48 protein-coding genes, 5 tRNA genes, 2 pseudogenes and 1 riboswitch (2 of these 56 only partly in view) are annotated in these 57,671 nt (G+C 36.5%); of the genes and pseudogenes, 22 read left to right on the top strand and 33 right to left on the bottom strand.

Annotated elements, in window-relative coordinates; all coding sequences use genetic code 11:
- The 7 genes from cdsA to rpsB all read right to left on the bottom strand — a co-directional run.
- Positions 1–738 carry the 5' portion of a phosphatidate cytidylyltransferase gene (gene cdsA / locus ArsFIN_RS02965; RefSeq protein WP_034249301.1) on the bottom strand. The gene continues 123 nt to the left of window position 1, outside the view, so only the first 738 of its 861 coding nucleotides appear in the window; the start codon lies at positions 736–738; its stop codon lies beyond the left edge, outside the window.
- Between the two features lie 9 nt (positions 739–747).
- On the bottom strand, positions 748–1,503 hold the full coding sequence (uppS, locus tag ArsFIN_RS02960) for a polyprenyl diphosphate synthase (protein WP_026822081.1): 756 nt from the start codon (positions 1,501–1,503) through the stop codon (positions 748–750).
- 220 nt (positions 1,504–1,723) lie between these two features.
- On the bottom strand, positions 1,724–2,926 hold the full coding sequence (gene ispC / locus ArsFIN_RS02955; RefSeq protein WP_026822082.1) for a 1-deoxy-D-xylulose-5-phosphate reductoisomerase: 1,203 nt from the start codon (positions 2,924–2,926) through the stop codon (positions 1,724–1,726).
- A gap of 149 nt (positions 2,927–3,075) precedes the next feature.
- On the bottom strand, positions 3,076–3,633 hold the full coding sequence (gene frr, locus ArsFIN_RS02950) for a ribosome recycling factor (protein WP_026822083.1): 558 nt from the start codon (positions 3,631–3,633) through the stop codon (positions 3,076–3,078).
- Between the two features lie 118 nt (positions 3,634–3,751).
- Entirely contained in the window at positions 3,752–4,480 is a 729-nt protein-coding gene (gene pyrH / locus ArsFIN_RS02945) for a UMP kinase (RefSeq protein ID WP_026822084.1), read from the bottom strand.
- 297 nt (positions 4,481–4,777) lie between these two features.
- Complete coding sequence (gene tsf / locus ArsFIN_RS02940) at positions 4,778–5,629, bottom strand: translation elongation factor Ts (RefSeq protein WP_026822085.1); 852 nt, start codon at positions 5,627–5,629, stop codon at positions 4,778–4,780.
- Positions 5,630–5,784: 155 nt separating this feature from the next.
- On the bottom strand, positions 5,785–6,510 hold the full coding sequence (rpsB, locus tag ArsFIN_RS02935; RefSeq protein WP_026822086.1) for a 30S ribosomal protein S2: 726 nt from the start codon (positions 6,508–6,510) through the stop codon (positions 5,785–5,787).
- A gap of 544 nt (positions 6,511–7,054) precedes the next feature.
- Between rpsB and map the strand changes: the two genes are divergently transcribed.
- The 4 genes from map (at position 7,055) to ArsFIN_RS02915 (ending at position 11,971) form a co-directional block, all read left to right on the top strand.
- Positions 7,055–7,852: a type I methionyl aminopeptidase gene (map, locus tag ArsFIN_RS02930; RefSeq protein ID WP_026822087.1), complete on the top strand. Its 798-nt coding sequence runs from the start codon at positions 7,055–7,057 to the stop codon at positions 7,850–7,852.
- A gap of 137 nt (positions 7,853–7,989) precedes the next feature.
- The gene (gene glnD / locus ArsFIN_RS02925; protein ID WP_135678153.1) at positions 7,990–10,650 is read left to right on the top strand and encodes a bifunctional uridylyltransferase/uridylyl-removing protein GlnD; all 2,661 of its coding nucleotides are present in this window, start codon (positions 7,990–7,992) and stop codon (positions 10,648–10,650) included.
- 26 nt (positions 10,651–10,676) lie between these two features.
- On the top strand, positions 10,677–11,501 hold the full coding sequence (dapD, locus tag ArsFIN_RS02920; protein WP_026822089.1) for a 2,3,4,5-tetrahydropyridine-2,6-dicarboxylate N-succinyltransferase: 825 nt from the start codon (positions 10,677–10,679) through the stop codon (positions 11,499–11,501).
- Positions 11,502–11,599: 98 nt separating this feature from the next.
- The gene (locus ArsFIN_RS02915) at positions 11,600–11,971 is read left to right on the top strand and encodes a DUF3461 family protein (RefSeq protein ID WP_026822090.1); all 372 of its coding nucleotides are present in this window, start codon (positions 11,600–11,602) and stop codon (positions 11,969–11,971) included.
- 98 nt (positions 11,972–12,069) lie between these two features.
- On the opposite strand, the gene truC is transcribed toward ArsFIN_RS02915, so the two are convergent.
- From truC to syd, 3 genes are all read right to left on the bottom strand, one after another.
- Positions 12,070–12,825, bottom strand: coding sequence for a tRNA pseudouridine(65) synthase TruC (truC, locus tag ArsFIN_RS02910; protein WP_026822091.1), 756 nt, complete (start codon positions 12,823–12,825; stop codon positions 12,070–12,072).
- Complete coding sequence (locus ArsFIN_RS02905; RefSeq protein ID WP_026822092.1) at positions 12,818–13,159, bottom strand: YqcC family protein; 342 nt, start codon at positions 13,157–13,159, stop codon at positions 12,818–12,820. The genes truC and ArsFIN_RS02905 overlap by 8 nt, the downstream gene beginning before the upstream one ends.
- Positions 13,160–13,959: 800 nt before the next feature.
- Complete coding sequence (syd, locus tag ArsFIN_RS02900) at positions 13,960–14,514, bottom strand: SecY-interacting protein (protein WP_026822093.1); 555 nt, start codon at positions 14,512–14,514, stop codon at positions 13,960–13,962.
- 186 nt (positions 14,515–14,700) lie between these two features.
- On the opposite strand from syd, the gene queF reads away from it, so the two are divergent.
- From queF to xni, 3 genes are read left to right on the top strand one after another with little or no spacing between them, the layout of a single operon-like run.
- A complete protein-coding gene (gene queF, locus ArsFIN_RS02895; RefSeq protein WP_026822094.1) occupies positions 14,701–15,546 on the top strand; it encodes an NADPH-dependent 7-cyano-7-deazaguanine reductase QueF in 846 nt (281 codons plus the stop codon).
- Between the two features lie 10 nt (positions 15,547–15,556).
- Positions 15,557–16,927, top strand: coding sequence for a nucleotide 5'-monophosphate nucleosidase PpnN (gene ppnN, locus ArsFIN_RS02890; RefSeq protein WP_026822095.1), 1,371 nt, complete (start codon positions 15,557–15,559; stop codon positions 16,925–16,927).
- Positions 16,928–16,953: 26 nt separating this feature from the next.
- Positions 16,954–17,712 (top strand): flap endonuclease Xni, encoded by a 759-nt coding sequence (gene xni / locus ArsFIN_RS02885; protein ID WP_026822096.1) that lies wholly within the window; start codon positions 16,954–16,956, stop codon positions 17,710–17,712.
- 41 nt (positions 17,713–17,753) lie between these two features.
- On the opposite strand, the gene rlmM is transcribed toward xni, so the two are convergent.
- The 3 genes from rlmM to ArsFIN_RS02870 form a co-directional block, all read right to left on the bottom strand.
- On the bottom strand, positions 17,754–18,851 hold the full coding sequence (gene rlmM / locus ArsFIN_RS02880) for a 23S rRNA (cytidine(2498)-2'-O)-methyltransferase RlmM (protein ID WP_026822097.1): 1,098 nt from the start codon (positions 18,849–18,851) through the stop codon (positions 17,754–17,756).
- Positions 18,844–19,224 carry a DUF423 domain-containing protein gene (locus ArsFIN_RS02875; protein WP_210409113.1) on the bottom strand — a complete coding sequence of 127 codons (381 nt, stop codon included), beginning with the start codon at positions 19,222–19,224 and terminating at the stop codon, positions 18,844–18,846. Before ArsFIN_RS02875 ends, rlmM begins: the two co-directional genes overlap by 8 nt.
- A 63-nt stretch (positions 19,225–19,287) precedes the next feature.
- Positions 19,288–20,211 carry a transcriptional regulator GcvA gene (locus ArsFIN_RS02870; protein ID WP_026822099.1) on the bottom strand — a complete coding sequence of 308 codons (924 nt, stop codon included), beginning with the start codon at positions 20,209–20,211 and terminating at the stop codon, positions 19,288–19,290.
- A 505-nt stretch (positions 20,212–20,716) separates the two neighbouring features.
- Here ArsFIN_RS02870 and ArsFIN_RS02865 point away from each other — a divergent pair.
- On the top strand, positions 20,717–20,896 hold the full coding sequence (locus ArsFIN_RS02865; protein ID WP_026822100.1) for an aminotransferase class V-fold PLP-dependent enzyme: 180 nt from the start codon (positions 20,717–20,719) through the stop codon (positions 20,894–20,896).
- 408 nt (positions 20,897–21,304) lie between these two features.
- Positions 21,305–21,454, top strand: a complete 150-nt coding sequence (locus ArsFIN_RS28705; RefSeq protein ID WP_162143405.1) for an aminotransferase class V-fold PLP-dependent enzyme — start codon at positions 21,305–21,307, stop codon at positions 21,452–21,454.
- Positions 21,455–21,635: 181 nt separating this feature from the next.
- Here the strand turns inward: ArsFIN_RS28705 and tcdA are convergent, their stop codons facing one another.
- Positions 21,636–22,448 (bottom strand): tRNA cyclic N6-threonylcarbamoyladenosine(37) synthase TcdA, encoded by an 813-nt coding sequence (gene tcdA, locus ArsFIN_RS02855; RefSeq protein ID WP_026822101.1) that lies wholly within the window; start codon positions 22,446–22,448, stop codon positions 21,636–21,638.
- 527 nt (positions 22,449–22,975) lie between these two features.
- On the opposite strand from tcdA, the gene ArsFIN_RS02850 reads away from it, so the two are divergent.
- The 5 genes from ArsFIN_RS02850 (at position 22,976) to ArsFIN_RS02830 (ending at position 23,465) form a co-directional block, all read left to right on the top strand.
- Positions 22,976–23,052: transfer RNA gene (locus ArsFIN_RS02850), tRNA-Met, on the top strand.
- A gap of 26 nt (positions 23,053–23,078) precedes the next feature.
- Positions 23,079–23,155: transfer RNA gene (locus ArsFIN_RS02845), tRNA-Met, on the top strand.
- A 26-nt stretch (positions 23,156–23,181) separates the two neighbouring features.
- Positions 23,182–23,258, top strand: a tRNA-Met gene (locus tag ArsFIN_RS02840).
- 26 nt (positions 23,259–23,284) lie between these two features.
- Positions 23,285–23,361: transfer RNA gene (locus ArsFIN_RS02835), tRNA-Met, on the top strand.
- Positions 23,362–23,388: 27 nt separating this feature from the next.
- A tRNA-Met gene (locus ArsFIN_RS02830) sits at positions 23,389–23,465 on the top strand.
- Positions 23,466–23,525: 60 nt separating this feature from the next.
- Here the strand turns inward: ArsFIN_RS02830 and amiC are convergent.
- Positions 23,526–24,773 (bottom strand): N-acetylmuramoyl-L-alanine amidase AmiC, encoded by a 1,248-nt coding sequence (gene amiC, locus ArsFIN_RS02825; protein ID WP_026822102.1) that lies wholly within the window; start codon positions 24,771–24,773, stop codon positions 23,526–23,528.
- A 244-nt stretch (positions 24,774–25,017) separates the two neighbouring features.
- Here amiC and argA point away from each other — a divergent pair, with 244 nt between their 5' ends.
- Positions 25,018–26,346, top strand: a complete 1,329-nt coding sequence (argA, locus tag ArsFIN_RS02820; RefSeq protein ID WP_026822103.1) for an amino-acid N-acetyltransferase — start codon at positions 25,018–25,020, stop codon at positions 26,344–26,346.
- 158 nt (positions 26,347–26,504) lie between these two features.
- Here the strand turns inward: argA and ArsFIN_RS02815 are convergent, their stop codons facing one another.
- From ArsFIN_RS02815 to rppH, 17 genes and pseudogenes are all read right to left on the bottom strand, one after another.
- Positions 26,505–26,834, bottom strand: coding sequence for a hypothetical protein (locus ArsFIN_RS02815; protein WP_051296939.1), 330 nt, complete (start codon positions 26,832–26,834; stop codon positions 26,505–26,507).
- A gap of 52 nt (positions 26,835–26,886) precedes the next feature.
- Positions 26,887–27,120, bottom strand: coding sequence for a hypothetical protein (locus ArsFIN_RS02810; protein ID WP_026822104.1), 234 nt, complete (start codon positions 27,118–27,120; stop codon positions 26,887–26,889).
- 264 nt (positions 27,121–27,384) lie between these two features.
- A pseudogene (locus ArsFIN_RS02805) lies at positions 27,385–27,777 on the bottom strand (ATP-binding domain-containing protein); the annotation flags it as partial.
- Positions 27,778–28,247: 470 nt separating this feature from the next.
- Complete coding sequence (locus tag ArsFIN_RS02800; RefSeq protein ID WP_135677450.1) at positions 28,248–28,532, bottom strand: hypothetical protein; 285 nt, start codon at positions 28,530–28,532, stop codon at positions 28,248–28,250.
- A 264-nt stretch (positions 28,533–28,796) separates the two neighbouring features.
- A complete protein-coding gene (gene recD / locus ArsFIN_RS02795) occupies positions 28,797–30,635 on the bottom strand; it encodes an exodeoxyribonuclease V subunit alpha (RefSeq protein WP_026822105.1) in 1,839 nt (612 codons plus the stop codon).
- Positions 30,635–34,249: an exodeoxyribonuclease V subunit beta gene (gene recB / locus ArsFIN_RS02790; RefSeq protein ID WP_026822106.1), complete on the bottom strand. Its 3,615-nt coding sequence runs from the start codon at positions 34,247–34,249 to the stop codon at positions 30,635–30,637. Before recB ends, recD begins: the two co-directional genes overlap by 1 nt.
- Positions 34,246–37,140, bottom strand: coding sequence for a pitrilysin (gene ptrA / locus ArsFIN_RS02785; protein WP_051296940.1), 2,895 nt, complete (start codon positions 37,138–37,140; stop codon positions 34,246–34,248). The genes recB and ptrA overlap by 4 nt, the downstream gene beginning before the upstream one ends.
- A gap of 4 nt (positions 37,141–37,144) precedes the next feature.
- Positions 37,145–40,534 (bottom strand): exodeoxyribonuclease V subunit gamma, encoded by a 3,390-nt coding sequence (gene recC / locus ArsFIN_RS02780; protein WP_026822108.1) that lies wholly within the window; start codon positions 40,532–40,534, stop codon positions 37,145–37,147.
- Positions 40,512–40,904 (bottom strand): type IV pilus modification PilV family protein, encoded by a 393-nt coding sequence (locus tag ArsFIN_RS02775; RefSeq protein ID WP_026822109.1) that lies wholly within the window; start codon positions 40,902–40,904, stop codon positions 40,512–40,514. Before ArsFIN_RS02775 ends, recC begins: the two co-directional genes overlap by 23 nt.
- Positions 40,901–41,272: pseudogene (locus ArsFIN_RS02765) on the bottom strand (YgdB family protein). The gene ArsFIN_RS02775 and the pseudogene ArsFIN_RS02765 overlap by 4 nt, the downstream one beginning before the upstream one ends.
- Positions 41,273–41,364: 92 nt before the next feature.
- Positions 41,365–41,580 (bottom strand): hypothetical protein, encoded by a 216-nt coding sequence (locus ArsFIN_RS02760; RefSeq protein WP_135677448.1) that lies wholly within the window; start codon positions 41,578–41,580, stop codon positions 41,365–41,367.
- A gap of 14 nt (positions 41,581–41,594) precedes the next feature.
- Positions 41,595–42,754, bottom strand: a protein-coding gene (locus tag ArsFIN_RS02755; protein WP_135677411.1) for an IS3 family transposase whose coding sequence is annotated in 2 segments (ribosomal slippage) — positions 41,595–42,475 and positions 42,475–42,754 — 1,161 coding nt in all. Because the reading frame shifts where the segments join, the coding sequence is not laid out codon by codon here.
- Between the two features lie 43 nt (positions 42,755–42,797).
- Entirely contained in the window at positions 42,798–43,226 is a 429-nt protein-coding gene (locus ArsFIN_RS02750; protein WP_051296902.1) for a prepilin-type N-terminal cleavage/methylation domain-containing protein, read from the bottom strand.
- On the bottom strand, positions 43,220–43,699 hold the full coding sequence (locus tag ArsFIN_RS02745) for a prepilin-type N-terminal cleavage/methylation domain-containing protein (RefSeq protein ID WP_026821583.1): 480 nt from the start codon (positions 43,697–43,699) through the stop codon (positions 43,220–43,222). Before ArsFIN_RS02745 ends, ArsFIN_RS02750 begins: the two co-directional genes overlap by 7 nt.
- A gap of 270 nt (positions 43,700–43,969) precedes the next feature.
- Complete coding sequence (locus ArsFIN_RS02740; protein ID WP_026821582.1) at positions 43,970–44,821, bottom strand: thymidylate synthase; 852 nt, start codon at positions 44,819–44,821, stop codon at positions 43,970–43,972.
- A gap of 67 nt (positions 44,822–44,888) precedes the next feature.
- The gene (gene lgt / locus ArsFIN_RS02735; protein ID WP_026821581.1) at positions 44,889–45,788 is read right to left on the bottom strand and encodes a prolipoprotein diacylglyceryl transferase; all 900 of its coding nucleotides are present in this window, start codon (positions 45,786–45,788) and stop codon (positions 44,889–44,891) included.
- A gap of 218 nt (positions 45,789–46,006) precedes the next feature.
- Positions 46,007–46,537: an RNA pyrophosphohydrolase gene (rppH, locus tag ArsFIN_RS02730; protein ID WP_026821580.1), complete on the bottom strand. Its 531-nt coding sequence runs from the start codon at positions 46,535–46,537 to the stop codon at positions 46,007–46,009.
- Between the two features lie 112 nt (positions 46,538–46,649).
- Positions 46,650–46,761: riboswitch (TPP riboswitch) on the top strand.
- Positions 46,762–46,860: 99 nt separating this feature from the next.
- On the opposite strand from rppH, the gene thiB reads away from it, so the two are divergent.
- The 6 genes from thiB (at position 46,861) to rluA (ending at position 55,704) form a co-directional block, all read left to right on the top strand.
- Positions 46,861–47,850 carry a thiamine ABC transporter substrate binding subunit gene (gene thiB / locus ArsFIN_RS02725; protein ID WP_026821579.1) on the top strand — a complete coding sequence of 330 codons (990 nt, stop codon included), beginning with the start codon at positions 46,861–46,863 and terminating at the stop codon, positions 47,848–47,850.
- On the top strand, positions 47,823–49,427 hold the full coding sequence (thiP, locus tag ArsFIN_RS02720) for a thiamine/thiamine pyrophosphate ABC transporter permease ThiP (RefSeq protein WP_026821578.1): 1,605 nt from the start codon (positions 47,823–47,825) through the stop codon (positions 49,425–49,427). Before thiB ends, thiP begins: the two co-directional genes overlap by 28 nt.
- Positions 49,420–50,121, top strand: a complete 702-nt coding sequence (gene thiQ, locus ArsFIN_RS02715; RefSeq protein ID WP_026821577.1) for a thiamine ABC transporter ATP-binding protein ThiQ — start codon at positions 49,420–49,422, stop codon at positions 50,119–50,121. Before thiP ends, thiQ begins: the two co-directional genes overlap by 8 nt.
- A 1,115-nt stretch (positions 50,122–51,236) precedes the next feature.
- Positions 51,237–51,557: a hypothetical protein gene (locus ArsFIN_RS28700; RefSeq protein WP_135678151.1), complete on the top strand. Its 321-nt coding sequence runs from the start codon at positions 51,237–51,239 to the stop codon at positions 51,555–51,557.
- A 541-nt stretch (positions 51,558–52,098) separates the two neighbouring features.
- On the top strand, positions 52,099–55,005 hold the full coding sequence (gene rapA, locus ArsFIN_RS02705) for an RNA polymerase-associated protein RapA (RefSeq protein ID WP_026821575.1): 2,907 nt from the start codon (positions 52,099–52,101) through the stop codon (positions 55,003–55,005).
- Positions 55,006–55,056: 51 nt separating this feature from the next.
- The gene (rluA, locus tag ArsFIN_RS02700; RefSeq protein WP_026821574.1) at positions 55,057–55,704 is read left to right on the top strand and encodes a bifunctional tRNA pseudouridine(32) synthase/23S rRNA pseudouridine(746) synthase RluA; all 648 of its coding nucleotides are present in this window, start codon (positions 55,057–55,059) and stop codon (positions 55,702–55,704) included.
- Positions 55,705–55,744: 40 nt separating this feature from the next.
- Here rluA and djlA read toward each other — a convergent pair whose 3' ends face one another.
- On the bottom strand, positions 55,745–56,563 hold the full coding sequence (djlA, locus tag ArsFIN_RS02695; protein WP_026821573.1) for a co-chaperone DjlA: 819 nt from the start codon (positions 56,561–56,563) through the stop codon (positions 55,745–55,747).
- Between the two features lie 182 nt (positions 56,564–56,745).
- Here djlA and lptD point away from each other — a divergent pair, with 182 nt between their 5' ends.
- Positions 56,746–57,671, top strand: partial view of an LPS assembly protein LptD gene (lptD, locus tag ArsFIN_RS02690; RefSeq protein WP_026821572.1) — the beginning only. The gene runs 1,414 nt beyond the window's last position; only the first 926 of its 2,340 coding nucleotides appear in the window; it begins with the start codon at positions 56,746–56,748; its stop codon lies beyond the right edge, outside the window.

Raw genomic sequence — 57,671 nt, 5'->3', positions numbered from 1 at the left:
CTGACGTTTAAACATACTTTCCGTTAAATCACCAAAAACCGAGATAATCACAACAATAACAGAACAAAATAGTAAATTCTTGGGTATTAGCAAAACAGGAACAGATAAACTAAATAACCCGGCAATAATACCCGCTGTCAACATCCCCCCGAGCATACCTTCCAAGGTTTTACCAGGAGAAACCTTCGCTGCCAGTTTGTGTTTGCCAAATAAATGACCGAAAAAATAAGCGCCAGTATCTGCACTCCAAACTAATAGCATGACATAAAGTATCCACCAAGCGCCGATAAAATTGTTAATATGATAATCGACACTTTTTAACACCAACATGCCACAGTAAAAAGGTAAAATGGTTAAAATACCAAACAAAATTTTTAATATTACTGACTGGGACCAGAATCGAGCAGAAGTAGGAAAAGTGACAACCAAGATTATCGCAACTAACCACCAAACTAATCCAGCCGATAAAATATAAATAATCAAAGGCTCTGTTGTTAATTGACTGAGATCTTGAAATGATAATTGTAAACCCAATAAACAAATACCAAATAAAACAGCACATATAATTCGTTTAATCTGCGCTGTCCAGCCAATGAATTGGCTCCATTCCCAAGCAGCTAACGAGCAAATAACAATGATAACATAACCAAACAAATTAGGCGGTAAGAAAAAAAGTGCAGCGATAACTAATGGAATAAGTATGCTAGCTGTAATGATACGAGAATTTAAGTTTAGCAAAACAGTCCCCTATTCTTCATTGATATCATCAGGCTCAGTGTTACCAAAACGTCGTTCACGCTTATTAAAAGCCACAATTGCACTTTTGAAAGCTTCCTCATCAAAATCCGGCCAGAGCACATCGGTAAAATAAAATTCAGCATAAGCAATCTGCCATAAAAGAAAATTACTGATACGATATTCTCTCCCAGTTCTAATTACTAAATCAACGGTTGGTTGCTCATGTAGACTAATAAATTCATTTACCGTATCTTCGTTAATATTTTCTGCTAATAATGAACCCGCTTTAATTTTTTCAGCGATTAGTCTTACTGCATTGGTAATATCCCACCGACCACCATAGTTAGCGGCAATATTGAGCTGTAGTCCAGTATTATTTGCAGTTAATTCAACCGCGTGTTTAATACGGTTTTGTAATTTAGGTTTAAATCGACCGATATCGCCAATAATAGTTAATTTAACATTATGAATATTTAAGTTTTTAACTTCATCATCTAGAAACCAAGTAAAAAGTTCCATTAGAGCACTAACCTCAGTTTCTGGTCGACTCCAATTTTCACTACTAAAGGCATAAAGTGTTAAAGACTGAATCTCATTTTCGATAGCAAATTTAACCGCTTTTTGCACCGCTTCTGTTCCTGCTCGATGCCCTTTAATTCTTAACTTTCCATGTAGTTTCGCCCAACGTCCATTACCATCCATAATAATAGCAACATGCCTCGGAATTCGTTGCTGTGAGCTATCATTATCATACATAAGTTTCATGCCAGAAGAGTTCCTTTACCATAAGCTAACATAACTATTGCACTTAATTATTTTGGATAATAAAAATATAATTACTTAAGATGAGGCAAAAAATTTTCATATTTACTAAAAAGTTAATAGTTAGCTCTTTATTCATTTTTAATACCCTTAACTCATTATAATTTTATAAAAATTTAACCTGAGATAAATATAGAAACATTTAAGCATCTAAAATTATTTATTAATAGGATATTGCTAATGTTTCAATATAATTAATTGCCATTTGACGTGCTTCATTATCAATCGCTAAAACTGCATCAATGCTATCAGGCTCGGCTAAACTTAACCTCTCTACTATATCCAAATTAACTTGAGCAATATCTGTAAATCGAAGCTTTCCTGCCAAAAACGCAGCTACGGAAACTTCATTCGCAGCATTTAAAATTGTGGTTGCTGCTTGCCCATGATGACAAGCATCAATCGCTAATTTCAAACAAGGATAACGTTGGTAATCTGGAGCAATAAAGGTTAATGAAGATAATTGGTTAAAATCAAGTGCAGCCGCACCTGAAGGAATGCGATCTGGATAAGCCATACTATAAGAAATCGGTGTTCTCATATCAGGCGTACCTAATTGAGCGATCACACTTCCATCCTGATAGCGTACCATCGAATGAATAACAGATTGAGGATGAATGATAACTTCAATTTGCTCGGCTGAGGCATTAAAAAAATACCGAGCTTCAATATATTCAAGCCCTTTATTCATCATGGTTGCCGAATCAACCGAAATTTTACGACCCATAGACCAATTAGGATGATTACAAGCCTCATTAGGTGTCATGTTCTTAAGAGAAGCAAGGGCAATTTCACGGAAAGGGCCGCCCGATCCAGTTAATACTATGCGCGTTATTCCGTGTTGTTCAAGATTTGCAAAACCTAAATTATGCTGAATTTCAGTCGGTAAACTTTGAAATATCGCATTATGTTCACTATCAATCGGCAGTACCTGAGCCCCATATTTCTTGATTGCGTCGAAAAACAGTTGGCCACTCGTAATCAATGATTCTTTATTGGCTAATAAAATACGTTTACCTTGACGGATCGCAGTTAATGTTGGTATTAAACCGGCAATGCCAGTAATCGCTGACATAACTTGATCCACATTATCAAGTGCCGCTAGTTCACAAACTCCCTTTTGGCCTGATAAAACCTCAGTTTTACATCCGTATGTAATGAGTTTGTTTCTTAGCGTATTGGCTGATTTTTCGTCTGACATCGCAGCATATAGTGGTTGGAATTCTAAGCATTGCTGAACCATAGTTGCCACATTTTTATGTGCAACTAATGCGATAATTTCAAATTTTGCTGGATTTTCTTTGACTACTGATAGTGTCGTTTTACCAATTGAACCCGTCGAGCCTAAAATTGTCAGACGTATCATTGTGATATGTATGCTCTACTATTTAATTAAAAAGGATTATACCTAACTCAGCGATATAGCATAACATAAAAATGGAGCAATAAATTTAGCGATATAATAAAGCCATACTTACTTTTTATATAAAGCGTATGGCTTTATTATAAAAATGTTTAAAATTCCATCAATTCTTTTTCTTTTTGTTCCAGCGCTTCATCAACTTTTTTAATAAAATTATCGGTCAACTTCTGGATTTCATCTTGTGCACGACGTTCATCATCTTCACTAATTTCTTTATCTTTTAGTAAGGCCTTGATTTTATCATTTGCATCTCGTCGTGCATTACGAACAGATACACGCCCTTGTTCAGCATCATTACGGACAACTTTAATCAAATCTTTACGTCGTTCTTCCGTCAACGGTGGTAAAGGCACCCGTATTATAGTTCCTGCTGAAGAAGGATTAAGCCCCAGATCTGATGCCATAATGGCTTTTTCCACTGCCGGTGTTAACGTACGATCAAACACAGTAATGGCGAGTGTACGTGAATCCTCAGCAGTAATATTCGCTAACTGGCGTAATGGCGTTGCGGCACCATAATATTCAACCACTATACCATCCAATAAACTTGGCGATGCACGGCCAGTACGAACTTTACTAATTTGACTTTTCAATGCTTCAACGCTTTTTTCCATACGTTCTTGAGCATCTTTTTTGATTTCATTAATCACATTTAAACCCTTAGCAACTGGTTATAAATATTTAGGCTATAACCGATAACCCAATTCAATTATTTTAACGATGCTGATAATATCATACCGCTAAAAGTTATCCGTGTCTCTCAAGAGATTAATCACGTGAGATTAACGTGCCTTCATTTTCACCCATCACAATCCGACGTAACGCACCGGGTTTATTCATGTTGAAAACGCGAATAGGTAAATTATGATCACGAGCCAGAGTAAATGCCGCCAAATCCATCACTTTTAATTCACGTTCTAATACGTCCTGATAAGTTAACTTATCGTAAAAAACCGCATCTGAACTTTTTGATGGGTCGGCAGAATAGACACCATCAACTTTGGTGGCTTTTAAAACAACATCTGCCTCAATTTCTATACCTCGTAAACAAGCCGCTGAGTCTGTTGTAAAAAAAGGATTTCCAGTGCCTGCCGAGAAAATAACAACTCTGCCATTACGAAGCAAACTAATCGCTTCAGCCCAACTATAATTGTCGCATACACCATTTAATGGTATTGCAGACATAAGCCTGGCGTTAACATATGCACGATGTAAAGCATCACGCATGGCTAATCCATTCATTACTGTCGCTAGCATTCCCATATGATCGCCAACGACACGATTCATACCAGCCTCGGCTAGTCCTGCACCACGGAATAGGTTGCCACCACCAATAACGACACCAACTTGTATCGCTAACTCTACCAGCTCTTTAATTTCTTGCGCCATACGATCTAAAATGCTCGCATCAATACCAAAACCTTCTGAACCTTGTAGAGCTTCGCCACTAAGCTTAAGCAAGATACGTTGATATACGGGTTTTGCATTAGTTGCCATGGTGTTTCGTCCTGAGCAGATAAATTATTGAAGGTTTAAAATTCTTAGTTCAAAGTCTGAATGTAAAATAGTTGATTAGTTACTTTTCTTCATATCTTTAGTAAAAAAATATAATTTAGTTTAAATACTAACCCTAATCCGTTGAATTAAGCATATGCCGACTCAAATAATTTAGTGGCATATTTACACATAAATTATCATTGATAATAATGTATTATCAGACAGATAAAAAATAAATTATCAATATTAGATAAAACAGAACCGCCCATTGGCGGCTCTATTTATCAATTGGTATCATTATTTACTCATTGCCGCTACTTCAGCAGCGAAATCAGTTTCCACTTTTTCGATACCTTCACCAACTTCAAAACGGATAAAGCTAGTCACTTTTGCATTTTTCTCTTTTAATAACGCACCAACTGTTTTGCTTGGATCCATAACAAATTGTTGACCAGTTAAAGAGATCTCACCAGTAAATTTATTCATGCGGCCAGTAACCATTTTTTCCGCAATTTCACGCGGCTTACCCGATTGCATTGCGATATCTAATTGAATTTGATGTTCATGAGCAACAACATCGGCTGGCACATCTGCTGGTGTAACATATTCAGGTTTACTCGCCGCGATATGCATAGCAATATGTTTGACAAGCTCATTATCCGCACCTTCAGCAGAAACAAGAACCCCAATGCGAACACCATGTAAATAACAGCCGATTTTTTCACCTTCTAGGATCTCAACTCGGCGGATATTAATATTTTCACCAATCTTGGCAACGATAGCTGTACGTTGCTCTTCAAATTTTGCCTTCAATTCATCAATATTTGACAATTTATTTGCAACAACGGATTTCAATACTTCATTACCGAATGCGATAAAACTCGCATCCTTAGCCACAAAATCTGTTTCACAATTCAACTCAAGCAACGCACCAAATTTGCCATCGGCAGAAACTTCCGCCATGATCACACCTTCAGCAGCCACACGACCGGCTTTCTTAGCCGCTTTTGCTTGACCTGATTTACGCATATTATCGATAGCTAATTCAATATCCCCATTAGCTTCAACCAATGCTTTTTTGCACTCCATCATACCTGCGCCAGTACGTTCGCGCAGTTCTTTTACCAAAGCAGCGGTAATTCCAGACATGTGATTTATTCCTCAATCTATCTGATGGGAAATCATCCCATGCAGACAATTCTCATTCTGATAAGTAAAAAGGAGCCAATTAGGCCCCTATAACCAATATATTGTAATACCTGGTTCATAAGAGCTCTTCTGTGCTTAACGAAGAGCTGGCCTTATTATTCAGTCTCTATCATGTTTTCTTCTGGTTTAATCGCCTGATCTTGAGAACGACCTTCATGAACAGCTTTAGCAACAGCATCCAGATACAGCTTAACTGCCCGGATCGCGTCATCATTACCAGGGATGATATAATCAACACCATCTGGATCAGAATTAGTATCAACAATCGCAAATACAGGGATACCTAAGTTGTTTGCTTCTTTAATTGCAATATGCTCATGTTCCGCATCAATAACAAATAAAGCGTCAGGCAAACCGCCCATCTCTTTAATACCACCCAAACTATTTTCTAATTTGCTAAGCTCGCGGGTACGCATCAACGCTTCTTTTTTGGTCAATTTATCAAAAGTACCATCCTGAGATTGTGCTTCTAAATCTTTTAGGCGCTTAATAGACTGACGTACCGTTTTCCAGTTAGTCAGCATACCACCTAACCAACGGTGATTAACGAAATACTGATCACAACCATTAGCCGCTTCTTTTATAGCTTCGCTTGCTGCGCGCTTAGTGCCAACAAACAGAATTTTGCCTTTTCGGGATGCAATTTTAGTCAATTCAGCTAATGCTTCATTGAACATTGGAACAGTTTTTTCCAAATTAATGATATGCACTTTGTTGCGCACACCAAAGATGTAAGTTTTCATCTTTGGATTCCAGTAACGAGTTTGGTGACCAAAGTGTACGCCTGCCTGAAGCATATCGCGCATGGAAACAGTTGCCATTTGAACCTCTATAATTTAGTAAATTGGGGTTATGCCTCCACAGATCCCATTCCCCGACTCATTAGCTGTAGGCTTTCCTACATAAGAGCACCCCGGAAAATGTGCCGATCTGTGTGTGTTATAACACAGTTAAGTTTATGTTAGAGCTATTCTGCGTTTTCTACAGTGAAAATACGCAGAATGCCGGCGCGCTTTATACCATAAAATAAGATAAAACACCACCCATAGTTATATTTTTCTGTATTTAAGTCATTTAGCTGAATAAAATTCATTATGATAATATTTTATTATGTGTTGTTGTTAATGCCATAATTTTTATAATTTTTTTCACCTCTCACTACAATAATTCAATTTAAAAATAACCGAACATGACTTTTAGGCTATTTTCATATTTTTAAAAAAATTGATATGTTAAGTCGTTAGTTGGCATAACCGCGCTTCGCTGCTAACATAAGCGTCAACATACATTATTTATATTTAATCAACATAATTGGCTGATAAGTGCATTATTACTCACTTGAATCGGCATAAATAGGCAGAATTCATGGCTATCTCAATTAAAACGGAAGAAGATATTCAGAAAATGCGTATCGCCGGACATTTGGCGGCAGAAGTGTTAGAAATTATTGAACCTTACATAAGACCAGGCGTTTCCACCGGTGAACTTGATCGTATCTGTCACTCCCATATTGTCGAAAAACAGCAAGCTATTCCAGCCTGTTTAAATTACCATGGCTTCCCTAAGTCTATTTGTACCTCTGTTAACGATGTTATTTGCCATGGTATACCGAGTGATAAAAAAACCTTAAAAGAAGGTGATATCATTAATATTGATGTCACCGTTATTAAAAATGGCTTCCATGGCGACACTTCCAAAATGTTTATTGTCGGTAAACCAACTATTCAAGGCGCTCGGTTATGTAAGGTAACACAGGAAAGCCTTTATCTTGCCTTAAAAATGGTCAAACCGGGTATTCGTTTACGGACGATAGGTCAGGCAATTCAAAATTTTGTTGAACAACATCATTTTTCGGTTGTGCGAGAATATTGTGGCCATGGTATTGGTCAAGTTTTTCATGAAGAACCTCAAATATTACATTACGATGCTGATGACGGCGGTGTAATACTGCAAAAAGGCATGACGTTTACTATCGAACCGATGGTAAATACGGGCGATCGTCGTATTAGAACAATGAAAGATGGTTGGACAGTAAAAACAAAAGATCGAAGTTGGTCAGCACAATATGAACATACGTTAGCTGTCACCGACGATGGGTGTGAAATTTTAACCTGGCGAAAAGAAGAAGAACCATTTATTTCGGCTATATTAGTGAACAAATAATTTTCTGCTTGGCCTCCATAATTTTGGAGGCTTTTATGTGAATGATATTGTTTTACTGTTTTTATTGTTTATTAATACCATTTATTTAGTGAGCTCATAATCAGATATCCTGCAGCAATTTCGGTTACGCAACCATGATGAAAAGTAATCAACCTGTCTCGCTCATCCTTACTCTTGATAAATTATCTCAAGAAGAGTTTACTTTACCTTTATTAAAACAACAGGTAGAGCGCTTGCAAAAATGGTTAGAACAATCTTTTAAACAGGGTGTTACTGCCGCTGAACTGATTGCTATCCGTAGCCATTATCTTGATAAATTGTTACAACGTCTTTGGCAAATTAATGGTTTTGAGGCAACTCCTCAATTATCCTTAATTGCAGTAGGCGGTTATGGCCGGCAAGAATTACACCCTCTTTCTGATATAGACTTATTAATTTTAAGTCAGCATTCTTTGGCTACCACTAACACGACTAAGATTGGTCAATTTATTACACTATTATGGGATTTAGGTTTTCAAATTGGTCATAGTGTGCGCACATTTGATGAGTGTTTACAGGCAGGACAAGCAGATTTATCAATTGCAACTAATTTATTTGAATCAAGGTTGATTTGCGGCGATCAAACTCTGTTTCGAGCATTACAGGAAGCCATATTTAGCGATAATTTTTGGCCATCCGATAAGTTTTTTGCAGCCAAACGTAATGAACAACACCTACGCCATCAACGTTATCACAGTACTAGTTACAATCTTGAGCCAGATATCAAAAGTAGCCCCGGTGGTTTACGTGACATTCATATATTGTTATGGGTCGCTCGCAGACATTTTGGCACCACTACCATTGAGCAGACAGTTCATTTCGGCTTTCTAAGCCCGGCAGAATATCGCGAGTTAAAAATATGTCTAAATTTTTTACTTCGTATCCGATTTGCGCTGCATTTAATAATAAAACGTTATGATAATCGGCTACTATTTGAACATCAATTAAATGTTGCTCACTTACTCGGTTATCAGGGTGAAGGCAATCAATCCGTTGAGCAAATGATGAAAGATTACTATCGTGCCACACGACGTGTACGAGAACTCAATAGCATGCTGCTACAACTGTTTGATGAAGCTATTCTTAGCGAAAAAAACCTAACTGCACCACATAAACTTGATCATGACTTTCAACTTAGAGGAGATCTGATCGATCTGATTGACAGTACACTTTTCCAGCGTGAGCCCGCTGCCATATTACGGCTATTTTATCAAATGGCCGAACATATAAATATTCAAGGAATATACTCGGCTACGTTACGTCAATTACGGCTTGCTTGTCAAAAACTGGCTAAACCTCTGTGTGAAATTCCGCTTGCTCGTGAAATTTTTATTACTATTTTGCGACATCCTAGAGCGGTAAAAGGTGCCATTGTTCCCATGCACTTACATGATGTACTTAGTGCTTACATGCCGGTTTGGCAAAATATAGTTGGGCAAATGCAATTTGATCTTTTTCATGCTTACACCGTCGATGAACATACTATTCGCGTATTACAAAAACTTGATCAATTTGCTGATCACAAAAACAATAGCCAGCACCCTTTATGCGTTGCCATTTATGCTAAACTTGCTCAGCCTGAAATTTTACGTCTGGCGGCTATGTTTCATGATATTGCTAAAGGTAGAAAAGGTGATCACTCTGAACTGGGCGCAAAAGATGCAAAGCAATTTGCCCTAGCCCACGGCCTCACTGAGCATGATTCATCCTTAATTGCCTGGCTTGTACGTCAACATCTTTTGATGTCAGTGACCGCCCAACGGCGTGATATTCAAGATCCTGTGGTTATTAAACAATTTGCCAGTGAAGTAAAATCAATAAACCGTCTAGATTTTCTTCTGTGCCTGACTGTTGCCGATATATGCGCAACCAATAATACCTTATGGAATAGCTGGAAACAGAGTCTTTTAAAAGAGCTGTATCTGTTAACTAAAAATCAATTAAATCAAGGTACACAAGCAATACCTACTTTACGTCAACGTATCCAACTCCATCGCCTGCAAGCGTTAACCCAACTACGTGAAAAAAATATTGATGAAGATGAACTGAAAAAATTATGGTCACGCTGCCATGCTGATTATTTTTTACGTCATAATCCACAGCAACTTGCATGGCACGCCAGCGCGCTATTAAAACATAATTTAAATGAACCGCTAATACTGATCAGTACAATATCTGTTCATGGGGGTACCGAAATTTTTATCTGGTGTCCAGATCAGCCTTCACTATTTGCCGCCGTTGCCGGAGAACTTGATAGACGAAATCTTAATATTCACAGTGCTCAAATCTTTACTAACAAAGATAATATGACGATGGATACCTTTGTGGTTTTAGATCCTAAAGGACAACCTCTGGCTAATGATCGCTATGAAAATATTCGCCAAGCTTTATTAAAAGTTATTAAGACTCCAGATAGTAATACATTGAAAACGCGTAACGTCCATCATAGATTTCGCCATTTTAATGTACCTACTAAAGTTTATTTTCTGCCCAATCAAAATGCTAGACGAACTTATATGGAACTTATTGCCCTCGATCAACCCGGATTATTGGCACAGATCGGTAATATATTTACGGAAATGTCCGTGCTTTTACACGGAGCCAGAATCACAACGATTGGCGAAAGAGTTGAGGATTTGTTTGTACTTACTGATCAAAACAACCAAGCACTTGATCAAAATAGACAACAAAAACTGGCAGAAAAATTAGCACAAACCCTGACTTCAATAGACAAAGAAGAAAGTAAAAATGTTAAATAATTACAACCCAGAGGATGAGTAATTTTATGGAGCAACTTAAAACTATTATTGAAAATGCTTTTGAACATCGAGCAGAAATTACACCGGCGACGACCGATATTCAATTAAGTGATGCAATCAATCAGGTTATAAACCAACTTGATAAAGGTCAGTTAAGAGTTGCTGATAAGATTGATGGACAATGGATAACTCATCAATGGTTAAAAAAAGCTGTGCTACTCTCTTTTCTTATCAATGATAATCGATTAATCGAAGGTGCAGAAAGCTGCTATTTTGACAAAGTAGCTATGAAATTTGCTGACTATGATCATGCCCGTTTTCAACAAGAAGGATTTAGAGTTGTTCCACCAGCAACGGCTCGAAAAGGCGCGTATATCGCCAGAAATACTGTTTTAATGCCCTCCTATGTTAACATTGGTGCCTATATTGACGAAGGATCCATGATAGATACCTGGGCCACCGTTGGCTCATGTGCGCAAATCGGTAAAAATGTTCACTTATCCGGTGGTGTTGGTATTGGTGGTGTGCTAGAACCCTTACAAGCTAATCCAACCATTATCGAAGATAACTGTTTTATTGGTGCTCGCTCTGAAATTGTTGAAGGTGTCATTGTTGAAGAAGGCTCGGTTATTTCAATGGGGGTCTATATTGGCCAAAGTACCAAAATTTATGATAGGCAAACTGGTGAAATTCTCTATGGCCGAATTCCGGCCGGCTCTGTCGTCGTCGCAGGTAACTTACCGGCCAAAAATGGCAACTATAGCCTATATTGCGCGATTATTGTCAAAAAAGTCGATGAGAAAACCAGAAAGAAAGTTGGCATTAATGAATTACTAAGAACATTAGACTAAAATTTATCATAGCGGATTATTAGTTATCTATCCGCTTACTCTTATTATTATGCTAACCTATAATAATTGTTAAACAACCTTATTCCAGCAATATTAATATGTATGATAATCTAAAAAGTTTAGGTATTACTCAACCTGAAGATATTGATCACTACACCCTTCGCCAAGAAGCTAACCATGACATTCTAAAGATCTATTTTCGCAAAGATAAAGATGAACATTATGCTAAAAGCGTAAAATTCAAATATCCACTGCAACGAAAGCTGATTAATCTTGATAATAATCTCAAAGAAATCAATGAAATTAATCTCCACCTACAGGATGTGATCGAAGAATTAAATCAAATTTGTCAACATGACCAAACCAAACATGATTTAAAAAGTAAGATATTAAATGATTTATGCCATTTAGAATCTGTAGTAATAAGCAAAATTGCTGAAATTAAATCAGCTTTAAAAAAGCTCTCCTAAAAAATTCACAGCTAGCTTATTTATGCTAATACTAACTGGCTGTTGAGCCAAATTTACATTTCACGCAAACAAACTAGCATAACTATTAGTATTAAAATTTATACCATCGATGAATGTCGACTCTCGAGTTCAGGCACAATACCTAACCATCCAAACTGTGATAACAAATGTATCCAAGCATCATCCCACTTTGCTATCAACTGCAATTTATCACCTGTCATTGGGTGTTTAAAAGATAAATAACTCGCATGTAACATTAAACGACTGGTAGCAAAATGGTGTGCAACCCCACGATTTTGGCGCAGATCGCCATGTGTAGTATCACCAATTATAGGGTGACGGACATGTGCCATATGGCGTCTTAATTGATGCTTGCGACCGGTCTTCGGCTTCAGCGCTAACAGAGAGAAACGTGAAGTAGGATAACGACCTATCTCTATCGGACATTCAACTTTAGCCAATGGCGAATAATGAGTAATACACGATTGAGGTTGGCTTATTTTGCTAGCATATTTGTCAGCAATTTTATCTTTTTCCTCCTTCAGTGGATAGTCGATAATACCGGCTTCATTAACATAGCCCCGTACGATCGCGTGATACTTTTTTTCTACTGCATGGTACTCAAATTGCTGCGCTAAAAGGCAGGCAACTTCACTAGAAAGTGCCATCAATAACACCCCTGAAGTTGGTTTATCTAAACGGTGAACAGGGAAAACATACTGGCCAATTTGATCACGCACTGTTTGCATGACAAAACGAGTTTCATGACGATCAAGCCAACTCCGATGTACAAGCCATCCAGCGGGTTTATGTATTGCAATTAAATGCTGATCCTGAAAAAGCACTTCAAGCATCCGTTATTTTACCTTGTGAAAAAATTTTATCTAACGCATGTAAATATTCCAATAATTGGCAATAGCGTCCATCTGGTTCTTTTTTATAGATTTCTTCAAAATAGCGAGTGATAGCAAATACGTTTGGTAAAGCAATATCTTGTTCAATAGTCTTATAGAGTTTAGGTAATAGTACCCATTGCAACCATTCATGTGCCTCCATAGTGTCAACGGCAAAAGGCAAATGACTAGCAAAAGCTTCCGCTGGCGGCGGTGTATTACGCCAAAGATTAAGATTTTTCATTTCAGCTTCAATGAGACGAAGTTTTTCTATAACTAACAAATTGATATTCATTTCCTACACTATTACCATAAGTAAAAATAAATGAATCATAACATTATTAGCTATCAAACAAAAAAACAGCCTGCGATTTTAATTTTATTACCCATTAGTAAATCTTAATAAAACAGCCAATCTATAAAAATTTAATCATTTAAAATACACTTATTAATTATGAATAACATTACTGACCTATAATGTTATATTTTATCAGCGACTGAGACATTAAAATAATCTTTTGTAAACCTATCTTAACCATAAAAAAACCAGCCTATAAAATCGACTGGTTATATAATATGTAACGCTATTAAATAGAATATTTATGCATCCTGCATCATCAGCATCCTGCTGAAAATATCTTCCTACTATTTACGAGGTAGTTATTTGTAAGCAATCATACTTATCATTCGTTATCCCTAACACTACCCTTCTTATTTCTCTATATTATTAAACATCTAATAATTTCAAAGTTAGAAAATAAACGTTCTTTCACCACTTATTATTAGTAACAATCACTGAATCTATTCCGTGCAATAAACTGCTATCAGATTATTTCTACTTCTCGTTACGATTTATGGTTCATTTGATAAATGCTAACTTATCGGCGGGCATAAGAATGTCGGATTTATCTGAGGAACACAAGAATAGAAAAAATAGTTTTTAATCATTTTTTCTCGATAATTACAGAATATTTTTTTATCCTACTGAAATAAAAAATATTTCATCTCGCCTCATGGTTTAAAAAGCAATAAACGCAGACATAACTTACATAATTTGTAAGCCATATCTCACAGAAAAAAAAGTAAATATCTTAATTACATTTCAATTACAGGAGTAAGTTGTTTTAAAAATTCAATCAGGTTACCCGCTAAGACACTACGCGTTATTTGACCCAATGTTTCTAATATAACTTGGCCAGTGATATTATCTACAGAAATAATTTCAAATTCAGAATCTAAACTGCCAATAAAGAGGGTTGGGGTTAGTCTATGTCTTTTTTGCGTAATTAAATGTGCAATTAAGTTCTTTTGTAAACGAGTAAAGTCTGTCATATTCCATACCTGAATTAAATCAAGTTGCCTACCTTGAAACCTTACTCGCATATCAGCTGCTAATTGCGTGGTATAAAATTGATGAATATTAGGGTAAAAATGGATTTCCAGCGCTTTTTCAACAGAATGTAACTTTTCATTTAGCATTGGAAAAGGTTTAGGTAACCAATAGATAACTTCATCTTTACTATATTCTATACAAGGCGAAGGGATGCTGTAAAAACTATCACTAGCCGGTAACCCCCCTGTTTGCTGTTGCCAATAAGCAATATAACGCTGTGTAAGTTCCTTTAATGCCTGAGAAATCGTTGCTTCCATGGTCAATTATTCTCATTAGTGATGAATTATAGAGATAAATCATTCTAATATATAAAAGTATCATTAGGTATTATTATCTATCTGCGCAATTAGTTGTTAAGCTATACATTAAACAACAAACTTACTCTAATATATCGATTAAACTAGCAACTATCTTACTGATTTTCTATTTTAGGAAGGAACTCTATGCCAATTTATCAAGATAATGGCGAGCTACAACACCTAACGCTCGGAAAAAAAACCGAATATCAAGATAACTATGCACCTCATCTACTGCAGGCTGTTCCACGTCGCTTAAATCGACAACCCTTAGGATTATCATCAGATAAATTGCCTTTTCATGGCGCAGATATTTGGACACTCTATGAGCTTTCGTGGCTAAACAGTCGTGGCGTACCGCAAGTTGCTATCGGCCATGTTACCATTAATGCTAATAGCGTAAATCTGATTGAATCTAAAAGTTTTAAGCTCTATCTAAATAGTTTCAATCAAACAAAATTTATCAGCTGGCAAGAAGTTGAAAAACAACTAACCCAAGATTTGACTGCATGCGCGGCAGGAGAAGTGATAGTAAAATTACAGCCACTCACCATTTTTACCGATCAAACTATTAATAATCTGCCTGGTGAATGTATTGATGAGCAAGAGATAGAAATTACTGATTATGAATTTAATCGTAATTATCTTAAAAATGCCACCGAGAGTATACTGGTAGAGGAAACATTAGTTAGCCATCTGCTAAAATCTAATTGCTTAATTACCAACCAACCTGACTGGGGCTCCATACAAATTCATTATTTTGGCCCTAAAATTGATAGAGAAAAACTACTCCGTTATCTAGTCTCTTTCAGACACCATAATGAATTTCATGAACAATGTGTCGAGCGCATTTTCAATGATATTCTTCAGTTATGTCAACCAAATAAATTAAGCGTTTATGCCCGTTATACACGCCGTGGCGGGCTGGACATTAACCCTTGGCGTAGCAATGAGAATTCCCAGCCAACAATAATGCGATTAGCACGGCAGTAAGGAGTTTTAATTGATAACACATGTCAGCCCGTTAGGCTCAATGGATCTACTATCTCAAATTGAAGTTAGCATCCTTAAACGTACTGCCAGTAGCGATCTTTATCAACTATTTAGAAACTGCTCTTTAGCTGTGCTTAATTCAGGCAGTAAGACAGATAATAGTAAAGAATTAATCGCTAAATATCCCAATTTTGATATCAATGTTCTCCAGCGTGAACGCGGTGTCAAACTGGAATTAATTAATCCGCCGGAAAAAGCTTTTGTGGATGGCAGAATTATCCGTTCACTGCAAGCAAATTTATTTTCTGTGTTAAGAGATATTCTTTTTGTTCATGCCCAGATTATTTCCGCTGAAAAACTGCTGGCATTAAGCCTGCATGATAGTATCAATATCACTAACATTATTTTTACCATTTTGCGTAATGCCCGAGTACTGCATCTCGATGAAGATCCAAATACCATTGTTTGCTGGGGAGGCCATTCAATAAATGATATTGAATATCTTTACGCCCGCAAAGTCGGAAATGAATTAGGATTACGTGAATTAAATATCTGCACTGGCTGTGGCCCAGGCGCAATGGAGGCACCAATGAAGGGTGCCGCGGTAGGCCATGCTCAACAACGTTACAAAAATGGTCGTTTTCTCGGTTTAACTGAACCTTCCATTATTGCTGCTGAACCACCGAACCCTCTGGTTAATGAACTTGTTATCATGCCAGATATTGAAAAACGCCTTGAAGCATTTGTTCGAATAGCGCATGGTATCATTATTTTTCCAGGCGGTGCAGGCACTACAGAGGAATTACTTTATTTATTAGGCATTTTAATGGATCCTGCCAATAATAATCAGGCATTACCATTAATACTCACTGGCCCAAAAGAAAGCCAAGCTTATTTTAACACCCTTAATGATTTTATTAAGCACACCCTTGGTGAACAGGCTTGTAATTATTTTCAAATTATCATCGATGATCCAGAAGCTGTAGCCCGTGAAATGAAAAAACTGATGCCACAAGTCAAAGAAAGTCGTCTCAATACCGGTGATGCCTATAGCTTTAATTGGTCAATAAAAGTTAATTCAGAACTGCAAAAACCCTTTACGCCAACCCATGACAATATGGCAAAACTTAATCTATTTTGTGATCCGCAGCAGCCGGAAAAATTGGCCGTTAACTTACGACGAGCCTTTTCTGGCATTGTTGCCGGTAATGTGAAAGAAATTGGTATGAAAGAAATTGAAAAGCATGGCCCCTATAAACTCCATGGTGATGCCAAAATTATGGCTCATATGGATAAATTATTACGTGGGTTTGTTAGTCAACATCGAATGAAACTACCTAGCAGTTCAGCCTACATACCCTGCTATGAAATAATCAAATAACTGACCAGACAAACTATGTACAAAAAATTATGATCCACTTACTTATTGTTGATGCTTTAAATTTAATCAGACGTATTCATGCCGTTCAGGGAAGCCCTTGCGAACAAGCTTGCGTTTTAACCCTTCGCCAGTTGATTAACCATACTTTGCCAACCCATGCAGTGGCAATATTCGATAGCAAAGAACAACTGACAAATAACTGGCGGCAACAACTTTTACCTCAATACAAAGCTGGCAGACAAGCAATGCCTGATGATCTTTATCAAGAGATAAACAATCTTGAAATTGCATTTAAGGCGCAAGGATTAGCTTGTTGGCATGCTATTGAAAATGAAGCAGACGATCTGGCGGCAACATTAGCAATTAAAGTGGCTACCGCTGGATATCGTGTCACCATCATTTCAACAGATAAAGGTTATTGTCAGCTACTTTCATCATCGATTTATATTCGTGATTATTTTCAAAAACGCTGGCTTGATTTATCCTTTGTTAACAAAGAATTTGGTGTTAAACCTGAACAGCTGCAAGATTATTGGGGACTAACTGGCATAAATAGCAGTAAAATACCCGGTATAACGGGTATTGGCCCTAAAACCGCAGCAACCTTACTTCAGCAATATCCTACCTTAGAGGCTATTTTTGCTAATATCAATTCGATACCTGAGAAATGGCGCAAACGGATTGAACCGGGGCAAAAAATAGCTTTTATTAGCCGACAGGTAGCTTCTCTCAAAACGGATCTACAGTTAAATGGAAATTTACAACAACTAAGATTTATGCCATAACTCAATAAAAAATATAAATTTTATTGTTAATTACTTCTCTTCTAATCCCGTTCTGGTATAGAGGCTGACCAAATTCGTCTTACATGTACCGTGATCTCTTCACGATCATGGTAGAGTTGCTTTGCTTGAATTTGAGCATTAATACCATTTTCGATTAGGGTTAGTGATATTTTGTGCAAAATATGTGAAACTTCTTGATAACGTTTTTTCATTGGTAGCTTTAAATTAAATATTGCTTCTCGGCACCATCCTTTTAACAACCAATCTGTTATCAAAGCAGCAACTTTTGCCGGTTTTTCAACCACATCACAAACCAACCAAGTAATATTCTTAGTGTGTGGGGTAAACTTAAAACCATCAATACGATAATGCCGTACCTGACCTGTTTGCATTAAACTCTCCGCCATTGGGCCATTATCAACTGCATCAACCATCATACTGCGCTTCACTAATTGATATGTCCATCCACCGGGACAAGCACCTAGATCAACCGCCTTCATTCCCGATGCTAAACGCTCTTCCCATTCATCATAAGGAATAAATAGATGAAATGCCTCTTCCAGTTTTAATGTTGAACGACTTGGTGCATCAGCTGGCAGTTTTAGCCGCGGGATCCCCATAAAGAAAGGTGAATTGTTTTTCGCATAAGAATAGCCAACATAACAACAGCCGGCCGCAATAAAAAATATATGTATAACCGGACGCTGATGGTTTTCTTTCAATAACAATATTTTTTGCTGGCGAAGCGCGTGACGTAAAGGTACAGTAAATTTACGGCAAAATTTCAGTAGTTCTTTACTCTCATTGGTATCAGGCACTTCAACTCGCAATTCACCTGCTCGTTCAATGACACCTTGCAATACCGTAACAATCGGCGATATGCGATCGTTGGACGGCAAATCTTTCAATAAATTGCTAACAACCACCAGTTGGCGAGCAAATATTAATGTAGCAAAAGGTATCTCTTTAGCCAAACGGTCTGCATCAGTAGCCTGATAGCATTCAAATAGCACATAACCGCTATTATCTTTTACTTTTGCATAACCATAAACACCGATCTGCGTCGCTTTATCGGTAATTTCTGCCGCACACTCTTTTTCAAATCCTGAACGACAATATAAGATAATATTATTATTCATGACGTATTATTGGATTCCTAAGCCGAGTTGCACCAATAACAATCAATATCCAGCCAATCAAAAAACAAAAACCGCCTACTGGTGTCAAATGAGCAAAATATTTTACTTGTAATAGTGCCATACAGTAAAAACTACCACTAAACAATAAAATGCCTATACTGAAGAAAATTCCTCCCCAGTAAAACCATAATATGACTTTACGTAATAAGATAGCACCTAATATCATAAGGACTAAAGTATGCATTGATTGATAGCGTAAACCAATACAAATCCATTCTCTTTGATCATGGTTTAGTATAGGTGATAATAAATGTGAACCTATTGCGCCAAATGCAACGCAAAAAAATCCACTAATTCCTGCAAATATCAACATTAAACGAGCATTCACGTTAATATCCTTTCCCTTTTAAATTAATTATTTTACTTGTCATATAGTTTACGACTCAACGGTAACAAATCCCCATTTTTCTTGCTCACTAGCTGCTTTTGCAAGGATCCATTGACGAAATGCAGCAATCTTACCTAACTCCGCTTGATTATCATGACAAACCAAGTAGAAAGCTTTTTTACTGACTAAAACATCATTAAACGGACATACCAAACGACCTGAGTCAAGTTCATTTTTTGTCATAACGTTATTAATCAATGCAATTCCTTGACCATGAATGGCGGCTTGAATAACCATAGCACTATGACTGAAAATGGGTCCTTGTTCTACATTAATAATATCTTGTAATGATAATTGACGTGCATAAGCTTGCCAATCACGCCGAGAAGAATCATGTAGCAATGTATGATGAACCAAATCTTGCGGTTTTTTCAATGGATAACGCCCCGCTAATAAGGCTGGCGCACAGACTGGTATTAAGTATTCCGCATACAAACGATCTGTTTTTAAGCCAGGCCAATTACCATAACCATAAAAGATAGCCACATCAACATCATCGGCCATTTTATCTCCCTCATGATCAACAGCCTGAATACGCACATCAATATCAGGATATGCATGATTAAAACTCGATAAACGCGGCACTAACCATTGAATAGCAAAACTCGGTAATAAACTGACGGTTAATGCTCCCTTTGCCCTGAATGCCTGTAGTTTCCGAGTAGCTTCACGTAATGAAGAAAAAATTTCTTTAATATCTAAATAATAATTTAGTCCTTCTTCAGTCAATAATAATGAACGATTACGCCGACGAAATAATTTCATACCTAAGAAATTTTCTAAACCTTTTATTTGATGACTTATTGCAGCCTGAGTAACATAAAGTTCCTCTGCTGCTTTAGTAAAACTTAAATGACGTGCTGCAGCATCAAATACCCTTAATGCATTAAGAGGAGGCATACATTTTGACATGATCGCGTCTTACTCATCCTTATATATCCATTAGTTTTTATAATCTGAAGCATTATAAATTGTCCATTGTAGATAAACCAGTATATGTCTATAGTAAGACTGCTTCCTAGGCCTGAATGAATCGCTAAGTAGTTAATTTATTTAAAATTCTTGGCTTTATGGATGTGATGTTGTGTTTGCAAATTATCTGGTTTTTCCAGGTTGGGTAGTTAATACTACTATTTTCACTCCTATACATTTACCTTGTCTGTCCATAGTAATTTTATCGCGCCGTACTTAACGCGGCGTTTTTTTATATCCGCTAAATAAATATCTTTCTCATCGCCGAATATAATCGAATGATATACTTATAATACAGATAGAATAGATATTATTAATCAATATTAGTACCATTTTTCTAATTTAAACAAATATAACAAACCTTGTGAGAAAGATCATTTATGGCATAGTTAAATTGCAATAATTAGACATAAAGATTCTAAATATTCTGTTAGCCGTGCTTTTCATGACAACAACATTTTCTATAGCACAATTTCGCCAATATTTTCCTGCAATCCAAGACATAACTATTTTTCTAGACAGTGCGGCCACTGCCCTTAAACCCAATAATTTGATCTCGGCGACTGTTAATTGCTATCAACCTATTAATATCTCTGTTCATCGCGATCAACATCCTACAGCATAAATAGCAACGTATATTTATGAACAAATTTGCCAGAAAGTAGCCAAACTGATTAATGATAATCAAACGGAGAAAATTAGTACTGAATCAATTAATTTTATTACTCAAAGCTATTTTCGCTCTCGATTCCAATCCTATAACAAATAATGGTCAGCGAAATTGGACATCATGCCAATTTGATCCCATGGTTGATCGTGGCTGAATAGACTAATGCGAAAATAGTTAAATAGTGCTTAGAAGAGATAAAATAACTTTCGACTAAACACCAAACAACGCTTATTAATAAAGAACACGGATCATTGCGATTAGCCACATGTCGGATTTCACGGGTGAATAACCCAATATTCAGGCTATCACTAAATTAGCGCATCAACATAATATTTTAGTCGTGGCTGATGGTACACAGGCATTGTGCATCGTGCTATTAATGTACAAGCGTTAGACATTGACCTCTATGTATTCTCAGCCCATAAACTGTATAGCCCAACAGGATTTGGTATCTGTTATGGAAAAATCGCACTGTTAGCAGAGATAGTTCCTTGCAAGGGGGTAAAATATTAACCAAAGCTAAATTTTCCCATTTTTTTTCAGAAGCCATTCTTTATCAATTTGATGCAGGCACACCAATATTGCCGGAGTGTTGGCGTTTAACGCGGTTATAGGCTGGATAAAGCCATTAATTGGCAACAGGCTGAAAATGACGCTATTGCCTTAACGGATTATATTGAATTAACAAATTATTTCATCCTCTTTCACTAGCTATCATTTTACGCTGTAATTTTTTTAAAACATGCGAAACAGCAACAAAACCAAAACTCGCTGTTACCATTGTTGCTGCGCCAAAACCAGCGGCGCAATCCATACGCATTGTCCCTTCCGCATTACTTTTATTCGTACAAACTGTTCCATCACTTTGTGGATAAACTAACTGTTCGGTCGAAAAGACACAATCAATACCTAATTTACCTTTGCTATTTTTGACTATTTTAAAATCCGTTTTTAATCTTTCACGTAATTTGGCAGCTAAGGGATCATGGATCGTTTTCGCTAAATCTTTAACCTGGATCTGTGTAGGATCAATTTGCCCACCAGCTCCTCCAGTGGTGACAATAGGTATTTTATAACGACGACAATAAGCCAATAAAGCAGCTTTAGGCCGTATGCTATCGATAGCATCAATCACATAATCAAATTGCATCGATATCAGCTCAGTAAGATTCGTGGCCGAGACAAAATCATCAACAATATTAACTTGACATTCAGGGTTAATTTGCAAGATACGTGATTTCATGACTTCAACTTTTGGTTGACCAATATTTTCGCTTAATGCATGCAATTGTCGGTTAGTATTTGTCACACAAACATCATCCATATCAATCAGAGTAATCGTACCGATTCCTGTTCTTGCTAATGCTTCCACAGCCCATGAACCTACGCCACCAATACCAACAACACAGATGTGAGAGCGAGCAAAAAGCATTAACGCTTTTTGACCATAGAGGCGGCCGATACCAGCGAAGCGCCGCAGCCAAGCTTCTGAAAGGAGTAATTGCATGTTTAACCTTAGTTAACAAAAATAGCGTGTTCACCACTAATAAAAAAGAAATTAATTTATTAATTCAAATCCTGATTATATCTATTATGATAGTAAAACCGACTGGTTATCTATTTATCGACATAGCATAATAACCGATTGGGTAATAACGATTAACTCATATTATCTGTCTCATACTTATCAGCTTAATTGAATCTCATTCTAGAGACTTAAATTAGCAATAAATTATGCCCTCACCCAATCGACAAGATAATTTTTGATAAAATATTTTACTGATTTAAGATAATAATTAAATAACTACTTTTGCATTAGCACTAAAAAAGTTATGTATTTATTTTATTGATTGTTTATTTAGCTATCGATTTTTGCTGACATAGGCTATCACTAAGCATGATGCCTAATATGCATAAAAGAACAAAAATCAATCATCACGTCTCTTTTATGTACAAGATATAATAAAATATCGCAATATTTAAGAAAAAAACTTGCATCGGATCTGATCCTGAGTATAGTGAGCCGCTATCGGACGCGGGATGGAGCAGCCTGGTAGCTCGTCGGGCTCATAACCCGAAGGTCGTCGGTTCAAATCCGGCTCCCGCAACCAATATTTAAAACATTAACCCTTTCAGGCGCGGGATGGAGCAGCTTGGTAGCTCGTCGGGCTCATAACCCGAAGGTCGTCGGTTCAAATCCGGCTCCCGCAACCAATATTTAAAACATTAACCCTTTCAGACGCGGGATGGAGCAGCCTGGTAGCTCGTCGGGCTCATAACCCGAAGGTCGTCGGTTCAAATCCGGCTCCCGCAACCAATATTTAAAATATTAACCCTTTCAGACGCGGGATGGAGCAGCTTGGTAGCTCGTCGGGCTCATAACCCGAAGGTCGTCGGTTCAAATCCGGCTCCCGCAACCAATATTTAAAAACATTAACCCTTTCAGACGCGGGATGTAGCAGCTTGGTAGCTCGTCGGGCTCATAACCCGAAGGTCGTCGGTTCAAATCCGGCTCCCGCAACCACCTTCCATTCACTATCAGAATAGTTTCCCAACAAAGCTATTATTTATCTAATTAACCCGCTTAACGCAAAGCCAGCTTTCCACCATTGTCAAAATACGCTTTAATGCCCCGGAAAATAGATTCCGCCATCTGCTGTTGAAATTTTGCTGTCTTTAGTTTTCTTTCTTCTTCAATATTACTAATAAAAGCAGTTTCAACCAGAATAGACGGGATGTCTGGTGCTTTTAATACCGCAAAACCCGCTTGATCAACAATGTTCTTATGTAACTTATTAACGTTACCCATTCGTTTAAGTACTTCTGTACCAAATTTCAAACTATCATTAATAGTCGCCGTCTGAACTAAATCAAACATGGTGTGATCAAGATATTTATCACCACTTTTACTAACACCACCAATCAGATCTGCCTCATTCTGTGTTTGCGCTAAATAACGGGCGGTGTTACTGGTTGCTCCTCTGGTGGATAATGCAAATACTGAAGAACCGCTCGCTTTACGATTAGTAAAAGCATCAGCGTGAATGGAAACAAATAAATCAGCCTGCATTTTTCGTGCTTTTGCAACTCGTACTTTTAAAGGAATAAATACATCTTCATTACGAGTCATATAAACTTTCATTTTAGGTTCACGATTAATTAATATTTTTAATCGCCGCGCAATTTGCAATACGATATCTTTTTCCCGCGTTTTATATTTTCCGATTGCACCAGGATCTTCCCCACCGTGACCAGGATCGATCATAATGATAATTGGCCTATCTCTGCCTGCTTTGCCTGGCTTTCTCGCTTTAACCGGCAATGCATCATCCAACTTTCCTTTATTGTAATCTTCTAATAGTGCTAATAACGGATCGTCATCGGTGTAAACACCTGAAGCAGGATAAAAATCAACAACTAAGCGATGTTTGAAACCAGCAACAGGCGCAATAGAAAACATTTGTGGTTCAACATGAATTTTTACTTCAAAAACTATTCGAACCGTTTTTTGATCAAATTGTCCTACTCTCACTAATTTGAGATAAGGATCGCGTGAACTAATTTGCTTGCCAATCCCTTGCAAGACACTATTTAATTGTACATTTTCTAAATCCACGACAATACGATTAGGAGCAGACAAAGCAAATTGACGATATTTTAAGGCAATATTTGATTCTAATGTTACTCGGGTATAACTAGAAGCAGGCCAAATACGAATAGCCACTATACTTGAAGATGAGGCTAGCCCGAATGGACTAATACTTAACAGCATAGTAGCCGCTGCTCCTTGTAGAAGACGTCGTCGTGAAAAACCGTGTTTTGAATGATCCATCGAAAAACCCACTTAAAGCATCAAATAATTACAAACCGCTCAATATTATCAACAACAAAAAAATAACTATAGAAAAATTTAACCAATCATTAATGAGCGGTCATTAATAAATTAATCTCTAAAAATAATTAGTCACTCATATATTCTGAAACAATAATGATGTTTTTTCATGCATTTTTTCTTGCTATTTTGTGTCAAAAATCATAAAAAGACTTTAATTTGGAATAATTTATATAGGAAATATATGAAAGGACGTAGTACTGATTTAATTAATGGATTTCGCCACTCTGTTCCCTATATTAATATACATCGCGATAAAACTTTTGTTATTACATTAAACGGTAACGCTATCGCAGATAAAAATTTTACTCATCTCATTAGCGATATAGGGTTATTACACAGTTTAGGCATTCGACTGGTTATTGTTTATGGCATACGCCCACAAGTAAATAAAACACTCATAAACGATCAATATCCGGTAATCTATCATAAAAATATTCACGTCACTGATGCCAATACCCTCGAGTTAACTAAACAAATATCAGGTACATTACAGTGGGATATTACCGCTCTATTATCTATGAGTCTCAATAATACTCCATTACAAGGTGCCTATATTAATGTCGTTAGTGGTAATTTTATTATTGCTCAACCTTTAGGGATCGACAATGGTATTGATTATTGTCACAGCGGATGTATACGACGAATCGATGATAGCGCCATCAATCATCAATTAGAGCGGGGTTCTATTGTATTAATTGGTCCAATTGCTGTTTCAGTAACGGGAGAAAGTTTTAATTTAGCCACGGAAACCATCGCAAGCCAATTAGCGATTAAGCTAAAAGCAGATAAATTAATTGGATTTTGTTCTTCACAAGGCATCAGTGATAAAAATGGTAATATATTATCGCAACTCTCGCCAGATGATGCTGAAATACATATTAATGAACTGGAAAAACAACAAAATAATCATTCTGACATACTCCCATTTTTACGTAGCGCAAATAAAGCGTGCCGGCAGGGTGTTCGTTGTAGCCATTTGATAAGCTATCAAGAGAGTGGTGCTTTGTTACAAGAACTATTCTCTCACAAGGGTATTGGTACCCAAATTATGATGGAAAATTCTGAACAAATTCGTCGAGCCAATATCAATGATATAACTGGAATATTAGAATTAATTCAACCGTTGGAACAGCAAGGAGTACTAATTTGCCGTACACGTGAACAATTAGAAATGGAAATTGACAAATATACTATCATCGAGCGAGAAAATATGATCATCGCTTGTGCAGCACTTTATACCTATTTAGAAGAAAAGTCGGGAGAAATGGCTTGCCTGGCTGTACATCCAGACTATCGTAATTTATCAAGAGGAGAAAAACTGCTTGAACACATTACTTTGCAAGCCAAAAAATTAAAATTAGAAAAACTTTTTGTATTAACAACCCAAAGTACTCACTGGTTTCAGGAAAGAGGATTTTTGCCGGCAAAAGTTGATATGTTGCCAATAAGAAAACAAGCACTTTATAATTATCAACGAGGCTCAAAAATTTTAATACTTAATATTAATTAGATACCATAAAAATAATTAAAAATTTAATTAATAAACCATATTGTAATAAAAAATACATTATTTAAATGAACAAGGCCTTCTATTGTTATTGAGCAAAAAATAAAAAATAGCGGATCTTTTCTATTTAACAAAGAGAAGATCCGAAAATAAAATAACGGTTAACTAGTTGTTTTCATTGCAGGCATAGACGCTGCAAGAGTATCACGCAAATTCCACATCGTTGAAAAATGATTAACCATTAGATTGTCAATAGGCATATCGTTTATAACACCACTACCAATATTTAATGCCTGAGCATAGACCGTCGAATCCAAAGGAGTAGTACTAGCCGATAGAAAACTTGCTACAAAAGCTTTGCCTCTATTTTCAATTACCACTTCTGGCTCATCTAGCTGATTTTTTATAGGCAAATTGTTATAAATGTGTTCTGCCTTCTTTTTTGCAACCGCTATTTCTGAAATTCTATCAACCGGTTGAAAATCATGCAAAATTCCGATGGCTAATCCAGCTTGATGGAACCTTTTAGTTTGCTCAGTGGACTCAGGGGGTATTGGAGGTATCTAGAAGACGTGAATTTTTTTTAACTGCATCAAATAAATCATTTTCTTTTTTTTCTATCTCTTTCAGATCAATATTAGAATTTCCTACTGTCAGAAACTGAGAAACTAATTTATCTTCTGTATTTGCACTCGTTAACGCAGAAACTGCTTGTTGATTAACTACCTGAGATGAATAATCACTAATCTGAAATGTCTGATTGATTGAATTTAACATTTATTTGCATCCCTCCATCGAATAATAATAAGGCTCAAATATTTTATGCAGCATCTCAAATATCGACCATTTATACTTCTAAAAAACAATTAATACGAAAATAAGAATTACTACAAATAACTTATTAATTGATAAGAGCGGAAACTAAAGTTATTTAACGCACTATTTCAATTCTGTTCCCTATGTTTAAAAATTTATTATTTTTATTGCTATTGGCTATGAATAATATAAAACAAGCTAGCAAGTTAAATAGTTCTACTTTCATCAAACTAATCGCTCAGTCAAACCACTGCGCCGCTCTGTCGGCGTCACTAACGCTTTAGCAAAAACATGAGGATCAGCATAAATCGTCAACTGATTTTTAGCTCGCGTAATTGCCGTATAAATAAGCTCTTTACTAATAATAGGCGTAAAAATTGGTGGTAAAACCAACGCCGCATGTTCAAATTCTGACCCTTGAGATTTATGTACTGTCATGACAAAAGCGGTTTCATGCTGAGGTAAACGACTAGGTTGTATTCTTTTAACTACCCCATTTGGCAACTGAAAATAAGCTTTTAAACCCTGTTGACCATCGCGTAGCATGATGCCAATATCCCCATTAAATAAACCTAGAGGACGATCATTTTTAGTGATCATAATTGGGCGGCCTTCATAGTTTTTATTCCAGCTAATGGTAGTAAAAAGTTCACTATTTGAATGAACAGTTTTTTTATTGCTATTGAGCAAAAAATAAAAAAACATCGGCTCCTCTCTATTTCATAAGGAGAAGAGCCGGAAATAAAATAACAACTAATTAATTGTTATTTCTGGTAACCATTGATGCGGCTATAGTATCACGCAGATTCCACATCGATGAAAAATGGTTAACCATTAGCGGGTCGGTCTTTCTTTTGCTGCCGCATTACCAATATTTAATGCCTTAGCATAGGCAGTCGCGTCTAAAGGAGTACTAGCCAATAAAAAACCTGCTACAAAAGCTTTGCCTCTATTTTCAATTACCTTTTCTGGTGCTTCCTACTAATTGTTTATAGGAAAATCATTATAAATGCTATTAGCCTTAATTTTTGCTTTCGCTATTGGCTCCATTTCAGTAGTCATTGGGAAATCATGAACAACACCCATGGTTAACCCAGCCTGGTAAACTCTTTCATCCTATTCGGTGGAAGTTTAAGGGTATTAGAGTCAATTAAGAGATTTTGGAAATTTAGATTATTTTTAACTGCATCAAATAAATCATTTTCTTTTTTTTCTATCTCTTTCAGATCAATATTAGAATTTCCTACTGTCAGAAACTGAGAAACTAATTTATCTTCTGTATTTGCACTCGTTAACGCAGAAACTGCTTGTTGATTAACTACCTGAGATGAATAATCACTAATCTGAAATGTCTGATTGATTGAATTTAACATTTATTTGCATCCCTCCATCGAATAATAATAAGGCTCAAATATTTTATGCAGCATCTCAAATATCGACCATTTATACTTCTAAAAAACAATTAATACGAAAATAAGAATTACTACAAATAACTTATTAATTGATAAGAGCTGAAACTAAAGTTATTTAACGCATTATTTCAATTCTGTTCCCTATGTTTAAAAATTTATTATTTTTATTGCTATTGGCTATGAATAATATAAAACAAGCTAGCAAGTTAAATAGTTCTACTTTCATCAAACTAATCGCTCAGTCAAACCACTGCGTCGCTCTGTCGGCGTCACTAACGCTTTAGCAAAAACATGACGATCAGCATAAATCGTCAACTGATTTTTAGCTCGCGTAATTGCTGTATAAATAAGCTCTTTACTAATAATAGGCGTAAAAATTGGTGGTAAAACCAACGCCGCATGTTCAAATTCTGACCCTTGAGATTTATGTACTGTCATGACAAAAGCGGTTTCATGCTGAGGTAAACGACTAGGTTGTATTCTTTTAACTACCCCATTTGGCAACTGAAAATAAGCTTTTAAACCCTGTTGACCATCGCGTAGCATGATGCCAATATCCCCATTAAATAAACCTAGAGGACGATCATTTTTAGTAATCATAATTGGCCGACCTTCATAGTTTTTATTCCAGCTATAGGCTGGTCGTCGAATACTTCCCTGACGATGCAAAAGCTGTTCTAATTTATCGTTTAATCCTATAACCCCGAATGGCCCATCCCTTAGAGCAGCTAATAAGCGATAACGATTAAAAGTAGTCAGGATCTCTTCAGGATTTCGACCCGCTTTAATCATATCCAAATAACACAGGTAGCATGCAGCAGCATCAGAAAGTAATTTGCCATATTGTTCAGACGAATCAACAGAATAAAAAGCAATATCCGCACTTTGCTGTGTTAATAGTTGCTCAACATGTTTGATATTACCTTGGTTAATTGCCGTCGCGAGTCGACCAATTCCTGATTGTGCATCAAAACGATAGCTCTTTCGTAATAAGCAAATCCGATCTTTAACTTCGGGTCCTTCGTTCGATATAAAATCAGATAAGTCACAGTCGGTGATTTCAGTCAGCTGTGCTGCTCTTGCACGACTATATCCGCATGCGGAAAAACGACAAAGATCACCGAGGACAGCACCCGCTTCAACAGAAGCTAATTGATCTCTATCACCTAACAAAATAACCCGTGCGTGGCCAGGTAGGGCTTCAATCAATCTGGCCATCATAGGCAAATCAATCATTGATGCTTCATCAACAATTAATACGTCTAACAACAGTGGGTTATCTTTATGATAACGTAATAACTGGCTATCTGGTTGAGCACCTAATAATCGATGAATAGTCTGCGCTTGCTCGGGCATAACCGCTTGCTCGGTTGCAGTTAAATTCAGTTTTAATAATGCATTACTTAGCGATTCTGTTAATCTTGCAGCCGCTTTTCCTGTCGGTGCGGCTAACTGAATAATCAATTTTTCATGGCTTAATTTGACTAAGGTAGCTAATAAACGTGCTACTGTTGTCGTCTTACCAGTACCTGGCCCACCAGAAATAACAGCAATCCGACTGGTTACTGCAACTGCAACGGCTATTTTTTGCCAATCTGGTGTGTTCGAGGGCGTAAAAAGATGCGTTAAAATAGTCGCTAGCCGCTGTTCATCAACGGTTTCTAACAAATGACGAGAAAAAAAGTCAGCCACTAATCCTTCATCAGCCCACATCCGTTGAAAATAGAGTTTGTTACCTGATAATACTAATGGCTTGGCGGCTGATTGTTGAGCATCACAAACAGCATGACATTGTTTAAGCTCAGCATAAATCCTGCAACTATCAGGTGAGCCCGCCATTTCCCAAAGGGCAAAAGCCATTTCAACTTGCCTGCCTTCAAATAAATAAAATGGTTGAAGCTTATCAATAAACAAGCAAACATGCCCTGCACGAGTTTCAGCACTTAATAATGCAAATATTAATAATAATAACGGGTTTTCATCTTCCACTAACCGAATAGCAAGCTGTAGGTCTAAAGCATTAAACAAATTAAGCTCAGCAGCTCGCTTTAGTAAAGTTATCATTATTCCTTACCTCGATTAGTTGGCTTAAATAGCTTATCAAGGCTATGAATTAACTCATAAGCAGGAATAGTATGATAAATACCATAACCAGGGTTGTTAACATCAATCCCTCGCAAAAAAAGGTAGATGACGCCCCCAAAATGTTTTTGATAATCATAATCGGGTAAACGATTTCGTAAATAACGATGCAAAGCTAATGTATAAAGCTGATACTGTAAATCATATCTATGATCAATCATCGAGCTCTGTATTGCCTCCTGACTATATGCCAGACCATTTTCTCCTAACCAATTTGATTTATAATCAAGCAGATAAAATTTGTCTTGCCAGCAAAAAACTAAATCAATATAACCTTTTAAAACACCTGTCACTGGCTCAAAACTAAGTGGTGGGCACCGTTGAGATAAAGCATCATATTGATGGACTAATCTGTCTAATGCAGATGACAATAATAATTTTTCTATTGGTAAATAAAATTGCATTTCATTTAATTGATACTCAGGTGCGATTTTTGACAAGCGGAAATTATTTTTAAGTAAAGGGGTGTCAAAAATATTTATTAGCCACATTTTTAACGTAGGAGCCCAATCAGCTGAAAAACCGCTTTGTTCTAATTTCTCAGCTAACCAACACTCTTGCGGGTGTTGATTAAATGGCAATAATTCCAACAAGGAATGTAAAAAAGTGCCTGCAGTGGCACCTTTAGGAAAAGTATGAACACTCCTATCTGCTATTTCACCTTGCACCAACAAGCTGTCACCTTGCGCATCTGCGTCCATTTTAGGTGCTAACGCTTGGATAGCCATCTCAATATTTACATCACTAGCCGTAAACTTATCAGAGGAAGAATATATATCTTGATAAGTTAATCCTGAATAACTAGTAACCCGCCAACTATTTTGGATCTGACCTGTAAAATTTCGCGCCAATAAGGTCACAGGTTTATTTTCTTTAGGATACCAAGGCGATAAATTAATATCACTAATAGCTGTGATACTAATATTTTCACTAGCTAATCCATCTAACGCTTCGCGTAATAAAGCGGCATTAACTTGTTGGCCGTTTTGTAATAAGTAACCTAATGCGCTTTGATGCAAATCAGTGTCACCACTTTGCCCACTAGGGCGGCCTTTTATTATAGGGGCAATACCAACACTACAATGATATTTTGAGCGCGTTAGTGCAACATATAGCAACCGCAAATCTTCGGCTAAACGTTCTTCATCAGCCAGCCTAATGCTCTCTGCTTGCTCTGTCAGATCAAGGCATGTTTGAAAATTAGCACGATCATGAAAAGTGGCCAATTTTTGCTGAGAGAATTGACAGGCAAAGGGTAACCAAACAATCGGAAATTCTAAACCTTTAGATTTATGGATCGTGCTAATACTAACCAAATGCTTATCACTCTCTAGACGTATTTGCTGATTTTCTAATAAAGGATCAGGTTGGTCTATCTGCCGTGCTAACCAACGGGCTAAGGCATGCTCACTATCAAGTTGTAATTCCGCTTCTTGTAATAATTCACTCAAATGCATCACATCCATCAAACGCCTTTCACCTTCTATATTATCCATTAGTAGGTTTTCAGCAATTCGATGGTTAACTATAATAGCCCGTAATGTAGGCAAAATACCATGCCGCTGCCAAATCAATAAATAGTTGGCAAACTCTTCAACCCGTTTTTCCCACTGATTTTCATCCTGATTTAATTGTTCAATATCTTGTGCACTTAGCCCGATTAAACGGGTAGCCAATGCACAACGCAACGTACGCTCTTTTTCGGGTGAGAGCACAGCTTGTAATAACCATAATAGATCGCGCGCTTCATCAGTAGCAAAAACGCTTTCTTGATTAGAAAGAAACACTGACGAAATATTAAATTTACTTAACGCTTCTCGTATCATTACTGCTTCACGACGGCTTCTGACTAATACCATTATATCGGCAGCCGTTACCGGCTGTTTTACATTATCTCTATATAGCCAGGTTGTCCCTTTCTCACCCCCTTTCAGCCAATCACATATCTGATTAGCACATTGGTAGGCCATTGTTTGCTGATAATCCAAGATGGAAACAGTTTCTTTGTCTAAATAACAAAAATTTAATGCGGATAATCTTTCTGTGTTATGAATAAACGCTAAATGCTGATTCACAGGGGCTGGATTAACAGTATTAAACGGTATTTGCTCAAATACAAACGGCTTTGCTACCCGACTAAATAATTGATTAACTGCCTCAATCATATTTGGTGATGAACGCCAATTGGTATCAAGTGTGTAATGTGATTCAATCTGATCTTTAGCTTTAAGATAAGTAAAAATATCTGCGCCACGAAAAGCATAAATAGCTTGCTTAGGATCACCAATAAATAATAGGCCACAATGATTATGCCCCTGATAAATAAACTGAAAAATTCGATATTGTTGCGGGTCGGTATCTTGAAACTCATCGATCATAACAACGGGGTAACGATTACGGATAGCATTAGCTAATCGCTCTCCTCCTTCTGCCTGTAATGCTTGATCTAAATGGCTTAATAAATCATCAAATCCAATCTCTCCACGCCGTTTTTTCTCTTTAACAATCGTTTGACGAATGTTGATAATTGCATTTGAAATAATAAGATCACGTAATGTAAGTGATTGTTGTAACAGATTATCAATAACAAGAAAAACTTCATGTTCTGGTACATTACCTGTTGGTGTCTTATCTAGCAATTCAGAATGGGAAAAACGAGCAAGTTCTTTCGGTATTTTGTAATCTACGGTTGCTGACTGTGCCCAGCTAGTGACCGCGGCTAACCAAAGCGGTAAATTACGGCGACTATAACTACGTTTATTAATAGCAGAATCACTAATTAAGTCCAAGAAATTCGCCGAATTTAAAAGCCACAGCTCTTTTACTACTTTTATAGTATCAATGAGTGTTTTATGGCGCTGTTTTATTGATTGAGCTTCAATGGGTTGGTTGATAAAGGTTGGAATATCTCCTTGTAAATAAGGCTTTATTTCAGCTAGCAGTGCCTCTGGATCACTCCATTCGTCAACAATAACTTTTGATATAGAATAATCCTGTGGATAGCAATTACACCGCCAAAAATCAGCACAAGCCTGTTGCTGTAAGCTATGTTCGTCTTTTATTATCGATTGCTCAAATAGCATGCCTGACTCAAAAGCATTATGCACCAACATGCGTTGACAAAAACCATGGATGGTATAAATCGCCGCTTCATCCATTTGGCGTTCAGCAGCAAGTAACCATTGTGCGGCTTCGTTTTTATCTGCAATAGAAGATAGTAAGATTCGGTATATTGAATTTTCATCAAACCCAATACCATTTCTAATACAAGCTATTCTCATCTGATGAATATTGTGGCGAATACGTGATCGCAACTCATCAGTTGCTGCTTCTGTAAAAGTGACCACTAAAATCTCTTCAACACTTAATGGGCGAGAAAATGCATTTTTTTGCCCAACACCTAATAACAATCGCAAATAGAGTAAGGCAATTGTATAGGTTTTTCCTGTTCCTGCTGAAGCTTCTATTAGCCGTTGACCATAGAGAGGTAAACGATAAGGATTCAGTTGATAAGTTTGTATTCTCCTCTTCCTCACTTAGCATCTACCTCAATTGGCAAAATCTTTTGTAATTCAGACGCAGTGGGATAAGTTATCCAATCTTTCAACTGAGCATAACCTTCTTTACTGACACCTTTGGCAATAATTTGTGAAACAAAAGCTAAACCTTTTGGTTGCAAAACCGCATTATTATAAAAAGTTAATAAATCTTGCTGGCTAACCGTTTTTAATATTTTTATTATTTTTGCTCTACTATCAAAAGCAAAATTATTCCTCGCAAAATCTGGTAAAAAGCGATCTATCTCTTCATAAAAAGTTTGCGGAGGCTGTTCCATTTCCGTCAAAATTGCCTTTTTATATAGCTCAAAATCTCTTTTTTGCATCGCATTTAATTTTTTAAAGGCTAATTGATAAAAATTTTGATAACGTGCATTCAAATAGTCAGGAGTTTTACTATTGCTTTGTAATAAAAAACCTAATCCCCATTGCTCACCCAAATTAGTATTAAAAGCAAACACTGCATAGCCCAATTGTTCTTGCGTCCTTAGTTGCTCAAAAAACCAAGGGTGTAAAATATTGGCCAAAATATTTGATAATACAAATCCTCTATAACGGTCATATCCTGTCGGAATAAATATTTCTGCTAGCGCATTATCCGTACTATTTGCTTGATATTGAAAATTTACTTTATGCTGTTTATCAACAACAATAATATCTCCTCTCCACCAGTTTTTACCTTTGTTATTCAATAAATGATAAATGGATTTAATAATATCAATCCCTTGCTTTTGTGTGAGATTGCCAAAAACAATCGCTTGTAAGGCTGCATTTTCAATAGTATCTTGACGGTAATTTAGGATGTCATTTGCTGTGATCGTTTCTAGTGCTTTTAAGCGCTGTCCTTGCTCAAAATAAGGTACATTTTCTAAACGTTGTTTTGGCTGCATTGCCAACTCAAAGGCTTTAAGGTTATTAGTAACTTCAAGCTGTTCTCTATACCATGATTTTGCTTGCGCAACTTCATCGGCAGAAATTGTAAAGGTAAGAAATTCCTTGACCATTTTTGTTGTCAATTCAGCTAGATGTTGAGTATAACCACTCGTTTTCAATTGCAACCCTAAATTTGAAGAAACAACAAGCTCCATTCCGGCGATAGAAGCTTGATAACTTAATTGAGACAATTTCAAAGTGGTTAAGTATTCTAATAACGCTGCACTAACTTGAGATTTTGCCGTTTTATTGCTCTGCTCATTACGTAAATCTAAAGCAATCCCCCCTTTTGGCTCATCAGCAAAATATTGACTTGGCATATAAACTATGCGTACATTTCCTTTCTCATATACTAATTCAGGATGCTGATAAGTACGGGAATGTTTAATTAAAGAAAAATCATTAGCAATATAAGGGTTCAATTCAGGTAACGAAAAATGGATTGTTTTTTTTAACTCAGCCCATTGCTGATATTGCTGGCTGTTAATTTTATCAACTTGATAAGGCGCATTAAGAAAATAGGCTTCTTTATTATGTGGTTCATTTGGCGAAATAAACCAAATTCTAGCATTATTAGGAGTTAATTCTGCTAAACGGCTGCTTATTGCTTTAGGATCAAAACGATCAGCAATGTAATTAGCATCAAGCACATGGGCAATTGGCACATTCAACATTTGATTAGATAATTGTTGAATATAATTCATATCACTCACAATGGAATTATGTTGAAATGAAAGTTTTAGAACATTGGCGATCTCGTTAAAATAATCGTTCTTAATACCTTTCTCTTTTAATAAATCAATATAAGAAAATATTGCTGCAATAATCTTATCTCTATTCTCCAATCCTTTGTCTGTTAATAAAACATTGATCGAAAAAATGCCATTATTACTATCAACATCGGGTGCCACGTCGACATTTATCTCTTCAGCAAGTCCGTCTTTTAGCAACCAATCAGCAAGGGTATTATGACTTCGGTTTCCTATTAAATACCCAATATATCCATCCGTCTTACTACGAAATTCAGTTAAATTATTTGCAATACTAAATTCAAGTTGTAAAGCTTTCTTAGGTTGTGCTGGCACATAATGAATGATTATGCCTTTTTCTTTATCAGTTATAGCGGGTACAGTTATCTCCGGGACAATAACCTTTCGATTCGGAATACGACCGAGAGTTTCAGCTGCAATTTTAGCTAATTGACTTAGTGATTGATTGCCATACAAGATATCTTTCATCAGATTAGCCGAGTAATAGCGATAATAAAAATTTTTGAGCTCAGTTTGTAAATGACTACCGGGTTTATCACTCAACGTTTCTAAATTTCCACCAGAAAAACGTGAATTAGGATGAGCTGGATTAAGTGTTTCAGAACGAACTTGCCATAATCGCATTTCATCGCGAGCACGTGCCATTGTTAATTCTGCATTGACAGCATTACGTTCTCGATCAGCATTTTTAGGATCAAGCAATGGTTCTGCTAGTGCGCTTGCCAAACGATCTGTAGCTGCTCCTAAAGCATCATTTTCAACCTCTAAGTAGTAAACAGTAAGATTTGGAGCCGTACTAGCATTATGATTGCCACCATGTTTTTGCAAAAATTCTGATATTGCACCTGGTTCAGGATAGCGTTTAGACCCCATCAATACCATATGTTCAAGGTAATGCGCCAAACCAAGTTGTTGATCCGGACTTTCCATGGTGCCTACTGGTAAAGTAACTGCAGCTAATGATTTATTGGCCTTCGAATCAGATACCAGCAATACAATCATATCATTAGCAAGTTTTATCGCCTGATACTCTCGAGTATCTTTTTCGCTTTTATTTATCTTATCAGGCAAAACTTGCCAATTCTGCTTAGCAAAGCTTACTGTACCAAATAGTAATAAGAGCACGACTATCATGTTTTTCATAACAACCCATGTCATTTTAAGCATCTTATTACATCCTCTTGTTTTTTCTAAAGATTGCCATTGGCAATAAGTAAATACGTGCCTTTATTTGTATTGTTTCAAGCAAATTGCTGTCTATTTTACTGAAAGCTCGTCCAATATAACTATCTGCCATCTCACCTGGTTGATTATATGTACCTTGTAAAGATTGGATAAGTTGCTTTTTTGCTTTTTGCGCAAGAGATTCAGATTCAAAATCAAATTGATCACTTTTTTTGTTATAGCATGACATTAACCAATTCCAGCCACTTTTATTAAAAAGCGGTAATGGCGAGTTCATTCCCTCTTGATAACCATTAATAAGCTGTTGTAAATATACTTTCGCCTGATGTTTATCCACTGGTTCAAAACACCATTCACTATTATCTCTCCCCCAATAATAACTTTCACCAGATCTAACCGTTAAACAAAAGATTAAATGCTCTATCCATAGTGATAAGCCATCATTAATCGTTAAATTTGCAGGACGATAACGAATAATACCGTTTTGCTGAATATTTCGTAATTGTCCAACCAAACGAACATTCTCAAAGGGTTCAACAAATAGTTTATTAAAACATTCATGACAATTTATCTTTACTTTATCAGCTAACGGCTGCATATCTTGGATCTGTTTTTCCCAATAAATTTGACCAAAGTGTTTTGCCGGTAATCCACCAGTTGCCCGCAAAGTCGTTAACAGCTCCTCCAGTGATTCTTCATAAATCATAGCCTTGAGTAAGCGCTCATTAAATTTATAACGTTGCAAATTATTTACAATAAAGGGCTCATTTTCCGGTAACTGCACTTCTTCATTAAAAAAATTAACTTTTAACCTTTGTTGAAAAAAGGCCCGGATCGGGTGTCGATAAAAAGAGAGTAACTGCTCTAATAATATTTCATTGTCATTTTCAATTATTGGCGTCAACGATGTACAGAATTCAGGCGGTGGATTACCCTGTTTTTTGGCTGCAGATAACCATTCAGTGGCATAACTCTGATGAATGCTATTAGGCAAATAATTCTCTGGCGCAAAAGGTACTCGAGTATGTTTAGTAACTAAATGTTCTTTTACTCTATCAGCGCTATTATCAACATTTAAATGCTCATCGCCCTCTAAACAAAAACTTTGGCTAATATAATCAAGTAATTCATTTACTAGCACCGAGGGATTATGTGGTTGATTGTCACGCATCGCATGGCCAATATAGCTAAGATAAAATAACTGAGATGCGGAATTTAAAGCCTCCAAAAATAGATAACGATCATCATCTCGACGCTTTCTGTCACCACGTTGTGGCTGCTCAGCCATTAAATCAAATCCCAATGGCGGTATTGAACGTGGGTATATCCGATCGTTCATACCTAATAAACATACAACTTTAAAGGGAATTGAACGCATAGGCATTAGAGTACAAAAATTAATTGCACCAGCAAGAAAACGTTGACTAATCTTTTCATCATCAAAACATGTTACTAGCTCATCACGAATAAGCGATAGAGGAACGCTATCTTCATATTTGGCCACTATTCCAGTCTCAATAGTTTTCTGCCATTGTTGGAGTATAAAAATGAATATCGATTCAATTTGCTCATCAGTCTCAAAAAAAGCTTCTAACAAACATTGACATACTGGCAACCATTCTGACAGTTTCCTTTCCTGATCAAGGATACTTCTCCAACTAGTTAATGAATCAATAAATGTGGCAAGCTGCCCGGCTAACTGAGCGGATAAGCCTGTACATTCATCATAAGGCAAAATTTTATTCCAAGGCCCTATATGGCTATCCATTGCATAGCCAAGCAGCATTCTATTTAAACCAAAGGCCCAAGTGTTCTGCCCTGTTACCGGTAACTCCAACATTGCAATATTTTCATCATTAAGTCCCCAACGTATACCTGATTCGTTGATCCATCGACGCAATAAAAGTAATTCATCATCGTAGATAGAAAATCGTCGGGCCAGTGCAGGCACTTCTAATAACGCTAATACTTGTTCTGTCGTAAAACGACTTTGGGGTAAATCAAGTAACGAAATAAAAGCTTGTAAAATAGGATGCACCTGCCTAGCTTTTCGATCTGAAATAGAGAAAGGTAACTGACGTTTAGCTGATACATGACTAAACACCGCCTGTATATAAGGTGCATAACAGTCGATATCAGCCACCATCACAATTATATCTTTGGGGGTTAGGGTTGGATTTTCCTCAAATAGACGTAATAAATAATCTTGCAGTACTTCAACTTCACGCTGTGGGCTATGGCATGAATGAAATGTTAGTGATTTATCTTGTTTACTTAATTGTCTTTTTAAAAAACTATTATTGTAACTTGCTTCAGTTAAACCAAGTTGAGCATGATCTTCTAAATCCAAAATATCGCTCTGAACTTGGTGCAATAAACAATTACAGGGTAAATCGACAAAGGCAGCGATTTCATTAGATTGTTCCAATTGAGAAAGAAAATAGAGGTTGTCACGCCCTAGCTTGCCCCAAGAAGCTAATAGGGGATTAGTCAGAAATTGTTCACCTTGCTGATTAAATAAAGTATCAGGTGAACTTTCTCTTTTAAAACGCGTAATTTCATGTTGATCGCGAAAATCCTTTAACTTTCGCCGTTCAAGTTTTGCTAAAAAAGCATAGCTCTGAATATCCCCCCAATAATAACGACATGGATTAGTAAACATTAAATGAATATCTATATGCTGGCCAAGGGCGTTTAATGCCTGCAAATAAACGGGAGGTAATGCGGCAATACCACAGATAAATACGCGTTTTGGCAACCTAATATGGGAAGGCAGATTAACCTGTAAAATTTGTATAAATTGTTGATAGAGATTTGCCCGATGCCATTTAGGTTGATTAAGCTTTTCAGTATATTCAATTAATGCTAACCAAAGGCGTTTCTGCCATTGCTGATTATCACTTAATCCCTCAATTAGTTGTTTTTTATGCCAGTTTTCTAACCATTGTGGTCGATAGACTAAATATTGATCAAACAAATCTGCAATACGGCCTGATAATTGATACAACTTGCGTTTGCCCATATCCTCATTCAGATATTGTCTAAGTGGTTCAAACTCCGACTCGTGTAGCAAAGAAGGTAAAATTGTCATTAATTTCCAGGTCATTGCCCCCTTGCTAAAAGCACTTTCTTTTGGAATATCAGGTAAAACCCGAGTAAACATGTCCCAAATGAAAGTTGCCGGTAGAGGAAAAGAAATATTAGCGGCAATTCCTAAGCTTTGTGCTAGTTCTATTTGTAGCCATTGCGACATCCCTGGGCTTTGAACCAAAATAATTTCTTGTTCAAATGGATTGGTCAAGGGATCACTTTTGATCAAACTAGAAATCAGCTCTTTATGAATTTCTAATTGATTAGAATGATAAATTTGTAGCATATGCTCTCCCTGACGAACAGTACCACCTTGATGCACCTGTCAATTGATTGTTAGGCATCTTAAATGTAATTAGTATTTGCTTACAAGTATCTGTAATATTCACATAACGATATGATAAATCAATATTTTTAAGTTTATCATTCGTTATATCAACGATAGTAGAATTAATGCTTAGCATCGCTTCTTCGCTTTCAAAAAAAGTGTGCATCAATCTAAATTGTTGTGTTTTTTGCCAAGCGAGAAAAAAGCCAGCCTTTAGATTATGAACATATTTTATTAATGCTATAGCTGAAATAGCAAATAACGCTATAGCGATCATAACTTCGGTTATTGCCATGCCAGATTGCCTATTGGGTTTAGCGCGTTTCATTGACAAAATTCCGTTCTTTTAACTGGACAAAAATCCAGCCACCCCTGCTCTAAAGGAATAAAACCTGACATTACATTTTTATCTTCTTTCAACCATAGATAAAGTTAAAATACAATTTTATCGTCAAAATAAGCATGGCCGGCTAATAGAAAATAATCATATTTATAGTGGCGCAAACAACTTTTGAAATTAGCACCTAACGGCTGCTGACAAGACCATGAAGAATTTTTTTCCTTAGTAATAACCCAAGGTTGATACTTTCCCCAGGCTAATGCAGACTCTGCTTGCTCAAAAAAAAGCCAATAATGTTGTTCACTTTCCAACATCTGCAATAGATTATCCTGATGATGATGCAATGCTTTTAACATTAATAAACTCATAGTAATAAGCATCATTATTGCCATTAATAAAATGCTCCCTTGCTGTTTGATTTTGTGGGAAAAAAACCAATTTATTTGTTTCATATTGATTGATTTCTTAAATAAATTTTTAGTTTATATTCCCTTAATAGATCTGGATATGCCCGTGGAAATAGACTTAAAAACACAGTTAAAAAACGTTTCTCACCCATTGTTACTTTTGTTAAAGCAAATTGCGAAACCACTATTTGGTTGGGATCAAATAGGTTTATCCATCCTTGTCCTTCACAATCTTCTCTGCTTGTAATGGTCAACAAATTCTGTAGAAGATCTAAGCGGCATTTTTTAGTTCATGATATTTTTGATGTGGCGTTAAATAACCAATCGTTGAATGGCGTCGATAATAATTGTAAAACTGAATATAATTTTCAACTTCACAGACAACAGATTGATGATTCATAAACGATAAACGGTTAAGTCTTTCTGTCTTTAAACTCCTAAAAAATCTTTCCATCACGGCATTATCGAGGCAATTACCTCGCCGACTCATGCTTTGAGTTATTTTCCGTTCAAAGAGGTGCGCCCTAAACTCCTCCGATGAATATTGGCAACCTTGATCTGAATGGAACATCAAACTTGTCGTATCCGGTAATTGCCGTTCAATTGCGTTATCTAAGGCTTCTTTCACTAATTTCGAATCCGGTTTTGTTGATAAGGCATAACCAATAATTTCTTTGGTGGCTAAATCCAACACACAGGCTAAATAGCTCCACCCATAGTGATGTCTAATATACGTGATATCCCCGACATAATAGTGATTATGCTGTTCAGGGGAAAATTGTCGTTTAAGCAAATTAGGGGCATATCGATGTTCGTTACCCGATGAGTGATAGTAGTGCTTTTTCGTTGGTCTAATTGCAACTAATTGATTTAATTTCATGATGTTCGATATTTTATAAGTGCCAATTTGGTGCCCTAAACCCTTTAACTCGGCTTGAATACGTCTTTTGCCATAAATTTGACCCGATGTATAAAAAATACGTTTGATTTCGCCACACAGTCTTTCATTTTCAACTGTCGGTATTTTCGTTTCATAATAAAAACTACTGCTGCTTACTTCAAAAAGATGGCATAACTCAGTGACCGTAAAATTGGGGTACATGATTTTCAGTTGCTTCACGATTTTGAGTTTTGATTGTCGAGGATGAAGTAAGCCGCGGCTTTTTTTAATATGTCATTATCCCTCTGAGCACGCTTAAGTTGAACTTCTAATTCTTGTATGCGCTGTTGCTCGGGTGTTAACGCTTTTGATTTTACAGGCGTATTCCCATTTAACTCGGCAAGATATTGTTGCTTCCATCGTGATACGGCAGATTTACCCGCACCGGATATTTTTTCAACTTGGATATTGCTATATCCACCTTCAACCATGAGTTTTGCATATTCCAGTTTTTGCTTTCCGCTAAAGGTTACTTTTACTTTTCGGGTCATATTTATACCTATAAGATTTTGCTTAATTATAAGCTATAAATCTCTACAGTTTTATTAGACCACTACAGCTACGGTGTATTTGCAACCTACCTTGATGCATACGATAGATAAAGAAATCAGAAGTCTCATCTTTTGCTTTTTCCCATTTGCCATCTAAATTGTAATCGTAAATAAGATGAATGCAGGAATGCTCTGCCTCCCCTTCTTTTTCACTAATTTTCAACGCCACTCCAACACAATCGCCAAAACAATAACCTGAACGTCGAGCATCCTTTCCCAACATTAATAAAAATTGTCTCGCCATCATATCAAGATGGTAAGTTTGATATAATCGATTAATTTGCTGCGTTAATAATGGGTATAGCGTTATAATAGCGAGAAAAACAATACTACTTATTATTAAGCTGATTAGGACTTCAATTAGTGAAAAACCTTGTTGCTTTAGACTAAAAGAAATTGGTTTATTTAGCACCTGGCTATTCCTCCCAGCCTTTGATGACTACATAAACGCACTCGTCCCAAACCAGAAATAATGATCAAAATATCTTCTGAGTGATTGCTAAAACGTAAAGTTGTCGGTAATGCTGTTCCTCTTTTCCCTAGCAACAAGGTCGATATTCGGCTGTAACTTTTTAACAGAATTTCATCATGCCTGTTAATCCATTTCATCTCTGCACTTTGCTGGCTATCCTTTTTACCCTTAATTGTCACTATTAACATCCAATTTGACGTTTTATCCGTTTTAATTATCAATTGCCTCTCCTGATTCAAATAAGCTGCCTGCATTTGGTGACGGGCAATAAAAGCAGCCACTTTTTGCGTAACAACAATTAAATGTATTTTATGTTGATAATTCCGCCATCCCTTAATACTAACAACAGCAATCAACGCGATTATTGCAATCGCAATGATCATTTCAAGCACTGTGAACCCTTGTTGGCGCATCTGTTTTTGCCATATATAGCCCAATTAACACAGACTATTGTTATGTATTTAGGATAAAAAAATAAATCGTCAAATGAGATAGAAGGGAAACAAATCTATTAAAAATTTTGTATTACAAAAAATTGGCAAAAAAAATAGAAACGCCTCCCAAATTTTAATGTTTTCAGAAGCGATTTATTTACTAATGCAACCATAATATTAATTAGAAATAGTCATGAGAGGATCGTTACTGATTTCCTATTGGATGATTACAGTAACCGATAAAAGTCGTCATACCGTAAATGGATATTTAATTGCATCATGATATTGATAACCAATGACCTGAAAATCATGGCTACTTACCCAGGTTTCAATATCTTTTAATGTCTTAATGTCAGGATTAATCTGCAGTTGCGGCAAAGAATAAGGAGCACGCTTTAACTGGATATCACGCATGATTGAAAGTTGATTTTCATAAATGTGAGCATTCACTATCTTATGATAAACCTTACCTGGTTTATGACCCGTGATCTGAGCAATGAGTGCCAATAATACAAAACATTGAATTTGATTAAAGTTCAACCCCAAAGGAACATCACAACTACGTTGGTATGAAGTTAAATAAAGTGTGCCAGCTAACAGAGAAAAAGTGTGAGTATGCATACAAGGGCGTAAACAACCTAATTCAAACTCACCCGGATTGTAAAAAGTGATTATTTCCGCCCGATCATCTATCCCAACCGAAAGGTTACTAATGACTTTTTGTAGCTGATCTAAATAAGTGCCATCAGGCCGTTGCCATGAGCGCCCCTGAACACCATAAACTCGCCCCATGTCATCTTCACCTTTACGGTTCGGATTATTAAGCCATGCCTGATTTTCATTCGCATTGGCATTCCATGTATTACAGCCAATATCTCGAAATTGCGCAGCGCTTGAATAACCTCGTAGGTAACCTAATAATTCAGCAATAGCCGCTTTATAAAAACTTTTACGAGTTGTAATTAAAGGAAACTGGTTATTTGCGACATCGTATTCAAGATCAGCATTAATAATTGTTAAACAACGAACACCTGTGCGTTTATTTTCTATCCACTGACCTTCATCAATAATACGCTGACATAAATCCAGATATTGTTTCATTATTATTACTCGCTAAAAATTTATTATTTAATACTATAAATAAAAAAAAATGTATTAACATCTTCTGCTACTTACTTTTTTCTACTTTGCTAGTAATAGAATAATTTGTACAATGGCTATCTTTCTTATATGCCCAGATCATCATAAAGATACCAATAATGATCATAGGAATAGATAGAATCTGTCCCATACTTATACCACCAAATAGCCCCAACTGCGCATCTGGTTGCCGGAAAAATTCAATAAAAATACGGAAAGCACCATAACCAATCAAAAACAATCCTGAAACACTCCCCATTGGACGGGGCTTACGAATAAACAGATTTAAAATAATAAATAAAACGATCCCTTCAAAAAACATCTCATAAAGTTGGGAAGGATGTCGTGGTAATACACCATACTGTTCTAAAATGGGTAATAAAGAAGGGTCCTGACTGACAATCTGAATGTCTTCTCCCCGTGAGCCAGGGAATAACATTGCCCATGGCGTGTCTAATGTTACACGTCCCCAAAGCTCACCATTAATAAAATTACCAATACGTCCCATGCCTAATCCAAAGGGAATTAATGGCGCAACAAAATCGGCAACTTGAAAAAAATGGCGGCGAGTCCTACGAGCATACCACCACATAGCGCATATCACACCAATTAACCCACCATGAAAAGACATCCCTCCGTCCCAGACTTTAAATAGATACAGAGGATTGCTCAGGAAAATAGGCAAATTATAAAATAAAACATAGCCAAGACGCCCGCCAATAAAGACACCTAAAAAACCAATATAGAGCAGATTTTCAACTTCATTTTTCGTCCAACCGCTATTCGCTTTGCCTGCCCTTCGCTTTGCCAACCATAGAGCAAAAACAAATCCCACCAAATACATCAAACCATACCAATGAAGGGTTACTGGACCAATCGAGAATATAACAGGATCAATATTAGGAAACACAATATAACTATTATTCATCTTCTCCACTCTTTAGTTTTATAGAGTTTGATAGAATTGCATGACTGCATGCTGTTTAAAAAAATCTAATGGCTTTTTATTGATTAAATTTATTAACCAATTTATTCAATGCCTATTTTGCCAAAAAATAAACCAGCGTAGCTTTTACTATTCTCACTTCGCTTTATAAACGACAAAAATCGGCTATTAAAATATTAACCTACTTTTATTAAATTTATTTAGCCACGTTTACGCCTATAGGTATGACTCTTATATGATGTCACTGCACTAGTTTGCAGTGACATAACGATCGGAGCAAATTCTTTCATAACACGTCGATAAACATCGCGTTTAAAAGAAACAACCTGACGAACAGGATACCAATAACTCACCCAACGCCAACTATCAAATTCAGGCGTTTTACTTGTTTGCACATTAATATTATGTTCATTACAAACCAATTGTAACAAAAACCAACGTTGCTTTTGCCCAATACAAACTGGCTTTGTGTCCCAGCGCACCAAACGTTTAGGTAATTTGTAACGTAACCAGTTCCGGGTAGATGCCAATATTTTAACATCTTTACGATCCAACCCAACCTCTTCGAATAATTCCCGATACATTGCCTGTTCTGGCGATTCGTCAGGATTAATGCCCCCTTGAGGGAACTGCCATGAATGTTGCCCATAGCGACGAGCCCATAATACCTGGCCTTGTCGATTACAAATTACAATTCCTACATTCGGGCGGTAGCCATCATTGTCAACCATCTGACTACCTCGTTAAAAATTTAAAAGATAGCTTATTGTTTCATACTACTCTATATGGTAAGCCTTTATCAAATATAGTATTTGCAATTATAAGATAACATCTTACAATAAGGCCATCTCAACGGGGTGCTAGCTCTGTTCAATGTTGTTATTCGCTGGCTGAGAAAAACCCGTCGAACCTGATCCGATCAACATCGGCGTAGGGATTTGAGCCACTCTAATGATTTATTCATCAATAAATAGCTTCATTACTGTCTATTCCTCAGATCCTATAGCATCACTGTTTTTTAATTATATAGGAGAACTGAGTATTGAAGAATGTACTGCTAAAAATAGTTAGTGCTAGCTTAATTTGCTGTTCAGCTTTCACGCTCCAAGCAAAACCGATATTAACCGTATACACTTATGATTCTTTTATCGCAGATTGGGGGCCAGGGCCTACAATCAAGCCTGCCTTCGAACAAATCTGTAACTGTGAGCTCAAACTAATAGGCCTAAATGATGGAGTAGCGTTATTAAATCGGCTTAGAATGGAAGGAAAAAATAGCCCTGCCGATATTGTCCTCGGACTTGATAATAACTTAATTGATCTGGCAAAAAAAACGGGCTTATTTACTGAGAGTCGAATAGACAGGAGTCAACTAAAATTACCCATAAAATGGGATAACAATATTTTTATCCCTTACGATTATGGTTATTTTGCTTTTATTTATGATAAAACGCGGGTCACTCATGTACCGAAAAGTCTTGATGAACTGATTAATAGTTCCCAACCATGGAAAATTATTTACCAAGATCCTCGTACCAGCACACCAGGCTTAGGGTTATTACTTTGGATACAAAAAATTTATGGAAAAAATAGTGCCCAAGCTTGGCAAAAAATGGCTGCAAAAACCGTAACCGTTACCAAAGGTTGGAGCGAATCATATGGGTTGTTCTTAAAAGGTGAAAGTGACTTTGTCCTCAGCTATAGCTCTTCACCCGGTTTTCATCTGTTAAATGATAAAAAAAATAATTATGCCGCAGCAATATTTAGTGAGGGACACTATCTGCAAATTGAAGTAGCTGCCCAATTAGCAACGAGCAAACAACCTAAACTCGCACAACAATTCATACAATTTATGCTATCGCCAACCGTGCAAAAAACGTTGCCGACAACCAATTGGATGTATCCAATCATTGATATCCCCTTACCTAAGGTTTATCAACAATTAGCCGTGCCAAAAAAATCATTACAATTTAATGCGGAAGACATTACTCAACATCGCAATCATTGGATCTATTTATGGCAAAATGCCGTCAGCCACCAATAGGCAGTTCACTTTGGCCTGGCATAGTCGTGTCCGGCCTATTAATTACTATTGCTGTAGTCACGTTCAGCACTTTATGGTTACATGCCCCTCAAATAAGTTGGCAAGGATTTATTGATGATAGCTATTTATGGCATGTCATTGGTTTTACATTTTGGCAAGCATTACTATCAACCTTATTGTCGGTTATCCCGGCGATATTTTTAGCCAAAGCCCTTTTTCGACGGCATTTTCCAGGTCGGATACTATTTTTACGCTTATGCTCGATGACACTGGTATTGCCAGTTCTCGTGGCTATTTTTGGTTTATTAACCGTTTACGGTCGGATGGGATGGATCGCTCAATTTTGTCAATGGTTAGGAATTAATTACCAATTTACGCCTTATGGTCTGAAAGGTATTTTATTAGCACATATCTTTTTTAATTTACCATTAGCTAGCCGAATGTTATTGCTCGCACTAGAAAGTATTGCTGTTGAGCAACGCCAGCTTGCCGCGCAACTAGGCATGAACCAATGGCAAAATTTTCGTATTGTTGAATGGCCTTACCTTAGACGACAAATTTTACCAACATCCAGCCTAATTTTTATGCTGTGCTTCGCTAGTTTTGCTACTGTACTGACGCTTGGTGGGGGACCTGCTGCAACCACTATTGAATTGGCTCTCTATCAATCGTTAAGTTATGATTTTGATCTAAATAAAGCCGCTTTGCTGGCTCTAATCCAACTTTTTTGTTGTTTAAGCTTAGTATTATTAAGCCAAAAATTAAATATTGTCTTTTCCGTCGGTGTTAGTCGACAATTACAGTGGAAAAACCCAGCGGATAATCGATGGCAAAAATGGTGGGACACGCTACTGATTAGTATTGCAATATTTTTCCTACTTCCACCTTTATTGGCAATTATCAATGATGGTTTAAATTTAACACTATTACACGTGTTACAACAACCAGGCTTATGGCAAGCATTTATTAATTCGGTTTTTATCGCGATTAGTGCTGGCCTACTTTGTATTATTTTTACTTTGATGCTGCTTTGGAGTAGTCGGGAATTACGTCGTCGCCGCTCGATACTATCCTATCGAACCCTGGAATTAAGTGGATTATTAATACTTGCAATGCCAGGCATCGTTTTAGCAACCGGCTTCTTTTTATTGCTCAATAATACCCTTAGTTTAACTTATTCACCTTATAGTTTAATCATTTTAACGAATGCTTTAATGGCTATTCCCTATGCCTTAAAAATATTAGAAAATCCTATGTATGACTTAGCTGAGCGCTATAATTTATTATGCCTTTCATTACAGATTAAAGGCATAAATCGACTAGTTTTAATTGAATTAAAAGCATTAAAACGTACAATAGGACAAGCCTTCGCTTTTGCCTGTATACTCTCAATAGGTGATTTCGGTATTATTGCACTGTTTGGTAATGAAAACTTTCGTACCCTACCTTATTATCTCTATCAACAATTAGGCTCTTACCATAATAGTGATGCGGCCGTTACCGCATTGTTAATGCTATTACTTTGTTTCAGCTTATTTAGTTTATTAGAATATTTATCAGGAAAAGAGCATGATTAAATTAGATCATCTTGTTTATTGTTATGAAAATCTAACCATGCAGTTTGATTTTCAAGTAAATAAAGCTGAAAGGGTAGCAATATTGGGCCCTAGCGGCGCAGGAAAAAGTACGCTACTGGATTTAATTGCCGGATTTCAATATCCAAAGCAGGGTGAAATCTGGCTAGATAGACAAAATCATACAGCTACCCCACCCGCCAAGCGGCCAGTTTCCATCCTTTTCCAAGAAAATAATCTCTTTTCTCATTTAACTGTTTGGCAAAATATTGCGTTAGGTATTTCAGCAAATTTACATTTGGATCAAGCTCAACATCGCGCAGTAAAGCAGATCATAGAACAAGTTTCACTTAATAATTGTATGACTCGTTTACCTGCTCAAATATCAGGTGGACAACGCCAACGTACTGCATTAGCGCGTTGTTTGATCCGCCAAAAACCGATTTTATTGTTAGATGAACCTTTTTCTGCTCTTGACCCGGCATTACGTAATGAAATGTTAAAATTACTTAAACAGGTGTGTGATGAACGCCAATTGACCTTGTTAATGGTTTCCCATAATTTGGAAGATACTAGCCAAATAGCCACACGCGCTATTGTCATTACAGAAGGGAAAATCGCCTATGATGGTCAACCTGACTATCTAATTAATGGGTTAACTCCAGCAAGTATACTGTTAGGTATATCTCATTCCTGACATTACTTATAAAATTAATTAATCATCAATTCACACTTTATCAAATAATTGGAGGATATTTTTTACATTTAGATGCGGTGCCTTATATTAACAAAAAGCAATATCATTTTTCGTTAAAATAAAGAGAGATGTTGCCACAATTTTGTTAGGGACATACCTGCTTATTTTTTATTTAAATAAAATCGGTTTTAAATATTAAAAAATATCAAGCACCAAAAAATTTTATTTTCCATAAATTAAAAAAAACAAATACATCATAAATTTCACCAATATTTAATAATTATCTTTTTTAATAAGATAGAATAATCAATCATTCTGTAAATAAAACTGACAGTAACTTATCGCATCATTTTCTTATCTTAATATTCATTATCCTATCCAGCTTTCAACAAAATAAACTTGAAAAAAGCGATTAAGCACAATATTTACTTAATGAAAAATCAAATCAAATGTTATATGGCGTTGATAAAAATAAATATTATGTTAAATAGAATATTTAAAATAGTGTGAAATTTTATGAAATATAACGGCCAAATACTATGAGGCATTTTATTACACATTACACTTTTGCCAAAAGGTAAGATTGTTACTCACCAATTACAATATTCAAGAAGTTAAATTATCATTTTTAGTGATGACTAAGATACAAATAATTAGTATGTGAAAGTAATTAAACAAGCTAATTTTGGCTTACTAAACAACTCAAATATTATCAATAAGTGATGATAAATACTTGGTTAAATTGATTATTAATTATATCAATACAATTTTCATATTTTTAAAAAAATAATAATTATAAATTTAAAATATTATAATAACTTCATTAATTGTATGATCATTTTAATTATGCTTTTATATCTCTATCTTTATTTTCACATGAATAAAATTTATTTTTATACGTTATATAAGAATCCATTTTTTCTATAAAAATAAAAAAAAACAATAACAAAATTTAATAATGAAAATGCTAAATTTTGAATTTGATTTTATATATCACTTAAAGCAATGTAGCTCATGTGTTATATGAAATATAAATACGCATTTTATTAGTCAAATTTTAATATACCAAACAATAAATGAGGTTATATATGTCAAATAATCAAGAATAATTAGCCATTCGTTTTTTAAACAAAACTGGTGATGGTTTTCCTTACCGTGCGTTTATCCGCGTACACGGAATTGATGAAGCAGCTTATATCGATTCAGACAAAGATTTTGTAACAGTAGGTAAAATTCTTGATGATAATATGCAACATGTTGCTCATCTCGTCATTTATGATAGATATAATTTAGTTAAATTTAATACTGCTACATACTTTGAATATAATGCTACTGAAAATCAAATTGAAGTCAATTCAGATACCCTGCCTCTTGAATTAGAATTTGAAAGAGTCGATGGTTTCCGCTTTAATTTACTTTTAAAGAATGACGATTAATTATATTTTTCCACCAATCATGGAAAAAAGCTAATTAACCACCCAACCTTAATCTAATATTGATGTATTATTTATACTAAGATTTATTAGATTAAGTTGGGTTTTAAGGCTCATGTCAATAATTTTATTAAATACGATAAAAATATTTTACCACAGCATAGACTTCCTCATAATATAGCATTTTTATTTTTTATACTATGTTTTATCAATATTTAATTAGCCATAACATCTATATAATTTGCTTTATATACCAGTTAATTATAAATTAATGGGCAAAACAGTAGGATGCAGAATAATAAAAATAGTGATTTGTTCTTTTTTTCATCTACTTAATACGTTAACATTCTCTGATACAGCACAAATAAATGATAATATCTTATCAAAAAGCATTTTTATAGGTGACTATTGGCACCGCATTTATTAATATACAGTCCTTTCAAAAAGAGAGTAAGATATTATTTTATGATTAATATAATTTACTCTCTTCAAAACGAACAACCCATAATTTTCTCAAACATACGGATAAACTGAGTTAAAATTTATGCCATTTATTCTTGGTCAACGCTGGATAAGCGATACAGAAAGTGAACTTGGATTAGGTACCGTGGTGGCTATTGATAACCGCATGGTTACATTACTTTTCCCCGCAAGCGGAGAAAATCGCCTTTATTCCATAAATGATGCACCAATTACACGCGTTATGTTTAATGAAGGCGATCTGATCACCAGCCATGAAGGCTGGCAGCTGAGAGTTGACAATGTACAACAAGACGAGGGAGTACTTGTCTATACAGGAACTCGTATTGATTCCGATGAAAAAAATGTCAGTCTGCGCGAAGTGTTTCTTGATAGCAAATTAACATTTAATAAACCACAAGATCGCTTGTTTGCCGGTCAACTTGATCGAATGGATCGTTTTGCCTTACGCTATCGCGCTTTGCGTTTCCAATACCAACAATTTGGTCACCAAACCGGTGGACTAAGAGGTATTCGTGCCAATTTGATCCCCCACCAACTTTATATTGCTCATGAAGTGGGTAAACGTCATCATCCGCGCGTTTTATTAGCGGACGAAGTTGGGTTAGGCAAAACCATTGAAGCAGGAATGATCATCCATCAACAATTACTTGCTGGACGTATTGAACGGGTCTTGATTATTGTACCTGAAAGTTTACAACACCAATGGTTAGTCGAAATGCTGCGCCGTTTTAATTTGCATTTTTCACTATTTGATGACAGCCGTTATACCGAATCATTACATGATAGTGAAAATCCTTTTGAAACAGAGCAGTTGGTTATTTGTTCTCTTGATTTCGTTCGCCGCAATAAAAAACGTTTTGATCATCTGCTTGAAGCCAGTTGGGATATGATGGTTGTTGATGAAGCCCATCATCTGGTATGGAGTGAAGAGTCGCCTAGCCGTGAGTACCAAGCTATCGATACACTCGCTCAACAAATTCCTTCAGTGCTGTTATTAACCGCAACTCCAGAACAACTGGGGCAAGAGAGCCATTTTGCTCGTCTGAGATTACTGGATCCTAATCGCTTTCATAGCTATCAACACTTTATTGAAGAACAACAAAATTATAGTCCTGTTGCCGAAGCCGTTAGTTTGTTGCTTTCTGGTGAAAAATTAAATAATAAGCAGCAAAATTTACTGACAGAATTAATTAAAGAGCAAGATATTGAGCCTCTGCTTAAAGTCTGTAACAGCGATAATGAAGAAAGTGAAAAGGCACGTCAGGAATTGATTAGCATGTTGATGGATCGTCATGGAACGAGTCGTTTACTATTTCGCAATACTCGTAATGGTGTTAAAGGCTTTCCGCGACGTGAATTACATGCGATTAAGTTACCGTTACCCCCACAGTACCAAACTGCAATTAAAGTTGCTGGTATAATGAATGCGAAGAAATCCGTTGATATCACTGCGCGGGAGATGCTCTACCCTGAACAAATTTACCAGACCTTAGAAGGTGAAAATGCAACTTGGTGGAATTTTGATCCCCGCGTTGAATGGCTTAAGCAGTTCTTAACAACTCATCGGCAAGAAAAAGTTTTAGTTATCTGCTCTCAAGCCACGACAGCCATACAATTGGAACAGGTATTAAGAGAAAAAGAAGCGATCAGAGCGGCTGTTTTTCATGAAAATCTGACATTATTGGAACGGGATCGGGCGGCAGCCTATTTTGCCTCCCAGGAACAAGGCGCTCAGGTATTACTCTGCTCTGAAATTGGTTCTGAAGGACGTAATTTCCAATTCGCCAACCAGTTAGTTATGTTTGACTTACCTTTTAATCCTGATTTGCTTGAGCAAAGAATTGGTCGTCTGGATCGTATCGGTCAAAATCGGGATATCCAAATTAGTGTAACTTACCTTGAAAATACGGCCCAAGCTATTTTGCTACGTTGGTATCATGAAGGGCTTGATGCCTTTGAGTATACTTGTCCAACCGGACGCGCTATTTATGATAAATATTATCCGCAACTGATTGAGTATTTGGCTAATCCTACTCTCCTTGATAACTTTGAGGATTTTATTAAGTCTTGCCGAGCAAAACATAACCAACTGAAAACCCAATTAGAGCAAGGACGTGATCGCTTATTAGAAATGAATTCTAATGGCGGCGAAGCTGGTCAAATTTTAGCTGATCAAATTGCAAAACAAGATAATAGTATCGATTTAATTAATTTTTCATTAAATTTGTTCGATATCATTGGTATTAACCAAGAAGATCGTAGCGATAATCTGATCATTCTTACGCCTGCTGAACACATGTTGATACCTGATTTTCCTGGCTTGCCTCAAGATGGCTGTACTATTACCTTCGATCGTACTCAAGCACTCTCGAGAGAAGATACCCAATTTATTAGCTGGGAACACCCTATTATTCGTAATGGGATGGATTTGATCCTTTCAGGCGAAATTGGCAGTTGTGCAGTGTCACTATTGAAAAATAAAACCTTACCGGTCGGAACACTGCTTACTGAATTAATTTATGTTGTTGAGGCACAAGCACCGAAAAATCTACAAGTCACTCGCTTTTTACCCCCAACACCAATTCGTATCCTAATGGATTTAAAAGGCAATGATCTGGCTAAACAAGTTGAATTTGAAAGTTTTAACCGTCAGCTAAATACCGTCAATCGCCATACGGGTAGTAAGTTAGTCAATGCCGTACAAAAAGAGGTGCATAATATACTCCAACTTTCTAAAACCATGATAGAAAAAGAAGCCAGTATATTGATTGCCGAAGCAAAAGCGCAAGCGGATAAAACATTATCAGTGGAGTATTCGCGATTAGAGGCGTTAAAATCCGTTAATCCAAATATTCGCCCTGATGAATTAAGCGCTATTGAAGATGAACGCCAACAACTATTGCTTAATATTGAGCAAGCTAATTGGCGATTAGATGCTATACGCCTGGTGATTATTACCCATCAGTAATTATTTATTGCCAAAAACAATAAAGTTTCTGGCCACGTTGGAGAAACTGATATGTTTTACAATCCGCCTACCGATCCCTGGCTGCATGTTCTTTATCAAGATCAGCATATTATTGTGGTTAACAAACCTAGTGGTTTGCTATCAGTACCAGGTAAAGCTGTCGAACATAAAGATAGTATAATGACGCGAGTTCAGGCGGATTTCCCAACCGCAGAATCTGTTCATCGCCTTGATATGGCAACCAGCGGAATTATGGTCGTCGCATTGAATAAAACCGCAGAAAAAGAGTTAAAACGTCAATTCCGCGAAAGAGAACCAGAAAAAATCTATCAGGCAAGGGTTTGGGGTCACATTACCAATAAAAAAGGACTTATCGATCTGCCACTGATCTGCGATTGGCCAAATCGACCGAAACAAAAAGTGTGCTTTACAACCGGTAAACCAGCACAAACTAAATACAAGGTGTTAGCTTATGAAGAACAAACAACGCTGGTTAAACTTATTCCGATTACAGGTCGTTCCCACCAATTACGTGTTCATTTACTTTCACTCGGCCATCCTATTATTGGCGATCAATTTTATGCCCATCAAGCGGCGCTAATACTCTCCTCACGTCTGCAATTACACGCAGAAGAGCTTTACATTACTCACCCCATTTATGGATCACCTATCCACTTCACTTGTAAAGCAGATTTTTAACAGCTGGAAAACTTATTCAACTCACGTTTAACACTATAAATTATTTGAAGTGACGTTCTTTCTTGATTAAATCATAAGCCGATTGAATTGATTGTGTTTTTTGTTTAGCAATTTCCATCATTTCCGGTGGTAAGCCTTTCGCAACTAATTTATCTGGATGATGTTCAGCCATTAATTTGCGATAGGCACGTTTGATTTTGGTTTGTTCATCATTAGGTTGCACACCTAAAACTTTACAAGCATCCGCTAATGTTGGTCCTTGAGCTGTATGTCGATAGCGATTGGAACCATAAGAAGAGTTACTACTATGCTCAAACCTTCGGCCGCCTTCCATCATATGTAAGAACTGTTCAAACTGATTATGTGAAATGCCTAACTCTTCGGCAATAATAAACAACACTTTTCGCTCATTAGGATGTAAAGCGCCATCAGCAAAAGCAGCTTGTATTTGAATTTCCAGAAACATCTGAATAAGATCAAATCGCCCAAAACAAGCTCGACGTAATTTCTTCAGTGTATCCCTTAGAGGAAAACTTTGCTCTTTACCTTCTCTAAAAGCATTTTGTGCTGAAATTCTGGCATCACCATGCAACTGCATTCTGTCCATCAGGTTTGTTGCTAGTTTAATATCAACTTCAGTAACTCGGCCTTTTGCTTTAGTCAAATGGCCTAAAATTTGAAATGTGCTGACGAAAAAAAGTGCCTGACGGTTCTGTTTAGCGCCTGTTTTCTCTAAATTTTGCTGTTCTGATGCTTTATCATAGGCATGACCGATAATGAAACCGATGATAACACCCCAAATATGAGTGCCAGACATGATCCCCAACATTACACCAATAATTTTTCCCCAATACCGCATAAACTTCTCAATTCCCCAATGCCCTGAGTATAATTTTGCATTATCATACTACTCATTCTACTCTGTGCCTAATAACCTGAATATATAGCTGATGGTTTTATACAGACAAGAACCGTTAAGTACGTTAATTGTTGAACTTTTGCCTACACGATAATATCGATGAAGGAACTACATACAGAATGATGAAAAAAAGTCACCCGACACTACTTGCTACCATGATTTGGATAGCTGTTCATAGCCAACAGGCCCATGCTGATCTAACAGAACAATGCATGCTAGGGGTACCGGTATATACTAAACCCATCGTGAAAGGTAATCCCAATGATCTACCAATCCATATCACCGCAAAAGATGTGGCTGGTGATTATCCTCATTTCATCGAGTATAAAGGTAATGTAGATATTCAACAAGGTAACCAGACCCTCACCGCCGATGAAGTTAAATTGACCCAAACAGAAACAACCAGCCAAAACCCATTGCGTACGGTAGTCGCAACCGGAAATGTCCATTATGATGATCCACAAATCATCCTGAAAGGGCCAAAAGCATGGTCAAATCTGAATAATAAAGATACCGATGTTGAAAAAGGTGACTATTTAATGGTAGGCCGTCAGGGTCGCGGCTACGCAAATAAAATGAAATTGCGAGGTGAAAATCGCTATACCATTTTAGAGAAAGGCATGTTTACTGCCTGCCTCCCCGGTAATGATAGCTGGAGTGTTGTTGGCTCAGAAGTTATTTTAGATCGCGAAGAACAGGTGGCCGAAATATGGAATGCTCGCTTTCGCATTGCTAATGTGCCGGTTTTTTATAGCCCTTATTTACAATTACCCATTGGCAATAAGCGCCGTTCCGGTTTTTTACTACCTAATGGTAGTTATTCTAAAGGTTCTGGCTTAGACTTCGCGCTACCCTTTTACTGGAATATTGCGCCTAATTATGATGCAACCATTACACCACAATTTATGACCTTTCGTGGCGTAAAACTGAATAATGAATTTCGTTATCTGACTATTGCTGGAGCAGGTACCCTTGCCGTTGATTGGCTAAAGCATGATCGCAGCTATATTAAAGATAAAAATAGTCGTAAATATCCCGCTCGTGATAA

This window comes from Arsenophonus nasoniae, assembly GCF_004768525.1.
In the GTDB taxonomy this organism is placed as follows: Bacteria; Pseudomonadota; Gammaproteobacteria; order Enterobacterales; family Enterobacteriaceae; genus Arsenophonus; species Arsenophonus nasoniae.
The sequence above is the reverse complement of the archived record's forward strand: the minus strand, read 5'-3'. Positions and strand labels throughout refer to the sequence as shown.

Bases quoted from the DNA above. Each gene is read 5' to 3' on its own strand.
- uppS (WP_026822081.1), bottom strand. From the start codon at position 1,503: ATGAAACTTATGTATGATAATGATAGCTCACAGCAACGAATTCCGAGG.
- ispC (WP_026822082.1), bottom strand. From the start codon at position 2,926: ATGATACGTCTGACAATTTTAGGCTCGACGGGTTCAATTGGTAAAACG.
- pyrH (WP_026822084.1), bottom strand. From the start codon at position 4,480: ATGGCAACTAATGCAAAACCCGTATATCAACGTATCTTGCTTAAGCTT.
- tsf (WP_026822085.1), bottom strand. From the start codon at position 5,629: ATGTCTGGAATTACCGCTGCTTTGGTAAAAGAACTGCGCGAACGTACT.
- rpsB (WP_026822086.1), bottom strand. From the start codon at position 6,510: ATGGCAACTGTTTCCATGCGCGATATGCTTCAGGCAGGCGTACACTTT.
- map (WP_026822087.1), top strand. From the start codon at position 7,055: ATGGCTATCTCAATTAAAACGGAAGAAGATATTCAGAAAATGCGTATC.
- glnD (WP_135678153.1), top strand. From the start codon at position 7,990: ATGAAAAGTAATCAACCTGTCTCGCTCATCCTTACTCTTGATAAATTA.
- dapD (WP_026822089.1), top strand. From the start codon at position 10,677: ATGGAGCAACTTAAAACTATTATTGAAAATGCTTTTGAACATCGAGCA.
- ArsFIN_RS02915 (WP_026822090.1), top strand. From the start codon at position 11,600: ATGTATGATAATCTAAAAAGTTTAGGTATTACTCAACCTGAAGATATT.
- truC (WP_026822091.1), bottom strand. From the start codon at position 12,825: ATGCTTGAAGTGCTTTTTCAGGATCAGCATTTAATTGCAATACATAAA.
- ArsFIN_RS02905 (WP_026822092.1), bottom strand. From the start codon at position 13,159: ATGAATATCAATTTGTTAGTTATAGAAAAACTTCGTCTCATTGAAGCT.
- syd (WP_026822093.1), bottom strand. From the start codon at position 14,514: ATGGAAGCAACGATTTCTCAGGCATTAAAGGAACTTACACAGCGTTAT.
- queF (WP_026822094.1), top strand. From the start codon at position 14,701: ATGCCAATTTATCAAGATAATGGCGAGCTACAACACCTAACGCTCGGA.
- rlmM (WP_026822097.1), bottom strand. From the start codon at position 18,851: ATGAATAATAATATTATCTTATATTGTCGTTCAGGATTTGAAAAAGAG.
- ArsFIN_RS02875 (WP_210409113.1), bottom strand. From the start codon at position 19,224: ATGTTGATATTTGCAGGAATTAGTGGATTTTTTTGCGTTGCATTTGGC.
- ArsFIN_RS02870 (WP_026822099.1), bottom strand. From the start codon at position 20,211: ATGTCAAAATGTATGCCTCCTCTTAATGCATTAAGGGTATTTGATGCT.
- ArsFIN_RS02865 (WP_026822100.1), top strand. From the start codon at position 20,717: ATGACAACAACATTTTCTATAGCACAATTTCGCCAATATTTTCCTGCA.
- tcdA (WP_026822101.1), bottom strand. From the start codon at position 22,448: ATGCAATTACTCCTTTCAGAAGCTTGGCTGCGGCGCTTCGCTGGTATC.
- amiC (WP_026822102.1), bottom strand. From the start codon at position 24,773: ATGGATCATTCAAAACACGGTTTTTCACGACGACGTCTTCTACAAGGA.
- argA (WP_026822103.1), top strand. From the start codon at position 25,018: ATGAAAGGACGTAGTACTGATTTAATTAATGGATTTCGCCACTCTGTT.
- ArsFIN_RS02810 (WP_026822104.1), bottom strand. From the start codon at position 27,120: ATGTTAAATTCAATCAATCAGACATTTCAGATTAGTGATTATTCATCT.
- ArsFIN_RS02800 (WP_135677450.1), bottom strand. From the start codon at position 28,532: ATGTTAAATTCAATCAATCAGACATTTCAGATTAGTGATTATTCATCT.
- recD (WP_026822105.1), bottom strand. From the start codon at position 30,635: ATGATAACTTTACTAAAGCGAGCTGCTGAGCTTAATTTGTTTAATGCT.
- ptrA (WP_051296940.1), bottom strand. From the start codon at position 37,140: ATGCTTAAAATGACATGGGTTGTTATGAAAAACATGATAGTCGTGCTC.
- recC (WP_026822108.1), bottom strand. From the start codon at position 40,534: ATGCTACAAATTTATCATTCTAATCAATTAGAAATTCATAAAGAGCTG.
- ArsFIN_RS02775 (WP_026822109.1), bottom strand. From the start codon at position 40,904: ATGAAACGCGCTAAACCCAATAGGCAATCTGGCATGGCAATAACCGAA.
- ArsFIN_RS02745 (WP_026821583.1), bottom strand. From the start codon at position 43,699: ATGCGCCAACAAGGGTTCACAGTGCTTGAAATGATCATTGCGATTGCA.
- ArsFIN_RS02740 (WP_026821582.1), bottom strand. From the start codon at position 44,821: ATGAAACAATATCTGGATTTATGTCAGCGTATTATTGATGAAGGTCAG.
- lgt (WP_026821581.1), bottom strand. From the start codon at position 45,788: ATGAATAATAGTTATATTGTGTTTCCTAATATTGATCCTGTTATATTC.
- rppH (WP_026821580.1), bottom strand. From the start codon at position 46,537: ATGGTTGACAATGATGGCTACCGCCCGAATGTAGGAATTGTAATTTGT.
- thiP (WP_026821578.1), top strand. From the start codon at position 47,823: ATGGCAAAATGCCGTCAGCCACCAATAGGCAGTTCACTTTGGCCTGGC.
- thiQ (WP_026821577.1), top strand. From the start codon at position 49,420: ATGATTAAATTAGATCATCTTGTTTATTGTTATGAAAATCTAACCATG.
- rapA (WP_026821575.1), top strand. From the start codon at position 52,099: ATGCCATTTATTCTTGGTCAACGCTGGATAAGCGATACAGAAAGTGAA.
- rluA (WP_026821574.1), top strand. From the start codon at position 55,057: ATGTTTTACAATCCGCCTACCGATCCCTGGCTGCATGTTCTTTATCAA.
- djlA (WP_026821573.1), bottom strand. From the start codon at position 56,563: ATGCGGTATTGGGGAAAAATTATTGGTGTAATGTTGGGGATCATGTCT.